This is a genomic window from Pseudomonas sp. LPH60, assembly GCF_030718165.1.
Lineage (GTDB): Bacteria > Pseudomonadota > Gammaproteobacteria > Pseudomonadales > Pseudomonadaceae > Aquipseudomonas > Aquipseudomonas danubii.
On sequence record NZ_JAVAJH010000002.1, the window covers coordinates 836,693 to 893,591 of the forward strand.

The following is a 56,899-nucleotide window of genomic DNA, read 5'->3' on the forward strand; positions in this document are numbered from 1 at the left end:
TGATCGGCTCGGCGAAGCGCAGTGGCTTGTTGGTGACCACGCCCCAGATCAGATTGGCTTTTTCGATATCGGCCAGTAGCTCCGCCATGCCGTCGAAGAGCTTGCTGTGCACGGCGCAATGCTTGAGGTAGCGCTCGAGGAATTCCAGACGTAACTCCTCGAATCCCGGGGATTCCGGGTCCATGGAAAACGTCACGGCTACCATGGCCTTGGCGCCGCCCGAAACTTCGTCGCGGATATGTTGGTCGGCAATCGGCGGCAGGCCGCGATCACGGCGCATGCCCTGGCAGACTGCGATGAAGTCGGGCGCGGTGTCGAGCAGGGTGCCATCCATATCGAAAAGAACGGCTCTGATGGCCATGTCTCACTCCTCTCGCAGGGTCTGGATCATGTAGTTGACGTCAACGTCCGCTGCCAGTTTGTAGTGCTTGGTCAGGGGGTTGTAGGTCAGGCCGATGATGTCCTTGACGGTCAGGCCGGCGGAGCGGCTCCAGGCGCCGAGTTCCGAAGGACGGATGAACTTCTTGAAATCATGGGTGCCGCGAGGCAGCAGTTTCATGATGTATTCCGCACCGATGATGGCGAACAGGTAAGCCTTCGGGTTGCGGTTGATGGTGGAGAAGAATACTTGGCCGCCGGGCTTGACCATGCGGAAGCAGGCGCGAATCACCGATGAAGGGTCAGGGACGTGCTCAAGCATTTCCAGGCAGGTGACCACGTCGAACTGCTCAGGCATCTCCTCGGCCAGGGCTTCGGCGGTGATCTGCCGGTATTCGACATTGACGCCTGATTCCAGCTGGTGCAACTGGGCGACCGCCAGAGGTGCCTCGCCCATGTCGATCCCGGTCACGGTGGCGCCGCGCTGAGCCATGGCCTCGCTGAGGATGCCGCCGCCACAGCCGACGTCGAGGACTTTCTTGCCGGCCAGGCTGACCCGTTCGTCGATCCAGTTGACCCGAAGCGGGTTGATGTCGTGCAGGGGCTTGAATTCGCTTTCGCGGTCCCACCAGCGATGGGCCAGGGCTTCGAATTTGGCGATTTCAGCGTGGTCGACGTTGCTCATGGGTGATACTCCAAAGCTAAGAAATTCTCTGTTGGGCCTCGAGCGTCCGCTCAAGGTCCGGGTTATTGGGCGTGGCCGCTGATGCGCTGGCCCCAGTTGCGGGCGGTGGCGCTCAGTTGTTGTTCGTCCTGGCGAGTCAGGCGCCGGTCATCCAGCAGTTGCTTGCCGGCGACCCACAGGTGTTTCACGCAGTCCCGGCCAGTGGCGTAGATCAGTTGCGACACGGGGTCGTAAATCGGTTGCTGGGCCAGACCGGACAGGTCGAAGGCCACCATGTCTGCGGCCTTGCCGATTTCCAGAGAGCCCACTTCGCTTTCCAGCCCCATGGCTCTGGCGCCATTAAGGGTGGCCATGCGCAGGGCGCGATGGGCATCCAGGGCGGTTGCCGAACCTGCCACGGCCTTGGCCAGTAGTGCGGCGGTACGAGTTTCCCCCAGCAGGTCCAGATCGTTGTTGCTGGCCGCGCCGTCGGTGCCCACCGCGACGTTGACCCCGGCCTGCCACAGGCGCTCTACCGGGCAAAAGCCGCTGGCCAGTTTCAAGTTGGATTCCGGGCAATGAATGACGCTGGTGTTGGTTTCTACCAGTAAAGCCAGGTCGTCATCGCTGATTTGGGTCATATGAACCGCCTGGAAGCGCGGCCCCAGGAGGCCCAATCGAGCCAGGCGCGCCAGTGGGCGCTCGCCACGCTGCTCCAGGGATTGCTGCACTTCGAACGCGGTTTCATGCACATGCATGTGGATCGAGGCGTCGAGTTCTTCGGCGATCACCCGGATCTTTTCCAGATTCTCATCGCCTACGGTATAGGGCGCATGGGGGCCGAAGGTGATCTTGATCCTTGGGTGGTGCTTGAGATCACCAAACAGTTCGACGCCCTGACGAATGGCTTCGTCGGCATCGTGGGCTCCAGGAATGGGGAAGTCGAGGATCGGTATGGCGAGTTGGGCGCGTATGCCGCTGTTGTGAACGCGCTCGCTGGCAACCTTCGGAAAGAAGTACATGTCAGAGAAGCAGGTGATGCCGCCTTTGATCTGCTCGGCGATGGCCAGGTCGGTACCGTCACGGACGAAGGCTTCATCCACCCACTTGGCTTCGGCGGGCCAGATATGCTTTTCCAGCCAAGTCATCAGTGGCAAGTCGTCGGCCAGGCCGCGAAACAGCGTCATGGCTGCGTGCCCGTGGGCATTGACTAGTCCCGGGCTGAGCAGCATGCCGGGCAGTTCGCGAACTTCAGTGGCGCGAAGCTTCAATGCCTCGGCTCGCGGGCCGATGAACAGAATGCGCCCGTCGCGGATGCCCAGGCCGTGTTCCTTGAGGACGACGCCGGCTGGCTCCACTGGCACCAACCAGGTCGGTAACAGCAGCAGGTCGAGCGCAGTCTCACGGTTCGGCATCGAATATCGGTCCAGGGCTTCATATAAAGGATGGCGAAGTATACCCGAGCGTCTTGGCGGGGGGATCGCTATAATCCGCGGCTTTTGTTCATGAGTACGGGGTGAGGGATGCGCGATCGTCTGTTGGCTGCGGAGAAGGTCAAGGCCATTGATTGGCGGGATAACACTCTGTACCTGCTCGATCAGCGGAACCTGCCCTTCGAGGAGACTTGGGTTGCCTGCGACAGCGCGGCCAGGGTCGCCGAGGCGATTCGTTCAATGGTGGTGCGCGGCGCTCCAGCCATTGGCATCAGCGCAGCTTATGGTCTGGTCCTGGCAGCTCGTGCGCGCTTTGCCGTAGGCGGCGATTGGTTGGCCGCTCTGGAGGCGGATTTTGCCCTGTTGGCGGAGTCTCGCCCGACCGGTGGCAATCTGTTCTGGGCCTTGAATCGCATGCGCGAGCGTCTGGATCGGGTCAAGGATCAGGCTGAGCCGCTGGCGGCGCTGGAAGCCGAAGCCATGTCGATCCATGAGAGTGATCGTGAGGCCAACCTGACCATGGCTCAGCTGGGCGTGGATTTGATTCGTCGGCATCAGGGCAATCCCCAGGCCTTGTTGACTCATTGCAATACAGGCGCTCTTGCGACCGGTGGCTTCGGCACGGCTCTGGGGGTGATTCGTGCGGCTTGGCTGGAAGGCATGGTGGAGCGAGTTCATGTCGATGAAACCCGGCCCTGGCTCCAAGGGTCGCGCCTGACAGCCTGGGAGTTGGCCAGTGATGGCATTCCTGTGACCTTGAACGCCGACGCTGCCGCCGCCCACATCATGAAGACCAAAGGTGTGACCTGGGTCGTTGTCGGTGCTGACCGAATCGCCGCCAATGGCGATGTGGCGAACAAGATCGGCACCTATCAGCTGGCGGTCAATGCCATGCATCACGGCGTGCGCTTCATGGTGGTGGCCTCCAGTTCGACCATCGACATGAATCTGGCCAGTGGGGACGACATTCCCATCGAGGAGCGCGACGCCGCAGAGTTGCTGGAGCTCGCTGGCAAGCGGGTGGGGGCGGATGTGGAGGTCTTCAATCCGGTGTTCGATGTGACGCCCGCGGACCTGATCGATGCCATCGTCACCGAAAAGGGCGTCGTCGAACGTCCGGATGCAGCAAAGATGGCGCAATTGATGTGCCGTAAGCGCTTGCATTGATGTTCGGCCTCGAAGGTTGCTGTCTATGACTTCCGAGGTGGGCCGCCGAGTCGGAAAAAACACATAAATGTGTGCGAATTTGGCCTCTGAGCCTCTCTCGTCTCTTATCAGGCTGTCATCGGTCAACTAACTATGCTCCATGCGCGTCAGGGGGATAGGTGCGTGGCGGCGATTGTGATAACATCCGGCGGTTTCCAAGGCGGTCCGATGCGACTGCCTTCACTGCGCAAATCCATGGCATAACTTGTTGATTTGTCGTAAGTCGGTGCATGGCACTAGGCCTGCAGCGGCGAGCTTCGTTCGTCCCATATGGATGTGACGAAGTTTCACCAGAAAAAGGAATCAGGCTTCTCATGGGCGAACTGGCCAAAGAAATCCTCCCGGTCAATATCGAAGACGAGCTGAAACAGTCCTACCTCGACTACGCGATGAGCGTAATCGTCGGGCGGGCACTGCCTGATGCGCGCGATGGCTTGAAGCCCGTGCACCGGCGTGTGCTGTACGCGATGAGCGAGCTCGGTAACGACTGGAACAAGCCGTACAAGAAATCTGCCCGTGTTGTCGGTGACGTGATCGGTAAGTATCACCCGCACGGTGATACCGCGGTGTACGACACCATCGTTCGTATGGCCCAGCCATTCTCCCTGCGCTACCTGCTGGTAGACGGCCAGGGTAACTTCGGTTCGGTCGACGGCGACAACGCGGCGGCCATGCGATACACCGAAGTGCGCATGACCAAGCTGGCGCACGAGCTGCTGGCCGACCTGCACAAGGAAACCGTGGACTGGGTGCCGAACTACGACGGCACCGAGATGATCCCGGCGGTCATGCCGACCAAGATCCCCAACCTGCTGGTCAACGGTTCCAGCGGTATTGCCGTGGGCATGGCGACCAACATTCCGCCGCACAACCTCGGTGAAGTCATCGACGGTTGCCTGGCGCTGATCGACAATCCCGAGCTGACTGTCGACGAGCTGATGCAGTACATCCCCGGCCCGGACTTTCCGACCGCAGCGATCATCAACGGTCGCGAAGGCATCATCGAGGCCTATCGCACCGGCCGTGGCCGCATCTACATGCGTGCCCGCTCGATCATCGAAGACATCGACAAGGTGGGTGGCCGCCAGCAGATCGTCATCACCGAGCTGCCTTACCAGCTGAACAAGGCCCGCCTGATCGAGAAGATCGCCGAGCTGGTGAAAGAGAAGAAACTCGAAGGCATCACCGAACTGCGCGATGAGTCCGACAAGGACGGTATGCGCGTGGTCATCGAGCTGCGTCGCGGCGAAGTACCCGAGGTGATCCTCAACAACCTCTACGCCCAGACCCAGTTGCAAGCCGTGTTCGGCATCAACATCGTGGCGCTGATCGATGGCCGTCCGCGGATCCTCAACCTCAAGGATCTGCTGGAAGCCTTCGTTCGTCACCGTCGCGAAGTGGTGACCCGTCGTACCGTGTTCGAGCTGCGCAAGGCGCGTGAGCGCGGTCACATCCTTGAAGGCCAGGCTGTTGCCCTGTCCAACATCGACCCGGTCATTGCCCTGATCAAGGCCTCGCCAACACCGTCGGAAGCCAAGGAAGCGCTGATCAGCACGCCATGGGAATCCAGCGCGGTGATGACCATGGTCGAGCGTGCCGGCGCGGATTCCTGCCGTCCGGAAAACCTCGATCCGCAATACGGTCTGCGCGATGGCAAGTACTTCCTGTCCCCGGAGCAGGCGCAAGCCATTCTGGAGCTGCGTCTGCACCGCCTGACCGGTCTTGAGCACGAAAAACTGCTGGCCGAGTACCAGGAGATCCTCAACCAGATCGGCGAGCTGATCCGCATCCTCAACAGCGCCACGCGCCTGATGGAAGTGATCCGCGAAGAGCTGGAAGTGATCCGTGCCGAATACGGTGATGTGCGTCGCACCGAGATCCTCGATGCACGTCTCGATCTGACCCTGGGCGACATGATTCCGGAAGAAGAGCGCGTGGTGACCATTTCCCACGGCGGCTATGCCAAGACCCAGCCCCTGGCTGCGTACCAGGCTCAGCGTCGTGGCGGTAAAGGTAAATCCGCTACTGGCGTCAAGGATGAGGACTACATTGCTCACCTGCTGGTAGCCAACAGTCACACCACGCTGCTGCTGTTCTCCAGCAAGGGCAAGGTGTACTGGCTCAAGACTTACGAAATTCCTGAAGCATCCCGCGCTGCTCGTGGCCGTCCGCTGGTGAACCTGCTGCCGCTGGACGATGGCGAGTACATCACCACCATGCTGCCGGTAGAGGAATACACCGAAGGTCACTACATCTTCATGGCCACCGCCAACGGCACCGTGAAGAAGACCCCGCTGGAATCCTTCAGTCGTCAGCGTAGCGTCGGTTTGATCGCCCTGGAGCTGGACGAAGGCGACGTGCTGATCAGCGCTGCGATTACCGATGGCGAGCGTGAAGTCATGCTGTTCTCCGATGGTGGCAAGGTGACTCGCTTCAAGGAGTCCGACGTGCGTGCCATGGGCCGTACCGCTCGTGGTGTACGCGGTATGCGTTTGGCCGAAGGCCAGAAGCTGATCTCCATGCTGATTCCGGAAGAGGGCAGCCAGATTCTCACCGCCTCCGAGCGTGGTTTCGGCAAGCGCACGGCCATCAGCGAGTTCCCAGAGTACAAGCGTGGCGGTCAGGGCGTTATCGCCATGGTCAGCAACGAGCGTAACGGCCGCCTGGTAGGCGCGGTCCAGGTGCTGGACGGAGAGGAGATCATGCTGATTTCCGATCAGGGCACCCTGGTTCGTACCCGTGTCGACGAAGTGTCGAGCCTGGGTCGTAACACTCAGGGCGTGACCCTGATCAAACTGGCCAGCGATGAAACCCTGGTAGGCCTGGAGCGGGTGCAGGAGCCATCGGAGATCGAAGGCGAAGAGTACGAAGGTGAAGAGGGCGCTGAATTCGAGGGTACCGTGCTGGATACGGTAGCCGAGCCGGATGATGCAACCGATGGCCAACAGGCAGACGCCGCAGGCGAAGAAGAGTCGAAAGACTAAATAAATCGTAGCAGGGCAGAGTGTTTGCTCTGTCCGCTACCGTGAATGCATAGCGAGAGTGGATGTGAGCAAACGAGCCTATAACTTCTGCGCAGGTCCCGCTGCGCTACCTGAAGCTGTCCTGTTGCGTGCCCAGGCCGAATTGCTGGATTGGCATGGCAAGGGCCTGTCGGTCATGGAGATGAGTCATCGCAGTGATGAATTCGTCTCCATTGCCACCAAGGCCGAGCAGGATCTGCGTGATCTGCTGAATATCCCCTCGAACTATAAAGTGCTGTTTCTGCAAGGCGGCGCCAGCCAGCAATTTGCCCAGATTCCACTGAACCTGCTGCCAGAAGGCGGCAAGGCTGACTACATCGACACCGGTATCTGGTCGCAGAAAGCCATCGAAGAGGCTTCCCGCTACGGTCAGGTCAATGTCGCGGCCACTGCCAAGCCTTATGACTACTTTGCAATTCCCGGCCAGAACGAATGGCAGCTGTCGAAGGACGCCGCCTATGTGCATTACGCGCCGAACGAAACCATTGGAGGCCTGGAGTTCGGCTGGATTCCAGAAACCGGCGATGTTCCCCTGGTGGCCGACATGTCTTCCGACATCCTCTCGCGCCCTGTGGATATCTCCCGTTTCGGCATGATCTACGCCGGCGCGCAGAAGAACATCGGTCCTAGCGGCATCCTGGTGAACATCATTCGCGAAGACCTGCTGGGGCGTGCCCGTTCCCTGTGCCCGACCATGCTCGACTACAAGGTCGCTGCGGATAACGGCTCGATGTACAACACGCCGCCGACCCTGGCTTGGTACTTGTCCGGCCTAGTGTTCGAATGGCTGAAGGAGCAGGGCGGGGTGGAAGCCATCGCCAAGCTCAACGAAGTCAAGCAGCGCACCCTGTATGGCTTCATCGATGCCAGCGGCCTGTACAGCAACCCGATCAACAAGTCCGACCGCTCGTGGATGAACGTGCCGTTCCGCCTGGCCGACGATCGCCTGGACAAGCCGTTCCTGGCTGGCGCCGAGGCTCGTGGCCTGCTCAACCTCAAGGGCCATCGCTCGGTGGGCGGCATGCGCGCCTCCATCTATAACGCCGTGGACATCAACGCAGTCAATGCGCTGGTAGCCTACATGGCGGAGTTCGAGAAGGAACACGGCTGATGTCTGAGCAAGAACTCAAGGCCCTGCGCCTGCGCATCGATGCTCTGGACGAGAAGGTTCTGGAGTTGATCAGTGAGCGTGCGCGTTGTGCTCAGGAAGTTGCCCGGGTGAAGATGGCTTCCCTGGCAGAAGGCGAAGTGCCGGTATTCTATCGTCCCGAGCGCGAGGCTCAGGTGCTCAAGCGGGTGATGGAGCGCAACCAGGGGCCGCTGGGTAATGAAGAGATGGCGCGTTTGTTCCGCGAAATCATGTCTTCGTGCCTGGCGCTGGAGCAGCCGCTGAAGGTGGCTTATCTCGGTCCCGAAGGCACTTTCACCCAGGCTGCGGCCATGAAGCATTTCGGTCATGCAGTGATCAGCAAGCCGATGGCGGCGATCGACGAAGTGTTCCGCGAAGTGGCGGCCGGTGCGGTTAATTTCGGCGTGGTGCCGGTGGAAAACTCCACCGAGGGCGCGGTCAACCATACCCTCGACAGCTTCCTCGAACACGATATGGTGATCTGCGGCGAAGTCGAGCTGCGTATCCACCACCATCTGCTGGTAGGCGAGAACACCAAGACCGACAGCATCAGCCGTATCTATTCCCATGCCCAGTCCCTGGCCCAGTGCCGCAAGTGGCTGGACGCCCATTATCCGAATGTCGAGCGCGTGGCGGTGTCCAGCAACGCTGAGGCGGCCAAACGGGTCAAGGGCGAATGGAATTCGGCGGCTATCGCCGGCGATATGGCAGCGGGTCTGTATGGCCTGACGCGACTGGCAGAGAAAATCGAGGATCGTCCGGACAACTCCACGCGCTTCTTGATGATCGGTAATCAGGAAGTGCCGCCGACTGGCGACGACAAGACCTCGATCATTGTCTCCATGAGCAACAAGCCCGGTGCGTTGCACGAGCTGCTGGTGCCGTTCCACGACAACGGCATCGACCTGACGCGCATCGAGACCCGACCCTCGCGCAGCGGCAAATGGACCTATGTGTTCTTCATCGACTTCGTTGGCCACCACCGTGATCCGTTGATCAAGGATGTGCTGGAGAAGATCAGTCAGGAAGCAGTGGCACTCAAGGTGCTAGGTTCCTACCCGAAAGCGGTTCTCTGAGGCTTTAACAATGAGTGGCGACTTCCTCGCACTGGCACAACCAGGCGTGCAACAACTTTCGCCTTACGTTCCGGGCAAGCCCGTGGACGAACTGGCCCGTGAGCTGGACATCGATCCGGCCACCATCGTCAAGCTGGCGAGTAATGAAAACTCGCTGGGCGCCAGCCCCAAGGCGCTAGCAGCGATTCGCGACGAGCTGGCGGAGCTGACCCGTTACCCTGATGGCAACGGCTTTGCTCTCAAGTCCCTGTTGGCTGAGCGCTGTGGTGTGGAGATCCAGCAGGTAACCCTGGGTAACGGTTCCAACGACATTCTGGAGTTGGTGGCTCGCGCCTATCTGGCGCCAGGCCTGAATGCCGTGTTCAGTGAACACGCGTTTGCCGTCTACCCCATCGTGATCCAGGCAGTCGGTGCCCAGGCAAAAGTAATTCCCGCCAACAACTGGGGGCACGATTTGCCGGCCATGCTCCAGGCGATCGATGAGCAGACCCGTGTGGTGTTCATCGCTAATCCGAACAACCCGACAGGGACATGGTTCAGTGCCGAGGCGCTGGATGAGTTTCTTCAGGACGTGCCTGCCCATGTGCTGGTAGTGCTGGATGAGGCCTATATCGAGTATGCCGAAGGCAGCGACCTGCCTGACGGTCTGGACTTTCTGGCAGCCTACCCGAACCTGCTGGTGTCACGGACCTTTTCCAAGGCCTATGGTCTGGCGGCCTTGCGGGTTGGTTATGGTCTCTCGACCCCGGTGGTGGCGGATGTGCTGAATCGGGTGCGTCAGCCATTCAATGTCAACAGCCTGGCTTTGGCGGCGTCCTGTGCCGCCTTGCTGGACGAGGATTACCTGGCTGAGAGCCGTCGACTGAATGAGTCGGGCATGCAGCAGCTGGAGACGGGTTTCCGTGATCTGGGGTTGAGCTGGATCCCTTCCAAGGGCAATTTCATCGCCGTGGATCTGGGGCGTGAAGCTGCGCCAGTGTTCCAGGGGTTGTTGCGTGAAGGTGTGATTGTGCGTCCGGTGGCTAACTACGGCATGCCGAACCATTTGCGCGTCACCATTGGCTTGCCTGCGGAAAATACTCGCTTCCTTGAGGCTTTGGCCAAGGTTCTGGCCCGTGGTTGATGTCATTCCAATGCAATCTGCTGTGCCTATGATCGGTCGCCTGGTAGTGATCGGCCTGGGGTTGATTGGTGGCTCCTTTGCCAAGGGGTTGCGCGAAAGTGGTGTATGTCGCGAAGTGGTCGGTGTCGATCTGGATCCGCAGTCCCGCCAGTTGGCGGTTGAGCTGGGGGTGGTGGATCGCTGTGAGGAAGACTTGGCTCTGGCTTGCCAGGGTGCCGATGTGATTCAACTCGCGGTACCGATCCTGGCCATGGAAAAACTGCTGGCAATGTTGGCTGGCATGGATTTGGGGGCGGCGGTGCTGACCGATGTTGGCAGTGCCAAGGGTAATGTGGTGCGTGCGGCGCAGGCGGCCTTTGCGGGTATGCCAGCTCGGTTCGTCCCGGGGCATCCTATTGCCGGCTCCGAGCAGAGCGGCGTCGAAGCCTCCAATGCGCAGTTGTTCCGTCGTCACAAGGTGATTCTGACGCCTCTGGAGCAAACCGATCCTGCCGCGCTGGATCTGGTCGACAAGCTTTGGCGTGAGTTGGGGGCTGATGTCGAGCACATGCAGGTCGAGCGCCACGACGAAGTTCTGGCAGCGACCAGTCACCTGCCGCACTTACTGGCATTTGGTCTGGTCGACTCCCTGGCCAAGCGCAGTGAAAATCTCGATATCTTCCGTTACGCTGCGGGCGGGTTCCGCGATTTCACGAGAATCGCCGGCAGCGACCCGGTCATGTGGCACGACATCTTCCTCGCCAACCGCGAAGCAGTTCTGCGCACACTCGATACATTTCGCAACGATCTCGACGCCTTGCGCGACGCGGTCAATGCAGGGGACGGGCATCAGTTGTTGGGCGTATTCACTCGCGCCCGGGTTGCCCGCGAGCATTTCGGTAAAATCCTGGCCCGCCGGGCCTATGTGGACGCTATGAACTCCAACGATCTGATTTTCCTGGCAAATCCTGGTGGCCGCCTGTCTGGGCGGATTCGTGTACCGGGCGACAAATCGATTTCCCACCGTTCGATCATGCTTGGCTCCCTGGCTGAGGGCACCACCGAAGTCGCGGGGTTTCTCGAGGGTGAGGATGCTCTGGCGACGCTGCAGGCCTTCCGCGATATGGGGGTGGTCATCGAAGGTCCGCACCATGGGCGTGTGACTATTCATGGTGTGGGTCTGCATGGCTTGAAGCCAGCGCCGGGCCCGATCTATCTGGGTAACTCCGGCACTTCGATGCGCCTGCTCTCCGGTCTGCTGGCTGCGCAGAGCTTCGACAGCACCCTCACGGGGGACCCCTCGCTGTCCAAGCGTCCGATGAATCGCGTGGCCAACCCGCTGCGGGAAATGGGTGCGGTGATCGAGACAGCGGCCGAAGGTCGCCCGCCAATGGTGATTCGTGGTGGTCACAAGCTCAAAGGGCTGACCTACACCTTGCCAATGGCCAGTGCCCAGGTTAAGTCCTGTCTGCTGCTGGCTGGCTTGTATGCTGAGGGGAAGACCACCGTCACAGAGCCAGCACCGACCCGCGACCATACTGAGCGTATGCTGCGTGGTTTTGGCTACCCGGTGAGTGTTGACGGTGCAACTGCATCGGTTGAGTCGGGCGGTAAGCTCAAGGCAACTCATATCGAAGTCCCGGCAGACATTTCTTCTGCGGCGTTCTTCCTGGTAGCTGCTTCCATCGCCGAAGGCTCTGAGTTGGTGCTGGAGCATGTGGGAATCAACCCGACCCGTACTGGCGTGATAGATATCCTGCGCCTCATGGGCGCTGATATTCGTCTGGAAAACCAGCGCGAAGTCGGCGGTGAGCCGGTTGCCGATTTGCATGTGCGTGCTGCCAAGCTCAAGGGGATCGAGATTCCTGAAGAGTTGGTGCCATTGGCGATCGACGAATTCCCCGTGCTATTCGTAGCTGCCGCCTGCGCCGAAGGGCGTACTGTGCTGCGTGGCGCGGAAGAGCTGCGGGTCAAGGAGTCCGATCGTATCCAGGTAATGGCTGATGGCTTGCTGACCTTGGGAGTCAAGTGTGAGCCAACTCCTGACGGCATCATTATTGAGGGTGGCCAGATTGGGGGCGGTGAAGTGCACGGTCATGGTGATCACCGTATCGCCATGGCATTCAGCGTTGCTTCGTTGCGTGCCAATGCGCCGATTCGTATCCACGACTGTGCGAACGTTGCTACCTCGTTCCCGAACTTTCTTGCGTTGTGCGTGCAGGTGGGGATTCGTGTCGCGCAAGAGGCTCAGTCGTGAATATCAAGGCGCCCGTGATCACCATTGATGGGCCAAGTGGTTCAGGTAAAGGCACCATTGCTGGCAAGCTGGCCAAGCATCTGGGTTGGTGCCTGCTGGATTCCGGGGCTCTTTACCGGCTGCTGGCTTTCGCCGCACGCAATCATGGCGTTGACCTGACTAACGAAGAGTCGCTGAAGTTGTTGGCAGCTCATCTGGATGTGCAGTTTCTCGGTGCCACTGAAAATCATCCACAGCGGATCATCCTCGAGGGCGATGATGTGACCGACGACCTGCGCAATGAGCAGGTTGGAGCCTGGGCGTCTCAAGTGGCAGCGCTGCCGGCTGTGCGTGATGCCTTGTTACAGCGTCAGCGTGCATTCCAAGAGCCGCCGGGCCTGGTTGCGGATGGTCGCGACATGGGCACCGTGGTGTTTCCTGATGCGCCATTGAAGATTTTCCTGACTGCCAGTGCCGAGGAACGTGCCCGTCGGCGTTACTTGCAGTTGAAGGGAAAAGTCGATGGTGTTAGTCTGTCGAGTCTGCTAGATGAGATACGTGCGCGCGACGAGCGCGACACCCAGCGAGCGGTAGCCCCGCTCAAGCCGGCGGCCGACGCCATACAGCTGGATTCCACGGAGTTGTCCATCGATCAGGTGTTGCAACGCATCTTGAGTGAGATCGCCATCCGCGATATCGCCGGGTGAACAAGGAGGATCGCGGGGGACCAGTCATAGTCCTGCGATCTTTCTTTTATATGAACGTAACCCACATTGTCTGGGATGTGGCAGATGGGCGTATTCTTCGCCCTTATCAACAGGAATTAAAATGAGCGAAAGCTTTGCGGAACTCTTTGAAGAAAGCCTAAAAACCCTGAACCTTCAGGCAGGCTCCATCATCACCGGTGTTATCGTCGACATCGACTACCAAGCGCGTTGGGTAACTGTTCACGCTGGTCTGAAGTCTGAGGCACTGATCCCGCTTGAGCAGTTCTACAACGATGCTGGCGAACTGTCCATCAATGTTGGTGATGAAGTTCACGTTGCTCTGGATTCGGTTGAAGACGGTTTCGGTGAAACCAAGCTCTCCCGTGAAAAAGCCAAGCGCGCTGAATGCTGGATCGTTCTGGAAGCAGCCTTCGCAGCCGAAGAAGTGGTCAAGGGCGTTATCAACGGTAAGGTTAAAGGCGGCTTCACAGTCGACGTTAACGGCATCCGTGCGTTCCTGCCAGGTTCTCTGGTTGACGTCCGTCCAGTGCGCGACACTACGCACCTGGAAGGCAAAGAGCTCGAGTTTAAAGTCATCAAACTCGACCAGAAACGCAACAACGTTGTCGTTTCCCGTCGTAGCGTCCTCGAAGCCGAGAACTCCGCTGAGCGTGAAGCTCTGTTGGAATCCCTGCAGGAAGGTCAGCAAGTCAAAGGTATCGTCAAGAACCTCACCGACTACGGCGCATTCGTTGATCTGGGCGGCGTCGATGGCCTGCTGCACATCACTGACATGGCTTGGAAGCGTATCAAGCATCCTTCCGAAATCGTCAACGTTGGCGACGAGATCGATGTCAAGGTTCTGAAGTACGATCGCGAGCGCAATCGTGTTTCCCTGGGCCTGAAGCAACTGGGCGAAGATCCATGGGTTGCTATCAAGGCTCGTTACCCAGAAAGCACCCGCGTTACCGCTCGTGTAACCAACCTGACCGACTACGGCTGCTTCGCTGAGCTGGAAGAAGGCGTGGAAGGTCTGGTGCACGTTTCGGAAATGGACTGGACCAACAAGAACATCCACCCTTCGAAAGTCGTACAAGTCGGCGACGAAGTGGAAGTTATGGTTCTGGACATCGACGAAGAGCGTCGTCGTATCTCCCTCGGCATCAAGCAGTGCAAGTCCAACCCGTGGGAAGACTTCTCTGGCCAGTTCAACAAGGGCGATAAGATCTCCGGCACCATCAAGTCGATCACCGATTTCGGTATCTTCATTGGTCTGGACGGTGGCATCGACGGTCTGGTTCACCTGTCCGACATCTCCTGGAACGAAGTGGGCGAAGAAGCCGTACGTCGCTTCAAGAAGGGCGACGAACTGGACACCGTTATCCTGTCGGTTGACCCAGAGCGCGAGCGTATCTCCCTGGGTATCAAGCAACTGGAAAGCGATCCGTTCTCCGAGTACGTTCAAGAGAACGACAAAGGCGCAATCGTTAAGGGTGTTGTAAAAGAAGTTGACGCCAAAGGCGCCATCATCACCCTGGCTAACGATATCGAAGCTACTCTGAAAGCCTCCGAAATCAGCCGCGACCGCATCGAAGATGCGCGTAACGTTCTGAAAGAAGGCGAAGAAGTTGAAGCCAAGATCATCAGCGTTGACCGTAAGAGCCGTGTAATCCAGCTCTCGATCAAGTCGAAAGACGTTGAAGACGAGAAAGAAGCTATCCAGAGCCTGCGCGACAAGCCAGCTGCTTCGGATATCGCTGCTGGTCCTACCACTCTGGGCGACCTGCTGCGTGCACAGATGGAAAAGCAGAACTAAGTTCTGTCAGACCATAAAAAGGGCGACTTCGGTCGCTCTTTTTTTTTGCTCCAAAATCGTTAGTTTGAGAGTTCTCCGCAAGGGAAACCAACACGTACCGTGAGCTGTCTCTTTCTTAGGTGGCCGGCTGCATATTCGGAGCTAGGCTTTGCCTTGGATGTGCATCATTCGAGCAGCAGGGGCTGCTATAAGGAAGAGCATGAGCAGGCTGGTTATGATTGTTTTGGTTCTTTTGTTGGTTGGTTGTGCGACCAATGTAAAGACTCATGCTGTTCGTGGGGTCAGTGGTATTGAGATCGATTGTTCAGGTTTGGGAGCGGATTGGGGGCAGTGCTACAGGCGTGCTGCGAGCGAATGTAAGGCTGGTGGTTACAAAATCATCACTAAGTCGAGCGACGCCAAGGACGAGGAGGGAGATTTTCCCTTCGGCTGGAATCCGGCGGGGTACCTCACGCGTACGATGCTCGTGATGTGTCGATAGAAAGGCCTGAGTTTACATCTCTGCGTCTCTATCACTGGCAAAAGGAGTTTGTGTTATCTGCGCAGTTCTTGGGCTGTTCAAAACCTTCAGAGCATGCTAAAACCTTTTGAGCACTGACCTAGCTGCTTGAAAAAGAAGGGAAAAATATGACGAAGTCGGAGTTGATCGAACGAATTGTCACCCATCAAGGGCTGCTGTCATCCAAGGATGTCGAGTTGGCTATCAAGACTATGCTTGAGCAAATGTCTCAGTGTCTGGCTACTGGGGATCGAATAGAGATTCGAGGGTTTGGTAGTTTTTCCCTTCATTACCGTGCTCCGCGTGTTGGGCGTAATCCTAAAACAGGTCAATCTGTTAGTTTGGATGGGAAGTTTGTGCCTCACTTTAAGCCGGGTAAGGAATTAAGGGATAGAGTCAATGAGGATGATATTATCTAATGGTCTTCATTTTTTATTCGGATGCCGTAAATGCATGATGGTGCTGATTTGAAATTGGAGTGGATAAGTATGCCAGAATGAATTTCTTCTTCGTGAGAAGTTCTATTTTTTTGGGGGGGGGGATGTATTTTTTTGCCGAAGTATTCGGTGGTTTTTGCTAGATTGCCCGCCCACATGCTTTATATTTTGAGTTGTCAGGTCATCGCTAGTTGATTTGGCCAGCAGTAGCCTCTAATAGCATCCTTGTATGAAGGTTGCCCATCCTCGGTGCAAAATAACGCTGGAATTGTACGGCTCCTATTGCTAGGGTTCTGCTTGTTTTTTAGATGAGTATGCGCTCTTAGACGTTTCGATATTGCCAGAGTGTAAAACTGGCATCAAAATACAATGATGTTACATGGTATATACCCAAGCATTGATAATCGAAGAGATTCTGTTGATGATGAAAATGTGTAGGCTCATCTTCGTATCTGTCAAGGGCTTTCAGTTACGCCATTATGCCTTTCTTTGTTTTTTCGGATAATTATCTTCTATTGACATTTTTTTTTGTTTGTGATTTTTTTTTGGCAATATCAGAACTGTAGATTTAGGAAGTGGAAATGACAGCTAAAAAAGCATTGATTACTGGTATTACAGGGCAGGACGGATCATACCTGGCAGAGTTTCTGCTGGAAAAGGGTTATGAGGTCCACGGTATCAAGCGTCGTGCTTCTTCCTTTAATACCCAAAGAGTAGATCATATTTATCAGGATCCACATGTTGATGATCAGCGTTTTATTTTGCATTATGGTGATTTAACTGATTCTTCAAATCTAACTCGGATCATTCAAGAAGTTAAACCTGATGAAGTCTACAACTTAGGGGCTCAGTCCCATGTTGCTGTAAGTTTCGAGTCTCCTGAATATACTGCGGATGTTGATGCAATGGGGACGCTGCGTATCTTAGAGGCAATCCGTTTATTGGGGCTGGAGAAAAAAACCCGTTTTTATCAAGCTTCGACCTCGGAGCTTTATGGGCTAGTTCAGGAGGTTCCGCAGCGTGAAACAACTCCATTTTATCCACGGTCCCCATATGCTGTTGCAAAACTATATGCTTACTGGATTGTTGTAAACTACAGAGAGGCATATGGAATGTATGCCTGTAACGGAATTCTTTTTAATCATGAATCACCACGTCGCGGTGAAACCTTTGTTACTCGAAAAATTACTCGGGGATTAGCCAATATTGCTCAAGGTCTCGAGCAGTGTTTGTATATGGGGAATATGGATGCACTTCGTGACTGGGGACATGCCAAAGATTACGTACGCATGCAATGGATGATGCTTCAGCAAGATAAGCCTGAAGATTTTGTAATAGCTACTGGTGTGCAATATTCTGTTCGTGATTTTATTTTATGGTCTGCCGCCGAGCTAGGAATAAAAATTCGTTTTGAGGGAAGTGGCCTAGAAGAAAAAGGCTTCATTGAGTCTATCGTGGGGGATAGCGCTCCGTCGTTGAAGCCAGGCGACGTGATTGTGCGTATCGATCCGCGCTACTTCCGTCCTGCCGAAGTGGAAACATTGTTAGGTGATCCTACTAAAGCTAAAGTGAAGTTAGGCTGGACTCCAGAAATTACGGCTCAAGAAATGTGTGCTGAGATGATCTGTGAAGATCTTAAGGTAGCCAAACGACATGCGCTGCTGAAGAAGCATGGTTACGATCTGCCTGTTTCTTTGGAGAACTGATATGACTAATTATCAGGAAGACGGCATATTTATTGCTGGTCATAATGGGATGGTTGGCTCAGCCATAATGCGTCGGTTGCAAAGTCTGGGTTATAAAAATCTAATCACTCGAGATAGAAACGAATTAAATCTTCTTGATCAGCGGGCTGTTGAAGGTTTTTTTTCTAAAAATAAAATTAAACAAGTTTACATGGCTGCGGCGAAAGTAGGGGGTATTCATGCGAATAATACCTATCCCGCAGAATTCATTTATGAAAACTTGGTAATGCAGACTAATGTGATTAACTCTGCGCATATGAATGGTGTGCAGAAATTGCTCTTTTTGGGGTCCTCTTGCATTTATCCTGTAGCAGCTCCTCAGCCAATGGCTGAAAGTGATTTGTTGCAGGGGAAGTTGGAGCCAACAAATGAGCCCTATGCGATTGCGAAGATCGCTGGAATCAAGTTGTGTGAAAGTTATAACCGTCAATATGGTCGAGACTATAGAAGTGTAATGCCGACTAATTTGTATGGCCCTAATGATAATTATCATCCAGATAATTCTCATGTGATACCTGCGTTACTTCGTCGCTTTCATGAGGCTGTTTTGTATAATAAGGATGAAGTGGTTATTTGGGGGAGTGGCTCGCCGAAGCGTGAGTTTCTACATGTCGACGATATGGCCAGCGCGTCAGTCTATGTTATGGAACTGTCGCGAGATGTTTATGAGCGGCACACTCAGCCTATGCTCTCACACATTAATGTTGGAACTGGCGAAGACTGTACTATTCGAGAGTTGGCAGAGACAATTTCTCAGGTTACTGGATTTAAAGGTAGGGTGATATTTGATGCCACTAAACCTGATGGGGCTCCTCGAAAGCTAATGGATGTTTCACGTATTGAACTTTTAGGCTGGAAGTCAAGTATCAACTTGAGATCAGGGTTGCGTGAGGCGTATGAATGGTTTTCAGAAAATGGGCTTAAAGCTCGCTCAAGCTGATTAACAATCAGTCTGTTAGTTATGTGTAATTCGACCACCGCATATTCTTGCAGAGCGAGAGTTGGGGTGGTCAGTTTTTTGTTTCTTTGTATTATTATCCAAGGTGCTCATTTTAGATGAGTTGAGTATTATGCTGAGGCATTTAATAAATTTAGTTCTTTCTATATTACCTCCTTCTCGTTTTTTTGGCCTGCGATACTTGCTGTGGCGTATTGCCGGTGTGAATCTTGCGAGAGGAGTGAAGTTTTGTGGCCGCGGCTGGATATATGGTCGAGGTTCTTTAAGCATTGCAGAGAGAACCTGGTTGAGTCCAGGTGTTGTTTTTCATACTAACATAGAAGCTGAAATAAGATTAGGTTCTGATTGTGATATTGGGCCAGGCGTAGAGTTTGTTTTAGGAAGCCATGCCATTGGTGGTGAAGCTCGACGAGCTGGTCAGGGTATTGCTCGTCCAATATTAGTAGGCAATGGTTGTTGGATTGGGGCAAAAAGTTTGATTCTTGGTGGTGTGACAATTGGTGATGGGGCCATTATCGCCGCTGGTTCTGTTGTGGTTCGCGATGTTCCTAAAAATACATTAGTTGCGGGTGTCCCCTCCATTGTAAAGAGGCAATTGCAGTGAAAAAACCAGTTGTGCTCATAGTTTGTAATGCATTGGATGATGCAACTCGTACCGAAAGGGGAATTGGTAGCGACAGTCCTGCAGCATCTCGTAAAGTATTTATGCTGTGTCAGGCATTGCGTACCGCCGGAGCGAGGCCCTATGTTTTGAGCTTGGGTCGAGGTAGTACTAATGGGGCACTTAAATATTACGGCCGTAAGGCTAAGAGAGTTAATGGTATATCTGTTATTTATTCTTCTTTCTCTCATGTCCGTTTTTTTTCTCAAGTGCTTTCTCTATTCTCATTGATTGGAATGTTGTTTCGTCTTTCAAAAAGTCCCTCAAGGTCAGTTGTTTTTTATAATAGGATGAGTGCCTATCTGCCTCTTCTTTTTATTTCTGTTTTTACGGGTTATAGACGTTTCTTGGACTTAGAAGATGGTGAAAATTTCAATGCAAAGCAAACTGTAATAAAAGTTCGATGGAATCGCTTCTTGGTGTGGGTTTATGATCGGTACTGTTCGAATGGGGCCCTTCTTGCTTGTAGCGCTTTGGCCAGTAGAACGGCTATTCGACCTATTCATTGCTACTATGGTTCTGTCTCAACTCCTAAAGTTAAGTGTATTTCATGGTTGGAGCCTGAACGTCATGTTTTGATGGGGGGAACTCTTAGCGCGGATACGGGCGTAAATTTACTAATTGATACTGTTCGTATGCTTCGTAGAAGTGAGGAGCTCTGGGTTAAAAAACTGTCCTTTCAAGTTACCGGTAAAGGTGAAGGGTTAGATGCTCTTAAGCAGCTAGCGTTAGAAGATGGTTTTCCTAAAGTTACGGTTCATGGCCGTACAACTAATCTTGAATATATAGAAATCCTTGAGCGATGCTGTGCTGGTCTGGCATTGAAACCTATCGGCGGCGAGATGGCCGACACAACTTTCCCATCAAAGGTCATTGAGTTTGCGGAAGCTGGGCTATTGGTGATAAGTACGGATATCAGTGATGTCCGTAAAGTTTTGGGGGAGGGTGCCTTATACTTAGGATCAAATGATCCGAAAGAGCTAGCAGATATATTGAAGCTGGTTGTCGATGACACGGATTTAGGCCGAAGTTGTGCTGAGAAAGGTAGCTTGATTGTCCTTGAGCGTTGTTCACCTTTGTCGGCTGGTCAGGCGGTCCTTGATTTCATTACTGGGGAGATATCATGACTCAACCCCGTTCTTTCATCACTTGGCAACCAGTTTTGACTGATCATCAGGCTTATACTTATGAGGAGCTTTCCCAACAAGCAAAGTCTCCTTTGTTAGCTTATGTCTTGACACTTGAGGATAATACTCGTCGTTCTCAAGGTTGGCTTGATACTCAAGTCGGGTCTATAGATAGAAGATTAATCCCACAAAAAAAATGGATGCAATATTGTTACAGGCATATGCGTGAGCATCAAAGGGATGTTCATATATTTGGAAGTGCCTTCCAAAGTATTAAGATGATTTACTGTTTGTTACTGGCAATTTGGTTCAAGGTCGAATTTTATCTCGTGTCCGAACCATACTCACCTATTTCTCTTGGCTATTTTTCTGAAGATAAGTTTGCTATTGCAAATATTAAAGCTAGAGCACGACCTTATATCTACAGGCTTTATGCCTTAGTGCTTAATCGTTGGGTTTCAGGGGTGTTTGCAATATCAAAAAAAGCAATTATTCAATACACTAAAGCCGGTATCTCTAGTGATAAAATATTTCCATTTGGCTATTTTATACCTTCATTGAAGTCTGATTCTCCAGGGCCGTCAGGGGTATATTCAAAGAATGAAAAACTTCGAATTGTTTTTGTGGGAGCCTTGATTGCAAGAAAAGGGTTGGACTTGCTAATAGATGCTGTTAGCAGCTTAGGTGATCGTGTTGTGCTTGATGTCTATGGTTCAGGGGAGCCACGACTTTACAATATTGATGGTGTGACGGTTAGGTACTGTGGAGTAATTCCTTTTGGCTCCGCTCAAGAAGTGATTGCACGATATGATGTTTTGGTACTACCGAGTAGGCACGATGGCTGGGGAGTTGTCGTGAATGAGGCTATATGCGCTGGCGTTCCTGTAATTTGTAGTGATCAAGTTGGAGCAAGTGTTATTTTAGAGCGTTTTACTGCTGGTATGATTTTTAATATTCAAGAACCTCATTCACTTAAAAAAACGCTTGAGGTTTTTTTACAGGACTCACAGCTCTCTCAAGAGCTAACCTCTGCTACAAATGTCGCGGCTATCGCAATTCAACCTGATGTTGCTGCAGGTTACATGCTGTCTATAATGCAGGTAAAGGGTTTAAAGCGAAAAGAAGTTTCTTCGCCCTGGTATTTGGAGTAGTTTTTTATGAGCGTAAAGAGCGTTCGTTTACATCTAACAAATATTGCGGGATTGGGGGCAGTGCAATTGCTGAAGTCGTTGCTACCAGCACTTGAGCAATGTGAAAGTATCAGACTTAAGGAACTCTATCTTCCAAGTGTTGGAGAGCTTTCTGAGTATGTGGTCGATGATAACTCTATAAATAAATTCTACTATAGAAGGTATCTCCCGAATTCGATTTCTCGTTTTTTGGAATGTGTATTCTTCGGTAGACGCTTTGGTGGAGACACTCCTCTTTTGGTTATGGGGGATCTGCCTATTCGTTGTAGTGCAAAACAAACAGTTTTTGTGCAAAATTCGCACTTGTTAGTTCCTGATAAGATTAGTTGGAATAAATCAAGTCTAAAGTTTTTGGTTTTTCGGTGGATATTTTCTCTTAACATAAGATATGCACAAGCATTTATAGTCCAGACAGCGCTAATGCGTGATGCTCTTATTAAATCTTATCCTTCGTTAAGAGCACGAGTACATGTTGTACCTCAACCTGTACCTAACTGGCTTCTTAACGCAGGAGTAGTGCGTGGGGGACGAGTCGTGGCAACTGATGCTCCGTTACGTTTGTTTTATCCAGCTGCCGACTATCCACATAAAAATCATAAACTACTGGATAGTATACAAGCTAATAGTGCATCACAGTGGCCAGTCGAGAGCCTTGAGTTAACCATTGAGCAAGAGGCTCACCCTGCTAAGGATATTTCCTGGATTCATTGCTGTGGGCGGCTATCGTCGCAGAGAATGTTAGACTCTTATAATCTTGCTGATGCTCTTTTGTTTTTGTCTAAAGATGAAAGCTATGGTTTTCCGCTTGTTGAAGCGATGTTTATTGGCATTCCTATAGTTTGTCCCGATCTTGAATACGCCAGAGCCCTGTGTGGAGATCAGGCTATATATTTTGTGGTTGATGATGTCGAGTCTTTGAGATGTGCAGTTGATGAGTTACATAGAAAGCTATCTACTGGGTATTGGCCCGATTGGAGCGAGCAATTGAAGATGATTCCAAAAGATTGGGAGTCTGTTGGGCGAAGAATTCTAGAAATTGCTGTTGAAAAATAAATTACTGCTATGATTTTAATTTAGTTGAAGAGAAAATCTATGTTAGTTCCGATAATTATGGCAGGTGGTTCGGGCTCTCGTCTATGGCCGCTCTCCCGCCAGCTAAATCCTAAGCAGTTCCTGTGTTTGGCAGATGCTGAAATGTCCATGTTGCAAGCGACTATCGCTCGCTTGAACGGTTTGGAAACGGCTACGCCACGCGTGATTTGTAATGAAGATCACCGTTTTCTGGCAGCCGAACAGTTAAGGCAACAAGGTCTAGAAAAGTTTAATATTCTATTGGAGCCCGCTGGTCGGAATACCGCACCTGCAGTTGCGTTAGTTGCAATTCAAGAATGTTTGAATGGTCAAGATCCTATATTGCTTGTTTTGGCGGCTGATCATTTAATTAATGATGTTGTAGCCTTTCAATCCTGTATTCATAAAGCACTGCCATTAGCTATTGATGGAAAGTTGGTTACCTTTGGCATTAACCCTACTCATCCTGAAACAGGCTATGGTTACATCCAGAAGGGTGCAGGCTTAGAAAGTGGTGGTTTTGAAGTGGCTCGATTTGTCGAGAAACCACCTCAGGAATTGGCTAACTCGTATTTGGAGAGTGGCTGTTATCTCTGGAATAGTGGCATGTTCATGTTTCGTGCCAGCCGTTATTTGTGTGAGCTAGAGCATTTCCGCCCTGACATCCTGAGCGCTTGTCGTGAAGCTTTGTGCAAGGGGGAGCAGGACATGAATTTCACTCGGGTGGGACGTGATGAGTTTGAAAAATGTCCAGATGAGTCGATTGACTATGCGGTGATGGAAAAAACGAAAGATGCAGTTGTTGTGCCAATGGATGCTGGCTGGAGTGATATTGGTTCTTGGGCCGCATTATGGGATGTAGGAGATAAGGATTCTCAGGGAAATATTTGCCGTGGTGATGTAATAGTAGAAGGCTCTACTAATAACTATATCTATTCTGGAAGTCGTTTGGTTAGTACTGTTGGAGTCGATAATCTAATCGTTGTAGAGACCAAGGACGCGGTTCTGATTGCTCATAAAGAGCATGTTCAAGAAGTAAAGAAAATTGTTGAAAAGCTAAAGTCCTCTGGTCGTTCCGAATATAAGAATCATCGGGAAGTATATCGACCTTGGGGTGTCTATGATTCTATAGACAATGGTGCTCGCTATCAGGTCAAGCGTATTACGGTTAATCCTGGTGCTAAATTGTCATTGCAAATGCATCATCATCGAGCGGAGCATTGGGTTGTTGTTAGTGGTACAGCAAAAGTTACTAATGGTGATAAAGTTTATCTAGTTGCAGAAAATCAATCTACTTATATCCCTATAGGGCAAATGCATACTCTTGAAAATCCAGGTGTAATTCCATTAGAGCTGATTGAGGTACAGTCTGGTTCCTATCTTGGGGAGGATGATATTGTAAGGTTTGAAGATTTGTATGGCCGTGTCTAAGAGGTGTGCTTGAAAGTCTCTATTGTTACCGTTTGTTATAATAGTTCTTCTACTATTAAAGATACTATTGAGTCGGTTTTGTCTCAAGATTATGTCGATGTTGAATATATAGTTGTGGATGGTGGTTCTAATGATGGAACTATCGATATAGTCAAATCTTACGGAAATAAAATAAGTACTTTTGTAACAGAAAAAGATAACGGGATCTACGATGCGATGAACAAAGGTGTCGCTTTAGCTACTGGCGATATCGTAGGGATATTGAATTCAGACGATTTTTACGAAAGTGAAAGCATATTGTCTTATGTGGTTGGTGCATTTGATAAAAAACCAGAAGTTGATATTGTTTTTGGCGATGTTGTTTTTGTTGAACCGTCCGACCTAAAGAAAGTTACGCGGTTTTATCGTGCTAATAGATTTTCTGTATGGCGATTGCGTTTTGGCTGGATGCCTCCTCATCCTGCTACTTTTATTCGTAAATCTGCATATGAAAAGGTTGGTGCTTATTCGCTTAAATACAAAATTGCTGCTGACTACGAAATGTTCGTTCGTCAGCTTTATGTACATGGTTTGAAGTATTTATATATTAATAAAGTCCTTGTGCGTATGCGCTCGGGCGGTGTTAGTACTTCTGGGTTTAAGAGTAGTTTGAGGCTTAATTTAGAGATAGTGACTGCTTGCAGGAACAATGGTTTGTATACGAATATATTTATGGTGCTTTTAAAGCTCCCCTTCAAACTGTATGAGTTGTTCCGTAAGCCTAGGAGTATGAGGTAATGATGCATGTGTTTCTAACTGGGGCAAGTGGTTTTGTCGGAGGGGCAGTTTTACAGCGCTTAGCTTCACTTAATGATATTAAAGTTACCGCCGCTGTTCGTAAATCTAGTTCTCCTTTGCAATGTGCTGTACATGATGTCGTTAATTTAGAAACTGAAAACGTCTCGCTGCTTGGTGTTGATGTTGTCATCCATGCTGCTGCAAGGGTTCATGTAATGGATGAGTATTCGCCCAATGCTTTGTCCGAATACCGTAAGGTGAATACCGAGTGGACATTAAATTTGGCGCGGGAGGCATTGGCGAGTGGAGTTAAAAGATTTATTTTTTTAAGTTCAATCAAGGTCAATGGTGAAGTTACAAGCTCCGATCGACCATTTCGTGCCGATGACGAGCCTGCGCCTTCTGATTATTATGGAATCTCGAAGCTTGAGGCGGAACAGGGTTTACTGGAGATAGCCGCTGATTCAGAAATGGATGTTGTGATTATCAGGCCTGTTTTAGTTTATGGTGATGGAGTAAAAGCTAACTTTTATAATATGATCTCCTGGTTAGATCGCGGAATTCCATTACCTTTTGGCAGGCTGGTGAATAAACGTAGTTTTGTTGCATTGGATAATTTGGTTGATTTGATTTTTACTTGTATGAATCACCCTGATGCATCTAATCAAGTATTTCTTGTCAGTGATGATGAAGATTTAACTGCGACTCAGCTTTTTCAACGTGTTGGAAGGGCTTTGGGGCGTAATACTTGGTTGCTGCCAGTTCCTACGTTTTTACTACGTGCGATTTTTCAGGTTCTTGGTAAAAAGTCTCAGGCTCAGCGTCTTCTTGGTTCTTTGCAAGTTGATGTCGAAAAAACTAGGAAGGTTCTTGGATGGCAACCGGTGATTGGGGTTGACGAGGCATTGAGAAAAACGGTTGATGGGTTCAAGCGTAGAAAATAATTAAATCAGTTGTAGAGCTTGAATTAAGTGCTTTTTACGTGGAATTGCTTCTGTCGTTACTGATGGATTTGCAAGTTTTAATGGCGGGGTTTGTTTTTTATCTTTTTAGTCATATTTTTGTTTTTTTGAGGGTGGTTGAAGATAGTCAATATCTGCTTTTTTTGGTTTTATGCGAGTAAGATAACGCGTTGCAGACGGTCTACTTGATCTTGAAGTTGGCTGTCTTAGGAGTATTAGTCGCTGAATATCGATTTTTTGTGAGTTGTTTTTTGAGGCTATAGTGCTAAAAACGTTTTTTAGCTCATTGGTCGCTGGTATAGGTTTCGCCATTTTTGTCTAGTCGTGTAAAATCAAAGACCACTCCTGGCCATCGATGTAGCTTTATCAGGTATTGGTAATGTTTCGGGGAAACTCATGATTGTTGTTTTTTTTGTGGCGGTTCTCGTCTGTTCGCTGCTTTTGACCGGATCTCTACGTAGATATGCTATCGCTCGCAGTTTGATCGACATACCTAATGAGCGAAGTTCTCATTTGTTGCCAACACCTCGCGGTGGTGGTGTGGCTATTGTCGTGAGTTATCTGGCAGCTCTGCCTCTACTAGCTTTGGAAGGCTTTGCGGCTTGGCCTAGCGTTATAAGTTTGGTAGGCGCCGGAACGCTGATTGCCATGGTTGGATTCCTTGATGATCATGGGCATATCGCTGCCAGATGGAGATTACTTGCCCATTTTTCTGGGGCGGGTTGGGCCTTGTGTTGGCTGCAGGTGGTCCCCTCCGTTGATGTATTTGGCGTTGTTCTTGATCTGGGGTGGGTAGGATATTTATTGGCTGCCGTCTATCTTGTCTGGTTGCTTAATCTCTATAACTTCATGGACGGAATTGACGGGGTTGCCAGTATTGAGGCAGTGAGTGTTTGTATTGGCGCTTGCTTGGTTTATTGGTTGAGTGGAGAAAACGAGCTCGTTTCGACTCCTTTATTGTTAATTGCTGCTGTATCAGGGTTTCTGTACTGGAACTTCCCTCCCGCACGTATTTTCATGGGGGATGCAGGCAGTGGTTTCTTGGGATTGATTCTTGGGATTCTGTCTCTTCAGGCAGCATTGGTATCCCCTCATCTAATATGGGTTTGGCTAATTCTGCTCGGCGTTTTTATTGTAGATGCGACGTTCACGCTGCTCCGCCGTTTTATTCGTGGAGATAAGATCTACGAAGCGCACCGTAGTCACGCTTATCAATATGCATCTCGTCATTTTAAAGGTCATTTACCCGTTACTCTTGCTATTGCTACTATAAATACTCTTTGGTTACTACCTATTGCCATATGCGTAGGTGTATTCGGGCTGGATGGAATATTGGGTCTTGTGATTGCTTATTTTCCTTTGGTTTTTCTTGCCGTAAAATTTAATGCGGGAGCTACAGAGAAATCCAGTTGACTTGATATGTGCCTTCTAGATGGTTGATTTTTGTTGTGCATTATTCTTGGGCTGGTTTTTGAGGGATTGAGGTGAAGTTAAGATATGGAAAAGATACGGTCATTTTTATTGAGTCGTTCTCGTAGAAAAAAACGTGTGCTCCAGGTGGTTGTTGACGTTTTTCTGGTGTGGGCTGCGTTGTGGATGGCTTTCGTTGTTAGGCTGGGGTTTGAAGAGTTAGATAACCTTTTTTTTCTTCATCTTTGGCTGTTCATAAGTGCACCGATAATTGCTATTCCTCTATTTGTTCGGTTTGGAATGTATCGGGCCGTCATGCGTTACTTTGGTAATGATGCTCTTATTACGATTGTAAAGGCGGTAACTTTATCTGCTTTGATTCTTTCATTGGTTGTTTATCTTTATAGCAATCACCAGGTCGTGGTTCCACGTTCAATCGTGTTCAACTACTGGTGGTTGAGTCTAGTGATGATTGGTGGTTTAAGATTGGCTATGCGCCAATATTTTCTCGGTGATTGGTTCACGACCGCACAGCACGTACCATTCACCAACCGGGATGATGGTTTACCCAAGGTAGCTATCTATGGCGCTGGTTCGGCAGGTAATCAGCTAGTTGCAGCGCTACGATTGGGACGTTTCATGCGTCCAGTTGCATTTATCGATGATGACGACAGTATTGCCGATCGGATGATTGCTGGTTTGCAGGTATACAAGCCCAAGCACTTGCAACAGATGATAGACGAAACGGGAGCAGAAGAAATACTTCTAGCGATTCCCTCATCTACTCGTAGTCGTCGTAGAGAGATTCTTGGTTTTCTTGAGGACTTTCCCCTTCATGTTCGAAGTGTTCCTGGCTTTATGGATTTGGCCAGTGGGCGAGTGAAGGTTGATGACATTCAAGAAGTGGACATTGCGGACTTGCTTGGGCGTGACTCTGTACCTGCTCAAGGCGATTTGTTGGCGCACTGTATAAAAGGGAAAACTATTCTGGTGACAGGTGCCGGCGGATCTATTGGATCTGAGCTTTGCCGACAGATTTTGTCCTTGGGCCCCACTGCTCTGATTCTGCTCGATCATAGCGAGTTCAATCTCTACAGTATTTTGTCTGAGCTTGAACTGCGTGTGTCGCGGGAGGCTCGTATTGTAAAATTGCTCCCTATTCTAGGCTCCGTGCGTAATTACGAAAAGCTGTTATCTGTCATGAAAACCTGGAGTGTCGAGACGGTTTATCATGCTGCTGCTTATAAGCATGTACCGATGGTTGAGCATAATATTGCTGAAGGTGTACTTAATAATGTGATGGGTACGCTCAACACGGCGCAGGCCGCTTTGCAATCCGGTGTGGCTAATTTTGTACTGATTTCTACTGATAAGGCTGTTCGCCCAACTAACGTAATGGGCAGTACCAAGCGTTTGGCGGAACTTACTCTGCAGGCGTTGAGCAAAGAAGTCGCGCCAGTGTTATTCAATGACTCTTCAAATATTTCAAGGGTAAATAAAACCCGTTTCACCATGGTGCGTTTCGGTAATGTATTGGGCTCTTCAGGCTCAGTCATTCCACTGTTTCGCAAACAGATCAAATCAGGTGGTCCGCTGACGGTCACTCATCCGAAGATTACGCGCTATTTCATGACTATTCCGGAAGCTGCTCAGCTGGTTATCCAGGCTGGATCGATGGGGCAGGGCGGTGATGTTTTTGTGCTGGATATGGGTGAGCCGGTGAAAATCGTCGAGTTGGCGGAAAAGATGATTCATCTCTCCGGGCTGAGCATACGCTCGGAAAAAAATCCTCATGGCGATATCGCTATCGAGTTTACCGGCCTTCGTCCTGGTGAAAAGCTTTACGAAGAGTTGCTGATTGGCGACAACGTAGTGGCGACTCAACACCCAATGATCATGAGCGCCAATGAGGATCATCTGTCTTGGGATGTGCTTAAGGCCAAGCTCAGCGAACTCCTTGCAGCGCTTGAGTTAGATGATTATGCAAGAGTTCGACAACTGCTTCGTGAGACGGTGAGTGGTTATACCCCGGACGGTGAAATCGTCGACTGGGTTTATCAACAGCGGCGTCTCAAACCTTGAATCTACACAACCGGTAACCCTCCTGCTTTTGACTTGCCTGCGGCATCACCTAGGTTTGGAAGGCAGCTTCGGAAAAGCTGTTTTCCTTACTCGATGTCATGGAGCGTCACTATGCGTAACTCTTATCTCTCCTCGCTGATCTTTGCCGTTCTAGCCAGCCTTTCGCTTGCAGCTCAAGCAGCGCCTGCTGTCAAGGCGCAGACTGTTGCTCCTGAGGCAGTGGAGCAGGCAACGCCTCAAGTCAGCAAAATCAACCTCAATACCGCCGATATGGCTGTCCTGCAGCGCGAGCTATTTGGAATTGGCGAGGCCAAGGCCAAGGCGATTGTCGCTTATCGTGAAGAGAATGGTCCCTTTGCTTCGGTGGATGAACTGCTTGAGGTCAAGGGGATCGGCAAGACTATCCTGGAGCGCAATCGAGACAAGCTCGTCGTCAACTGACTTGATCAAGTAGCAATCGAAGGTCGGTCAGTGACCGGCCTTCTGTATTTCGAGCGGGTTTGGTGCCTAGCCATGAATCTCTATCAACAGGCAATTTTTTCATGGTGCTGCAAGAGTATTGTGCATGTAATATTTTTCGCTCTCCGAATGTTCCAATCGGAGGCGTCCATTACTTTCAAGATTGTCAGGAGCGGCCGCGACGAGTTTTTTCGCGGTCGGGCGCAGGGCGATCATCAAAATTGTCTCAGTGGTCGCGTTAATCCCGGAGCGTTTCAATGCGACTTACAGTGCCGCCAAGGCTTACGTGCTAAGCCTGACTCAGTCACTGCCGGCTGAGTTGAAAGGCAATGACGTTCAGGCTCAGGGGAGCTTGCCTGGCGTTACTTGTACCGAGATCTGGGAGCGTTCAGGCTTGGAGGCTAAGGCCATCCCCCTAGAGATGGTGATTGAGGCGACTGAGATGGTGGACGCGGCATCGAGTGGTTTCGACCAGAGAGAGTTGATCACGCTACCTTCGTTTCCCGCTCCGGCGCACTGGCAAGCACTGGTAGCCGCGCGCCTGGCCTTGGGGCCCAATCTTTCCAGGAACAGTGCCGCCGCGCGTTCCAATTAAGGCGGCCCATGGAGCGGGTTGTATTATTCCTGCTCCTGTTTCTTCAGGCCCTCACTGACGACGTCCAGTATCTGTACCGCCAGTTCAGGACTTTCCACGCTGCGCGAGAGCATCAACGCTCCCACCAGGGTCGACATGATCATCAGGCTGCGTTGCGCCTTATTTTCACCTTCCAGAGTCGCTTCCACTTGGGCAAGTCTGGCATTGAGCACTGCATCGGTGGTGGGGCTGGGTTGGCCGCGCTGGCCGAGTTCCGAGCTCATGGTTGGTAGTGGGCAACCTTGATGGGGTGAGCTGCGATGCCACTCGGAAAGGTAGTTGTCGATAAACGCCTGCAAGGGCTGTTCTTGTGCGAACAGAGTTGCGCAGTGGGCGTCCAGGTCTTGGGCAGCTGCGCAAAGGGCTTCTTCTACCAGCTCATCCTTGGACTTGAAGTGGGAGTAGAAACCGCCATGGGTCAGGCCCAGTGCCTTCATCAGTGGTTGTAATCCCGTTCCCCCTATTCCATCACGACGAAAACGTTCCGAAGCTTCTTTGATAATGCGTTGATGTGTCTGGGCTTTATGGTCTGCTGAATAACGCATTTGAGAAACCTCCACAACTAGAGCGCTATTTTAACCAAGGATCATCAGATCACGCCCCTACTTATCAGTGGGTGTTTTGCGTATTTACAGCGTTCCGACAGGTAGGGCGAGTGTTTGCAGGACCCTCAGGAATTGGCACGATAAGTGATTAAAGTTTGATCACGAATTGTTGAACAATCTCGAGGTGTTGCCATGAGCAACGGTTTATCCCTTGCGGACCAGATCAGGGTGGAACTGCGTGCCGACATTATCGGTGGTCGCCTGTTGCCTGGCATGCCGTTGGTAGAGAGCGAGCTGGTCAACACCTACAACGCTTCGCGCAACACCATACGTGAAGCGTTGCACGGCTTGGGCCAGGAGGGGTTGACCCACTATGTCCGTTATAAAGGCGTGGTGGTCAGACGCCTGAGCAGCGATGAGGTAAAGGATCTGTTCCGAGTACGTCGGACTCTGGAGTTGCAGGCGATCGCCAGTGCAAAGCCGCTGAGCGAGTGCCAGGCTGATCGTATGCTCGACGCCATCGAGGCGGCCCAATTGGCCCGAGATCGCGAGGACTGGCGTGCTGTCGGGACCCATGGTTTGCGCTTTCATCAGCAGGTGGTAAGGCTACTGGACTCTTCCTTGTTCGATGAATTTTTCACCAATGTAGTCGCGCAATTGCGTCTGGTGTTTTGCGCCGCGCCGGATGAAGCGTTGTTCCAGGCGCCCTGGCTGGTTCGTGACCGGCAGATTCACCAATGGCTGGTGGAGGGTGACAAAGCCCGCGCCGGCGAGGCAATGGAGGCATATCTGGACGACTCCGAGCGCCTGCTGCTGAACATGTTCAGTCAATCCTTGCGTCACTGAGTGAGGGCGATACCCATGTACAAAGACTATCCAGCGGCTTATCAGGTCAGCAAAGGCTCGGCGCTGCAGGTGGATACGACCTTTTATGAACGTATCCGTGATAACCGGGCACAACGTACGCTGATCGAGCAGTTCGAGGTGCCGATTCGTACGGGCCGGGCCTGGAAGGTGCCCGCCGGTCATGTGTTTCGAGTGACCACACCCGTAGGCCCGCAAGTGGGAGACTTCAACGTCTGGAATGCCAATGACCCGCGAGAACGCCTATGGGCCGCACGTACCCGGCAGTTGCAGGGAGCCCATGTCAGCACCCATGACCGGCTCTGGTCGAACCTGCCTTTCTTGCGGCCGCTGGTCACGATCACCGATGACAGCCTGGCGAATTATGGTATCGACGAGCATGGCGGGCGCCTGCACGATTTATTGGGTACCCGTTGCGATCCCTATGTGAACCGAATGCTCACAGGCGAGGATTTTCATCATCACTGTCACTCCAATCTGACACGGGCGGTTCTGCCCCATGGCCTCACCGAATTCGACGTGCATGACGTATTGAATATCTTTCAGTGCACCGGCCTTAATCATGACGACATGTATTTCATGAAGGCCTGTCCGGCGCAGAAGGGCGACTATCTGGAGTTTTTTGCCGAAATCGACCTACTGTGTGCACTGTCGACCTGCCCGGGGGGCGATCTGTCCTTGCCGATGTGGGGCCCCGAGGCTCAGGACCCCTTGAGTGTTTGCCGGCCACTGGGAGTGGAGATCTATCGTCTCGAAGAGTCACTGCTTGAAGGCTGGAGCCAGCCGGAGCGGGCGGCCTACAAAGGTCAGCACGGCTTGCACATCGCCAAGGCCGAATGGGAAAAGTAGGGCCTTGAGCAGTCCCTTCAATGCAGGACGAAGGGGCTGACGGGATTAACGATCCTGCGCTTCTTTGGCATCCATTTCCGCGTTGCGTTCGGCTACGCGTTTACGTTGCTCATCAGTCAGTTCCACCTTGTGGGCGGTGTCGCGCAGCATCATCAAGCCGCCGACGATCGAACCGATAGCAACCACCAGAATCAACCAGGCATACCAGGGCATAGGGCTCTCCTTGAACGGCAGTTTCCCGAGGACGAAGGTTCGCCCTCGGGACTGCCTGTAATGCTTTGAGTTAAAGCGTTTCGCACTGGTTCCATTGTATGCCTGATTGTTCTGGCCAGTAGTGCCCGATGCTTACAGACCGGTGAGCATGGCATCCGCCGGGGCATCGGCCCGCAGTTGTGCGGTGAGCTGAAAGTAAATGAAACCCAGCACCATGAAGCCGAGGAAGATCAGGCCAATCAGCGCGTTGAACCAGGCCATGGCCACCAGGCACACCAGCGCCAGTGCCAGTGCGATGGCGGGTACCAGCGGGTAGCCCGGGGCGCGGAAGCTGCGTGGCAGGTCCGGTTCGGTCCGGCGCAGTTTGAACAGGCTGAGCATGCTCATGATGTACATCACGATGGCGCCGAATACCGCCATGGTGATCATTGCGGCGGTCAGGGTCATGCCGCCCAGGTTGATCAGGCCATCGCTGTAGATCGCGGTGATACCGATCAGGCCGCCGGCGATGATCGCCCGGTGTGGCGTCTGGGAACGTGACAGCCTGGCCAGGGATGCTGGCAGATAGCCGGCACGGGCCAGGGCAAAGAACTGCCGCGAATAGCCGAGGATGATCCCGTGGAAGCTGGCCACGAGGCCAAACAGGCCGATCCACACCAGCATGTGCAGCCAGCCGGAACTGTCGCCCACCACGGCTTTCATCGCCTGGGGCAACGGGTCGTTGATATTGGCCAGGGTGCGCCAGTCACCCACTCCGCCAGCGAAGAACATCACCCCCATGGCCAGCAGTACCAGGGTCAGAATGCCGCTGATGTAGGCCTTGGGAATGGTGCGTTTGGGGTTCTTGGCTTCTTCGGCGGCCATGGCCGCACCCTCGATGGCCAGGAAGAACCAGATGGCGAAGGGGATGGCGGCGAACATCCCGGCAATCGCAGGGGCTCCGAAGGAGTCGGCTCCGGCCCAGCCGTTGAGGGCGAAATTGCTGAAGCTGAAGGCCGGTGCTACCACGCCCATGAATACCAGTAGCTCTGCCACCGCCAGTACGCACACCACCAGTTCGAAGGTAGCCGCCAGTTTTACCCCGAGGATGTTCAGGCCCATGAAGACGAGGTAGGCCCCCACGGCGGCATGCTTGGGGTCCAGCGCCGGAAACTGCACATTCAGGTAGGCGCCAATGGCCAGGGCAATCGCCGGTGGCGCAAAGACGAATTCGATCAAAGTGGCCAACCCGGCAATCAAGCCGCCTTTCTCACCAAAGGCGCGTCGGCTGTAGGCAAAGGGGCCTCCTGCATGGGGAATGGCCGTGGTCAGCTCGGTGAAACTGAATATAAAGCAGGTATACATGGTGGCGACCAGTAAAGAGGTCACGAGGAAACCAAGGGTTCCGGCCACGCCCCAGCCATAGCTCCAGCCGAAGTATTCCCCGGAAATCACCAGACCGACCGCGATACCCCATAAATGCAGCGTGCCCAGAGTGGGCTTGAGTGTGTTCATCAGTTGCTCCCTGAACGGTTGGAAGTGCTCGGGACTGGCCTGTGCAGCGCCCATGCCAGTCTCGTGGCGACCGTCGTAAAGCCAGGAAAGCGGTCGTATCGAGGATGTTTTCCAGGTTTTTGTCGTCGATCGATATCAGTCTGGTGCATCCCGGTGCCTTCGATTGGGGCAGGGGGAGCATGGGGGCAGCCGCTGTCGTCTTCCAACTGCCCAGGTAAACGCCGCATAAAGCCAGTCTTTACGCTTTCTTTATGGGCCTCCCACCCCGTCGATCTCGTTCCTTTACAGGCACCCTGCGGACAATGGCTGCATTCGCGGCAATCGCCGTACCTCGGAGACATTCCATGAACATTCTGGACGCGGTGTCATTGCTGCTGGCAGTGGGCCTGTTCGTTTATCTACTGGTTGCGCTGCTGCGCGCAGATCGGAACTAGGAGCTGCGGTTATGCACAGTTATGACTATTGGCTGCTCCTCGCCTTCTTTGCCCTGGTGCTGTTGCCCGCGCCCTGGCTGGGACGTTTCTACTACAAGGTCATGGAAGGCCAGCGCACCTGGCTGACCCCGGTCCTGGGGCCGGTGGAGCGTGCGTGCTACCGGATTTCCGGGGTCGACCCACAAGACGAGCAGAGTTGGCAGAAATACACCCTGGCCTTGTTGGCCTTCAACCTGGCGGGGTTTGTCCTGCTGTTTGCCATCCTGCTGTTCCAGGGGTATCTGCCACTCAACCCGCAGAATCTTCCGGGACAGGAATGGACCCAGGCGTTCAACACCGCCGTCAGTTTCATGACCAATACCAACTGGCAGTCCTACAGTGGTGAGGCCTCCCTGAGCTACCTCAGCCAGATGGTCGGCCTGACCGTGCAGAACTTTGTCAGCGCTGCTACCGGGCTGACGGTGCTGGTTGCCTTGTGCCGCGGCATTGGCCGGCGTTCGGTGCGCACCCTGGGCAACTTCTGGGTCGACATGACCCGCGCGACTCTCTATGGCTTGCTGCCGCTGAGTCTGCTGCTGGCGTTGTTCCTGGTCTGGCAGGGCGTGCCCCAGACCTTTGCCCACTACGTGGATGCCCTGACCCTGCAAGGTAACGACCAGGTGATTCCGCTGGGCCCGGCGGCGAGCCAGATCGCCATCAAACAGTTGGGCACCAATGGTGGTGGCTTCTTCGGTGTCAACTCGGCTCACCCGTTCGAGAACCCCAGTGCCTGGAGCAACCTGTTCGAGCTGGTGTCGATCATCTTGATTCCCGTGGCCCTGGTGTTCACTTTCGGCCACTACGTCAAGGATCTGCGCCAGAGCCGCGCGATCATTGCCTGCATGTTTGCCCTGTTCCTGATTGGCGGTGCCACCTCGCTGTGGGCGGAGTATCAACCCAATCCGGCGTTGCAGAATGCTGCGGTGGAGCATGCGGCACCTCTGGAAGGCAAGGAAGCGCGCTTGGGCACCACTGCCACGGTGCTCTGGTCGGTGACCACTACGGCCGCGTCCAATGGCTCGGTGAACGGCATGCATGACAGCCTGAATCCTCTGAGCGGCATGGTGGCGCTGATCAACATGATGGTGGGGGAGGTGATCTTCGGCGGTGTCGGCGCGGGTCTCTACGGCATGCTGTTGAACGTACTGATCGCGGTATTTCTTGCCGGGTTGATGATCGGTCGCACCCCGGAATACCTGGGCAAGAAGCTTCAGGCCAAGGAAGTGCAATTGCTGGTAGTGACCCTGATGGTCATGCCCATTGGCGTCCTCGTTCTCGGTGCCCTGGCCGCCAGCCTGCCTGGCCCGGCCGGAGCCATCAGCAATCCAGGGCCTCACGGTTTCAGCCAGTTGCTGTATGCCTACACCTCAGCCAGCGCCAACAACGGCTCGGCCTTCGGTGGCTTCAGTGCCAACACCCCTTTCCATAACCTGATGCTGGGCCTGGGCATGCTGATTGGACGTTTCGGCTACATCCTGCCGGTGCTGGCCCTGGCTGGCAGCCTGGGGCTGAAGAAGCCCGCCCCCATCGGCCAGAACAGCTTTCCCACTCACGGCCCGTTGTTCGTGGCCTTGTTGACCGTGACCATTTTGCTGGTGGGCGGCCTGACCTTCCTGCCGACCCTGGCGTTGGGCCCAATCGCTGAACACTTGAGCATGGGCTTCTGAGGACCTGATGATGAATATGCATGTTCCTGCCTCGAACAAGGCTGTTGACTCGGCCGCCAAGGCCAAGCGTACCCAGGCCGAATCCTCGAGTACCGCGATCTCTGCTCTGTGGCGCCCGGCGCTGATTCAGGCCTTCGTCAAGCTCGACCCTCGCCAGTTGCAACGTTCGCCGGTGATGTTGGTGGTGGAGTTGACGGCAATCCTGACCACTGTGCTGTGTTTCGTGCCGGATACCTCGGTATCGACGTTCGTCGCGGCACAGATAGCCCTCTGGCTGTGGTTTACCGTGCTTTTCGCCAACTTTGCCGAAGCCCTGGCAGAGGGCCGTGGCAAGGCCCGGGCCGACAGCCTCAAGGCCGGCAGCGAAGGCTTGAGTGCTCGCCGTCGCACCAGCGAGGGCACCTATCAGGTGGTGCCGGCGATCAACCTGCGCAAAGGCGATGTGGTGCGGGTTGAAGCCGGGGAAATGATCCCGGGGGACGGCGAGGTGATCGAGGGCATTGCCGCGGTCAACGAGGCGGCGATCACCGGTGAGTCGGCGCCAGTGATCCGCGAGTCCGGTGGCGATCGCTCAGCGGTGACCGGCAACACCCGGCTGGTTTCCGACTGGCTGCTGGTGCGCATCACCAGCAATCCCGGCGAGTCCACCCTGGATCGCATGATCGCCCTGGTGGAAGGTGCCAAGCGGCAGAAGACGCCCAACGAAGTGGCCCTGGATATCCTGCTGATCGGCCTGACCCTGATCTTCCTGCTGGTGGTGGTGACCCTGCAGCCCTTCGCCCACTTTGCCAATGGCAGCCTGCCGCTGGTGTTCCTGGTGGCGTTATTGGTGACCCTGATTCCCACCACCATCGGCGGCCTGCTGTCGGCCATCGGCATTGCCGGGATGGATCGTCTGGTACGCCTCAATGTGATCGCCAAATCCGGGCGTGCGGTGGAGGCCGCGGGGGATGTGCACGTGTTGTTGCTGGACAAGACCGGCACCATCACCTTCGGCAACCGTCGTTGCAGCGCCATTCATCCGGCTCCCGGCGTGAACGCTCGTGAGCTGGCCGAAGCAGCATTGCTGGCTTCACTGGCGGATGACACTGCCGAAGGCAAATCCATCGTCGAGTACTTGCGGGAGCTTTATCCACAACCTGAACCGGCTCCTGAAGTCTTGACCGCCGTGCCATTCAGTGCGGAAACCCGCCTGTCCGGCGTCGATTACCAGGGCCGGATCTATCGCAAGGGGGCGGTGGATTCGGTGCTGAACTTTGTCGGCCTCAAACGCAGCGACCTGGCGCCGGCCCTGTCCCGGGAAATCGACAAAATCGCCCAGAGCGGTGGTACTCCACTGCTGGTGTGCGGCGAAGGCCGGATGCTTGGGGCCATTCACCTCAAGGATGTGGTCAAGCCGGGTATCCGCGAGCGTTTCGCCGAGTTGCGCAAGCTGGGGATTCGCACTGTCATGGTGACCGGCGACAACCCGCTGACCGCTGCCGCCATCGCCGCTGAAGCCGGGGTCGACGACGTACTGGCCGAAGCCACGCCGGAAAAGAAACTGGCGCGCATCCGTCACGAGCAGAACGACGGACGCCTGGTGGCGATGTGCGGCGACGGTGCCAACGACGCCCCGGCGCTGGCCCAGGCCGATGTCGGCATGGCGATGAACGACGGCACTCAGGCGGCTCGCGAGGCGGCCAACATGGTCGACCTGGACAGTGATCCGACCAAGCTGCTGGACGTGGTGCAGATCGGCAAGGAGCTGCTGGTGACCCGTGGCGCCCTGACCACCTTTTCCATCGCCAACGATGTCGCCAAGTACTTCGCCATTCTGCCGGCGCTGTTCGCAGCGATTTATCCACAGCTGGGCGTGCTCAACATCATGCACCTGACCAGCCCGCAGAGCGCGATTCTCTCGGCGATCGTATTCAACGCCCTGATCATCGTGGTGCTGATCCCTCTGGCGTTGCGCGGGGTCAGGGTCCAGGCCGCCAGTGCCGCCCACCTGCTGCGGCGCAACCTGCTGATCTACGGTGTGGGTGGGATCGTGGTGCCCTTTGTCGGGATCAAGCTGATCGACATGCTGCTGACCGCCTTGCACCTGGTGTAACTCGCCTGCGGCATTGAATGAATCGAGGATTGAGAAATGACTAGCGTATTGCGTCCGGCCTTGAGCCTGATTGTGTTGATGACTGTGATTACCGGCGTGGCCTATCCATTGGTGGTGACCGGTGTGGCCCAGGTGGCGTTCCCGGATCAGGCCAATGGCAGCCTGGTGCGTGATGCCCAGGGCAAGGTGCGTGGTTCGACCCTGATTGCCCAGGATTTTGTCGGTGATGCCTGGTTTCATCCACGCCCATCGGCAGGAGCCTTTGCCACAGTTTCCAGTGGTGCCAGCAACTTGGCGCCGAGCAACCCGGCCCTGGCCACGCGGGTGATCGACGATGCCCAAAAGCTCCAGGTGCCAGGTCAAGGGCCAGTGCCGCTGGCCTTGCTGACCACCTCCGGCAGCGGCCTTGATCCGCACTTGCCACCCGAGGCGATTGACTATCAACTAGCGCGGGTCGCGGCGGCGCGCAATCTGCCGGCGGCTAAGCTACAGGCGCTGGTGCAGGCACATATCGAGCGGCCGCTGGTGGGGCCGCCGGTGGTCAATGTACTGGCCCTGAACCAGGCCCTGGAGAATCTGTAAGCGCTGCCGTTCGTGCGGGTGACAGCGTCTAGCGTGCGGATTGAACCGATTGTTTTGTTGCAGAGAGATAACCCATGAGTGATTCCGGCCGCGCCGACGCGCTGCTTGCTGATCTGCCCCGGGATGGCCGCGGCCGGCTCAAGGTCTTTCTTGGCGCCGCTCCTGGCGTCGGCAAGACCTACGCCATGCTTCAGGCCGCCCACACGCAAATGCGCCAAGGGGTCAAGGTGCTCGCCGGGGTAGTGGAAACCCATGGTCGTGCCGAGACCGAAGCGCTGCTGAGCGGCTTGCCGCAGCAGCCCCTGGTGCGCTCGGAATACCGTGGGGTGGTGCTCGAAGAGATGGACCTGGATGGCCTGTTGAAGGCCCGGCCCAAGCTGGTGCTGGTGGACGAACTGGCCCACAGCAATGCGCCGGGCAGCCGGCATGCCAAGCGTTGGCAGGATATCCAGGAGCTGTTGGCGGCGGGTATCGACGTGTTCACCACGGTCAACGTCCAGCACCTGGAGAGCCTCAACGATCAGGTGCGCGGCATTACTGGGGTCCAGGTCCGCGAGACGCTGCCCGACTGGGTGCTGCAGGAAGCCTATGAATTGCTGCTGGTGGACCTGCCGCCGCGGGAGCTCCTGGAGCGCCTGCGGGACGGCAAGGTCTATGTACCGGAGCAGGCGCGGGCGGCCATCGATGCCTTTTTCACCCAGACCAACCTCACCGCGCTGCGGGAGTTGGCGATGCAGACTGCTGCGGCCCAGGTGGATAACGACCTGGCCCTGGGCTATCGCCAGTTGGGGCAGGCGGCCCCGGCGGTGCGTGGGCGTTTGCTGGTGGGCATTGATGGCGATGCCCAGGCCGAGCGTCTGGTGCGTCATGCCAGTCGTGTGGCCCAGCGTCGGCATTTGCCCTGGAGCCTGGTGCATGTGGACAACGGCCGGCTGCGGGACGAGCAGTCGCGCCTGCGCTTGCAGGCGGCGCAGCAATTGGCTGAGCGCCTGGGCGGGGAGGTGGTTCTGCTGCGGGCTGGCGAGGTGGCCAAGACCCTGATCCAGCACGCCAGCGAACGCCGCGCCAGTCTGTTGCTGGTGGGGCAATCCAGCCGCCGCTGGCGTCGGCGCTGGTTTGGTGGTGGCCTGGCGGCGCGCCTCTTGCGTAATGCCGATGGCCTGGAAATCAATGTCCTGGACAGCGAGCCACAACCCCATCAGCCGGGTTTGCGAGCCAAGCATTCGCTGTTGTGGTTCGACTATGCCCTGGCGCTGTTGGCGACCGTGTTGGCCAGTGCCCTGGCCTGGGGGGTGGCCAGTGTGCTGCCGTTGCCGAACATTTCCCTGGTGTTTCTTGCCGCAGTGTTGCTGGTGGCCGTGCGCAGCAGCCTGGGGCCGGCCCTGGCTTGCGCGGCGCTGTCGTTCTTGAGCTATGACTTCCTGTTTATCCCGCCGAGTTTCTCTTTTGCCATCCAGCGTGAAGAGGATGTGCTGACTCTGCTGTTTTTCCTACTCATGGCTGCGCTCACCGGCAACCTGGCGGCGCGCCAGCGGCGGCAGTTGCAGGCCCTGCGCGAGACCCAGGAGGAAACCGGTGAACTGTTGGACCTGTCACGCAAGCTCACCGCTGCCACTGACCGGCAAGCGGTGATCAGTGCCGCAGCCCAGCACCTGCATGGGCGTGATGAGTTGCGTATCTGCCTGCTCAATCGCGACGGGCAGGGGGGCTGGAAAGTCGAAACCGGTGGCTCGCCGCAGTTCTCCGAGGCTGAGCGTGCGGCGGCCGATTGGGCCTGGCAGCACGATCAGCCTGCGGGGCTGGGGACCGGGACCTTGCCCTTCGGGCGTTGGTGGTGGTGGCCATTATCGGTGGATGACGGCCCCTTGGGGTTGTTGGGTGTCTGTCCCAGGGAAGGCGAAGAGTTCAGTGGCCAGCGTCGCCGCCTGCTCACCGCCCTCAGCCAGCCTCTGGCCCAGGCGCTGGCTCGGGCGCGTTTGGCGGAGGATTTGGAGGCGGCGCGACTGCGCGGTGAAACCGAACAGTTACGCAGTGCCTTGCTGGCCTCTGTGTCCCACGATCTGCGCACACCGCTGACTTCGATGCGCGGCAGCATCGACAGCCTGTTGGCGCTGGGGGAGGCGATTCCCCTGGAAGACCGGCGTGAACTCCTGGAAGGCACGCGGGATGAGGCCGAGCGCCTGGATCGCTACATCCAGAACCTCTTGGACATGACCCGGCTCGGCCATGGTGCGTTGAAACTGGCTCGCGACTGGGTCGCGCCTGGGGACATAGTCGGCAGCGCCCTGAACCGCCTGCGTGCGGTGCTGGCGCCGCTGCAGGTGAGCACCGAATTGCCACCGGACCTGCCGTTGCTCCATGTGCATGCCGCCCTGATCGAGCAGGCACTGGTCAATGTCCTGGAGAACGCCGCACGCTTTTCGCCAAACCAGGGGCGCCTGCAACTCAAGGTCAGTGCCGATGAGCATGAATTGAGCTTTGCCGTCAGCGATGAGGGCCCGGGGATTCCCGAAGAGGAGCGGGCGAAGATCTTCGATATGTTCTATACCGCTGCCCGTGGCGATCGGGGAGGGCAGGGAACGGGGCTGGGCCTGGCGATTTGCCAGGGCATGGTTGGTGCCCACGGCGGGCATATCAGTGTCGCCGATGGCATTGACGGCCATGGCACCTGCATCACCTTGCACTTGCCATTGCAAACCCAGCCGGAGCTTGAGCAGGATCTGTGAATACCTGTAGAACGCAGTCATACCTCGTAACGCAAGCGCTACCGGGATTACCGGAGCAGCCTTGCGCTACTCTTTTGCCTCTTATTTGTCTTGAATTGAACCCATGAGCCAGACCGCGACCATCCTGGTCATCGACGACGAGCCGCAGATCCGCAAGTTCCTGCGCATCAGCTTGGCGTCCCAAGGATACAAAGTGATTGAAGCCGGTACCGGTACCGAGGGCCTGGCCCAGGCGGCACTGAACAAGCCGGATCTGCTGGTGCTCGACCTGGGGCTTCCGGACATGGATGGCCAGCAGGTACTGCGCGAGTTTCGTGAGTGGTCGACGGTTCCCGTGCTGGTGCTTTCGGTGCGTGCCAGCGAGGTGCAGAAGGTCGAAGCCCTGGACGGTGGCGCCAACGATTACGTGACCAAGCCTTTCGGCATCCAGGAGTTCCTGGCACGCATCCGCGCCCTGTTGCGCCAGGCGCCGGTGGGGGAGGTGCAGGAAGCGGCGTTGCAAGTTGGGCCGCTGACGGTGGACCTGGCCTATCGTCGGGTACTGCTCGATGGCCAGGAAGTGGCCCTGACGCGCAAGGAGTACGCTGTGCTGGCGCAACTGGCACGACACCCCGGTCGGGTGATCACCCAACAGCAGCTGCTCAAGGACATCTGGGGGCCGACCCACACCGAGGACAGTCATTACCTGCGGATCGTGGTCGGGCATTTACGCCAGAAACTGGCGGATGATCCGACCCAACCACGGTTCATCGTCACCGAGGCGGGGGTTGGCTACCGTCTCTTGGGGAGCGAGCCCTGAGCCTTAGAGGGCTGGAATGTCGGGGCTTGCTATTGTTCCTGTTCGTAGCGGTCCAGGGTATCGCTGGCGATTTCACGACCCAGGGCGATCAGTTCCGGGGCCTTGTAGAACTCGAAGAACCGGCACACACGCTTGGGTACGTTGATCAATATGTCCGGTGGATAGCCGGCGATCTTGTATTGGGCCAGGGACGTCTGCATGACCTCGAAGCTCTGGTTCACCAGGTCCAGTAGCGAGGCCGGACCGACGTTGTCGATGATGAACGAACCGCTGGCGGACTTGGGCGCGCCGTCGGTTTCTGGCGCAGCAGCCGGTTGCTGGGATTCCGGTTCGGCACCTTCGACCCAGGGATTGATCTCGGCGGCTTGGCTCTTGAAGGCCTCCTGTTCCAGCAGCAATAGTTGTTCGGCCTGTTTACGTCGGAACGGCAGGTGCGAGCCCAGGGAGTTGATCAGGCTGTCAAAGCGGCTTTTGAACGCCGGGGGGCGCTGGATCACCGGTAACTGATAATGGCGCTGGTTGGTGGAGTTGAGGTTGACCGCGATGATCAGGTCGCAGTGGCTGGAGACCACTGGCACGATCGGCAGCGGGTTGAGCAGACCGCCGTCCACCAGCATGCGGTTACCCTGCATCACCGGGGTGAACAGGCTTGGGATGGCTGCGGACGCGCGCATGGCTTGATGCAGGCAGCCTTCCTGGAACCAGATTTCCTGTTGGTTGGTCAGGTCAGTGGCTACCGCGGTGTAGGGAATGCGCAGCTCTTCGATATTCACTTCACCGACGATCTTGCGGATCTGGCCGAAGACTTTCTCGCCGCGAATCGCCCCCAGGCGGAAACTCACGTCCACCAGGCGCAGTACATCAAGGTAATCCAGGCTTTCGATCCACTCCCGATACTCGGCGAGCTTGCCTGCGGCATAGATGCCGCCCACCACGGCGCCCATGGAGCAACCGGCGATGCAGGCGATGTCATACCCGCGTCTTTCGATCTCCTCGATGACCCCGATATGGGCGTACCCGCGAGCGCCTCCCGAGCCGAGGACCAATGCGACACGTTTGTTCATGATTCGTCCCTTCGCCAAACAGGTTGCAACAATGCACCCATAGCGGCCTGGGGTTCAATTGCTGATGTAAGGCCGGACCTGTCCGGTGTTTTTTCCTTGGGGGGGCTCGGGCCGCGCGGCTATGCTCCTGCGGCTATATTTTCCAAGGGTTGCGTCAGGCACTTTTTTACGCGGCCATCGTCTTACCCTGTACGACTGTTTTCTTTTCTTGAGGTGTCATTGATGAAAGCCTGGATCTGCTTGCCCCTGATGGCATTGGTACTGACCGGTTGCGCAGGCAAGACCGCCTACCGGGACAGCTGTGGCACTCAGCTGGACGCCGCCTGGCGCGAGCTGGACCTGGCCAAGGCTGAAGGTTTCGCCGGCACTGTGAGTTATTCAAAGGCCTTGTCGTTGCTGACGGGGGCCAAGACTCAGCAGCAATTCGAAGCCTTTGAAGGGTGCACCAAGAAAGCCGAGAAGGCGCGCTTCTATATTCGTGAGTCCCGCGCCGGGCGCTGAGCCGCGCCAGCCGCTACGCTGAAGCGGTGAATCTCCACCCTGGACCCCAATGATATGGCGCAACGCCGTTCTTGGGCCTGGGGTGTCATTCTTGAGTCGGATAAGCCCACATCGGGCTTGTGAGCCGTATTGGGGAAAGCCTGATGTCTGCCTTGGTTGATCGATTGGTGGTTCAGATCCTGAGCCTGGAAGTGAGCTTGCTGGCTTGTCAGGCGCGGCTGGCTGCCGCCACTGATGCCGAGGCACTGCATGACTTGCGTATCACTGTGCGCCGCTTGCGCAGCTTGTTGCGTCCATTGCGCGGTTTGCCTGGTGTCGAGCAGTTGGAGGCTGCAGCCAGTGAGGTGGGACAGCTGACGACGCCGATTCGTGACCGCGAAGTGTTGGCCGCTTATCTGTATCAGCATGGCCTGCATGCTGCCGCCGAGCGTCGTACCGCTCAGTTGCAAGGGGAGTATTCGGCGATCGCCGCCGGGCCGCCGTTGGCGCAGTTGTTTCTGGTACTGGATGCGTTTCCGCGGTTTCTACGGGCCTCCGAACGTCAGGGTCTGCTGCGTGGTTTACGAGGAAAGATTGAAAAACGCTTGTCCAAGCAGTGGAAAGCCCTGGGTGAGGCGTTGCGTGATCCCGCCCACGACCGGCATCGCCTGCGACTGTTGATCAAGCGTGTGCGCTACGCCGCCGATGCATACCCCGAACTGGATCGTTTGCCACCCCAAGCCATGAAACGCCTCAAGGCAGCCCAGGGGGCATTGGGGGATTGGCATGATTGCTGGCAATGGCTGGCTCAGGCCGAACAGCAGATGGACTTGCTGCCCTGTGTCGCCACCTGGCGTAAAACCATGCACAAGTCCCAGGCCCGCGCCGACCAGGTACTGGACAAGCTTCATGGCGATTGCTTCAGGAACTGACTACCGTTGTGCGGCTTATCTGTCCGCTGCTTTGGCCAGAATAGTGGCTGTGCGGCTCTGCGACGCTGGTTAAGATCCTTGAGTCTATTTTTTGCCCCTCGAGGTTTTCATGCGTTTTTACGATTTGCTTGAGGCCGTACGCGGCCAGCCCCAGGCGTTGACCATTCCGCCCGAGTGGGCTCAGGGGCGTGCCAGTTTTGGTGGCCTGGTGGTTGCCTTGCAGTACGAAGCGATGCGGGCCAAGGTCCCGCTGGACCGGCCGGTACGTTCCTTGGCGGTCACCTTTGTCGGCCCAGTGTCACCGGATGTACCGGTCAGTTTTGAAGTGGATGTGCTGCGCGAAGGCAAGGCTGTCAGCCAGGTGCTGGGACGCGTCATGCAGGACGGCCAAGTGGTGACCCTGGTGCAGGGCAGCTTTGGCGCTTCCCGCGAGTCTGTGGTCAGTGTCGGCGCACTTCCGGCGCCTGAGATGAAGCATTGGGAGGAGTGCCAGGAACTGCCCTACATCAAGGGCGTGACGCCGGAATTCATGCGTCATTTGGCAATGCGCTGGAGCATCGGCGGCATGCCCTTCACTGGCAACCGTTCCCGGGACATGGGGGGCTGGGTGCGCCTGCGGGGGGATGTCAAAGAGGAGCCGGTGACCGAGGCGCATATCCTGGCGCTGGTGGATGCCTGGCCGCCGGCCCTGTTGCCGCATTTGAACAAGCCAGCGGCGGGCAGCACCCTGACCTGGACCATCGAATTCGTCCAGCCGTTGTTGTCAATCAGCACCCTGGACTGGTGCAAGTACCGGGTGGAAATCGAGCATGCCCGTGATGGCTACGGGCACGCTGCCGCCGCGTTGTGGAGTCCTGAGGGGCAACTGATTGCCCTGAGTCGGCAGACGGTAACCATCTTCGCCTGATCCGTCAGTGACGGTGGCGTTGCCGCCAGGCGCGCCACCAGGCACCGCTGAGGACAAAGCGTGGAAAGGTCACGAACTGCTCCATCAGGAGGCGTTGCACTGCATCTTTGCGATCGCTGAATGGTTCGCCGGCTTGTGCCTCCAGGCTATGGCCGTGACGCTGCAAACCGAGGGCAGCCAGCACTCCGAGCACGCCAATGGCCAGGCTCAGGAAACTCAGGGAGAACACTCCCGAAGCAATCAGCAGAAAACCGACAATGAACAGCGGGACGGCGATCAGGTGCAAAACCAGGTTGGTCGGATGCTGGTGGCTGTGCGGGTAGACGCGCCATTGCCAGGCGGGGAGGTTGGGGTGACGTTTGCCCATGATGATCATCCTTAGTGCTTGAAAACTCATGGACTAAGAATAGGGCGCAGTCGGTTTGGCGGCGAATCAAGGCTGGCTATCGGTTCGATAGCCAGTGGGGTGAGGGCAGGTGGCTGCTACGGGGTAGCGGCTCATGCTGGCGGATCAGAGCTTCAACTGGCCGATGGCCTTGCTCAATTCGCCGGCCAGGGTCGCCAGTTCACTGCTGGTCGTGGCGGAAGCAACGGTCTGTTGCACGGTGTTTTCGGTAACATCGCGAATGCTGACCACCGCTCTATTCATTTCTTCGGCCACCTGGCTCTGCTGTTCCGCGGCGACGGCGATCTGAGTGTTGCTTTCGCGCATCTGTGCCACCGCGCCGGTGATTTCCGCCAGTGCCGCCCCGGCTTCCTGTGCCTGTTGCACGCAGTCGTCTGCTTTGAACGAGCTTTCCTGCATGAAGTCCACTGCATCGCGGGTACCGGCTTGCAGGGCGGACACCATGCCGGTGATTTCGTCGGTCGAGGCCTGTACGCGTTTAGCCAGGTTGCGTACTTCATCTGCCACCACGGCAAAGCCGCGACCCATTTCGCCGGCCCGTGCGGCCTCAATGGCGGCGTTGAGCGCCAGCAGATTGGTTTGCTCGGCGATGCTGTGGATGACGTTGACCACGCCGTTGATTTTCTGGCTGTCCTCGGCGAGTTTCTGAATCATCTCGGCAGTTTGTTGCACGCCACTGGACAGCCCTGCGATGGATTTCTGCACTCGGCCGACCACTTCATGGCCAGTGCCGGCCAGGGTGTCGGCAGTTTGCGACAGGTCACGAGTGGCACCTGCATGCTGGGCAATGTGGTAGACGGTGGCGGACATTTCGTTGATGGCGGTGGCGGCCTGATCGGTTTCGCTCTGCTGGCCGAGCATGCCGTGGCGTACATCATTCATGCTTGAGGCTAGGCGCGCGGCGCCCTGATCCAATTGGCGAGCGGTATTGGCCACGGTATTCACCACCCGTTGGTAGCCGGCCTGCATGGCGTTGAACGCGCTGGCCATCTGGCCCACCTCGTCCTTACAGGAGAGCGGTACGCGGGCAGACAGATCACCGGTCTTCTCAACATGCAGCATGACGTCCTTGAGGGTATTGAGTTGGCTGAGGAGAAAGCGAATCAGCAACTGCGAGGCGCAGAGCATGGCGAACATCAGGATGAATACGGCCGCTGCATAGTTGGTGAAGCGGTCACTGAAGACCTGGGCCAGGCTTGGAGCGCGGGCCAGGACTGCAACCTGCTGGCCGTCGGCGCGATGGACGACTTCGGCGCCCAGCAACGGGTTGGTACCGAACAGCGGCATGTGGTTGATCTCGATCCAGCCGTTCGCGCCGTTCAGCTCGGGCAACGCCTGGTCGTTGAAACTGGGCGTCTGTCCCTGGGAGAAAGTCAGTAGGTGTTCATCGGTGGGCAGGGGCTGTCCTGCAGGCCAGGCATTGAGCAGCAGGGCCTGGCTATGGGCGGCGGCCTGGGCGGTCTGGCTACGTGCCTGCTGCTCCAGTTGCACGGCGTAAAGCACCAATAGCAAGGTGGTGACAAAGGCGACCGCATTGACCGCCCAGAATTTGTATTTCAACGAGATATTGCTAAGCCAGGCACCCATAGAAGGTTTTCTCTGATTGAGCGGAACAGTATTGGCAAGGTGCCATTATTGTGCCGTCATGATCTCGGAAAAATCTTGATATGAGTCAAGCAATCTCTGGCAAGCGGAAGAAAGCTCTGGAGCAGGCGGTGCTGTGGTTGGCCAGGTCTTTCGGGGTCTCTTCCCGGTGCTGTGCCACTTCCCTCAAGACCTCGGTCAGATAGGCCGGTTCGTTACGGCCGCTCTTCGGTTTTGGTCGCAGACTGCGCGGCAGCAGATAGGGAGCATCGCTTTCCAGCATCAGACGCCCGCGGGGAATGTTGCGTACCAGTGGGTGCAGGTGGGTACCCCGGCGTTCGTCGCAGATCCAGCCGGTGATGCCGATGTGCAGGTCAAGATCAAGGTAACTGAACAGCGCCCGTTGTTCACCGGTGAAACAATGCACCACGGCTGCTGGCAAACGGTCACGAAAGTCCCGCAGGATATCCAGCAGACGCTGATTGGCGTCGCGCTCGTGGAGGAACACCGGCAGTTGCAGCTCGGCCGCCAGGGACAAGTGTTCTTCCAGGACTTTTTCCTGTTGTGGGCGGGGGGAGAAGTCGCGATTGAAGTCCAGTCCGCATTCGCCCACTGCACGTACCCGTGGCTCGCTGAGCAATGCGCGCAAACGCCGCGAGCTGTCGGCATTCCAGTCGCTGGCAGCGTGAGGGTGCAGGCCCGCGGTGGCGAACAGTCGCTGCCCGTTGCTGTCCAGTTGCTGGCACAGTTCCAGGGCCTGTTCGCTACCTTCGACGCTGGTTCCGGTCAGGACCAATTGGCAGATCCCAGCCTCATAAGCACGATCGAGAACGGCTTGGTGTTTTTCGGCAAAACAGGGATTGGTCAGGTTGACGCCGATATCGATGAGTTGCATGGTGCTATCTCCGCCTGCGGCCGGAAAGCATATCAGAGCTGTAGATTTATAAGAAAAACCAAGAACTACAACGAGTTAACGCTGTCTTTTGTTGCCGGAAGAACGTAGTGCTCAGGCTTTTTACTGTCATTGCGTTTGTCTTTCGCACCTTGCCAGTGCTCATGGCGCTCTGTTTCTGTCGATCAATTCTTCAAAAAACGACGAAGGGTTGAACAGTATTCTTTGCGGAGAACGGATGACCCGACCCTCGATATTGCTCGCGCTGTGCCTGACGTTGCTACTGCCATTGCCGGCCATGGCGCGCTTGGCGGGGCCGTCGGAAACCCAGGCTGCGGGAAAGGTCCGCGACCTGGCGGAGATCCGCAGCAGTCGGGTTCTGCGGGTACTGGTCAACCAGAGCCGCAATAGTTCCGGTGAAGTCCAGGGCCAGGCCATTGGCGTCGAGTACCATCGTCTGCGCTCGTTCGAGCAGTATCTCAACGGCCATGCCCGTGACGGTCAGGAAATCAGCCTCAAGATCATTCCCAAAGCCAAGGATCAACTGCTTGGCGCCTTGCAGCGAGGAGAAGGGGATCTGGTGGCTCCCGGTGAGTTGTTGGAGGCTCAGCCAGGGCATGCGGTCAGTTCCAGCGATCCGATCGTCAGCAATGTTCCCTTACTGCTGGTGGGGATCAAGGGCGAGCGTCGTTATACGCGTATCGAACAGCTGTCCGGCAAGACTCTGACCCTGACCACTGGTAGCGCCGCAGGGGATGCGGTGAGTCAGATCAATCAGAAACTTGCGTTGCACAAGCTGGCGCCGATCAAGGTCGAGTGGGTGGACCCCAGTCTGGCGGTGGAAGATGTGCTGGAAATGGTCCAGGGCGGGATCTTCCACCTGACCATTGTCGAGCAGCCGATTGCCGAGCGTTGGAGCAAGATCCTGCCCAAGTTGCGTTTTGACAGGCAATTGAAGATCAGTGAGCCGGGAGAGGAGCACTGGTTTGTCCGGCGCGATGCCTCGATGTTGCGGGCAAGTATCGATCGTTTCCTCAAGACCTATAAGACTCCAGCGGACCAGGATGTAGCCTTCTTGCGCATCTATCGTCGCCAGTACCAGGTGCATTACCCCCTGGCTCGGGCCGATCGACAGCGCCTGGAAAAACTGCGGCCGGTGTTGCAGAAGCATGCGGGGGAGCAGGGTATGGACTGGCTGAATCTGGCGGCCCTGGCTTTCAAGGAGTCGGCCTTGCAGCCCAGCGCCAGGAGCGGCAGTGGCCCAACCGGGCTGATGCAGATCACGCCTTCGGCGGCGCAAAGGGTCGGGGTCAACAATATCCAGTCTCTGGACAACAATGTTCAGGCCGGTGCCAAGTACCTGGCGATGATCCGCCGTAAGTTCTTCTCCAGCCCCAAGCTTAACGAACGCGAGCGCATGGCGTTCGTCCTGGCGGCCTACAACATGGGCCCGGAACGGGTACAAGGAATGCGCAGCGAGGCCCGGCGCCGTGGACTGAATCCCAATCAATGGTTTTTCCAGGTTGAGCGTATTGCCATGGAGCAGGTGGGCATGGGCGCGGTCAGCTATGTTAATAGCGTCAATAAATACTATCTGGCCTTTGACCGTGAGCGAGGCTCTCTGGAGCCTCAGGAGCGAAAAGTTGCGTCTCGCAAATAATCGAAAAAACTGATTTTTATCTTGGGTTTTTTGCGCTTTTAGCATGATAAAAATTGATTAATATGGCGACCAACTTCCCCACCATACACAGGACTACAGAGCATGAGCACATTGATCAAAAACCTACTGAGTACTCGCGCCGGTTACGGCTTGAGCGTCTTGCGGATCTTCGTCGGTATCATCTTTGCGGCCCACGGTTCGCAGAAACTCTTTGGCTGGTTCGGGGGAGGCGGTCTGGCGGGAACGGCTCAGTGGATGGAAAGCATTGGTCTGGCTCCTGGGTATCTGATGGCGTTTTTGGCAGGTGGTACCGAGTTCTTCGCTGGTTTGGCGCTGGTCATTGGCTTGCTGGCGCGTCCGGCAGCTCTGGGCTTGTCCTTTACCTTGTTGGTGGCGATCTTCTCGGTGCATATCGGCAATGGTTTGTTCATGGCCAATAACGGCTATGAGTTCGCCCTGGCTCTGCTGGGCGGTACTGTCGCGGTCCTGTTCGAAGGTGCTGGCAAGTTGTCTGTGGATGCAGCAATAACCAAGTGATTTGACGAGCTCGATTCATCCGTCAAGTTGGTCTTCGGCGGCTCTGGATCAACTGCCAGGAAAATTTCCAAGGCCTGCCAATGCAGGCCTTTTTCGTTGTTGGGAAATCTTGACACTGACCTGCTGGCTTCTCTAGGATGCTGCTCATGCGCCGATTTAAACAGCTACTTGCGGGGCGCCAAGTGAGTCGAAAGATCACTGTTAGAAGCTATATTCTGGCTTCGAAATACCGCTAAAGCGCTGGTTCGGTGTTGCCTCTCACCTGCCCGGCAGAAACTTGAGGCAGAGACACAATACGATGAATGCACCACGCCCCCTTGTACGTCTTGCGCCGATCACGGCGAGTCTTTCCCAGCGCAACCCGAAAATCCTTCTTGGCGGCAAACATCAACCCACCTTGTTGCGTTACCTCGACGGCTGGCCACGGCGTTCCCCGGGCCCGGCGGCCTTTTTGATTCAGTTTGTTGAAGAGGGCGAGTCTCTGGCACGTTTTGCCAGCGATAGCTTTGATCTGGCGGTCATTCCGGCCCCCAGTGCAGCGGATGCTGCTGAAGTCATCAAGCAACTGACCCGCGTCGCTCGCCAAGGCCTGATCATTCGCCGCTAGTTACATAGAGGTTTCGGCGGCGCTGTACAGTTTGTTGCTGAACTGCGCCGTATTCAGATTGTGACCCCACCTAACAAGCACTGATTGGGATAGTCCCGGTTGCAGTTACTGCTGGTCATGAGTGAAGCGACAACGGGTTAATGTTCAAACTACGGCGTTACGTTTTGCCAGATCGGCCAGCGCTACGAGGTTGGAAATGTTGAAGCGCTTGAGCAAGCGAACCTTGTAGGTACTGACGGTCTTGTGGCTGATCAACAGAGCGTCGGCAATCTGCTGGTTGTTGAGGCCGCTTGCCAGGAGCTTCAGCACCGTGATCTCGCGATCGGTCAGGCGCGAGATCAACACGCTCTCCTGACTGGCGGCATTGGTGTTTTGCTGCAGGATATTGATGGTGTCTTCCGGGAAGTAGCTGTACCCGGACAGAATGGCTTTAACCGCATTGGCCAGCTCGTGAAGGTTTTCAGTCTTGCACAGAAATCCCGCGGCTCCCGCTTGCAGGCATCGCAGGGCGAAGTTCTTCGAGTCACTGGAAGTCAGAACTAGGGTTTTTACAAGCAGGTCCGCGGACTTGATATGGGCGATGACCGAAAAGCCGTCCAGGTTGGGAATACCCAGGTCGAGGATCAACAGGTCCGGCATGTGCTTTCGCACCAGTTGCACCGCGTCCGCACCGTTGTCGGCTTCGGCAACGATGGTGTGATGGTGGGGTTCCAGCACCGACCTGATGGCCAGTCGAATCAGAGGATGGTCATCGACGATAATGATGTTGCCCATTTAGTGCGTTCCCTTTGTTTTTAGAGGTGTTGGTCAGTATTGGCGGGTGCTTTGGATAAGTAGGTTTCAAGTTGTGCCTCAGGCTGGGTGCAAACACTGTTACTTAAGGTGTGTCTTGTGCCGTAAGCCTCAGCTGTTTGGCTCTATGATTGGCTGACCTCTCTGAAATCTAAATCGGACAAATCTGATAGTGCTGACAGGCTGGGAGAAGGGGGCGTAACAACCCTCCCATGACGGGCCGAGTGCATCACTCATTCAAATAACAGAACAGCATGTACAAGGCTGGAAGGTGACAAGCCAATTGAGTACTAAGCTCATCACACAGGATGGTTACGACGCTCTGAAGCAGGAGTTGGATTATCTGTGGCGGGAGAAGCGCCCGGATATTACCCAGAAGGTCACTTGGGCCGCGTCATTGGGTGACCGCAGTGAGAACGCGGACTATCAGTACAACAAAAAACTCTTGCGGGAAATTGATCGCCGGGTGCGTTACATACGCAAGCGTCTGGAAGACATGAAGGTGGTTTCCTACGCGCCAGAGCAGGAAGGGCGAGTGTTCTTTGGCGCCTGGGTAGAAGTGGAAAACGAGGCTGCCGAGATCAAGCGCTTTCGTATCGTTGGATACGACGAGATCTATCTGCGCAAGGACTACATTTCCATCGACTCGCCCATGGCCCGGGCGCTGCTGAAGAAGGAAGTGGGCGACGAGGCCATTGTTCATACGCCGGCTGGCGAAACCTGCTGGTGGATCAATCAGATCGACTATGAGAAGTAGGCTCGCCAGCCTGTGCTGGCGAGCTGTTGCTCTTCACCCTTCGCGCAGGACGCTCAACGGGCTGGCGTTCAATGCCCGGCGGGTGCCGAAAACCCCGGCCCCGCCCACCAACAGGGCGCCTATCAGCGGCAGCAGCAATAGCCAGGGATGTGGGTGCCAGGGCAGGTCGAAGGCGAATCGGTAAAGCACCAGGCTGACCAGTTCGCTACCCAGGGCTGCCAGCAGGCCGCTGACGGCGCCGAGAAGACCGAACTCGATCCGCCGAGCCTTGACCAGCAACCGCCTCTCGGCACCGAGCGCGCGTAATAGGGCGCCTTGGCGAATGCGCTCGTCCAACGTGGCCTGCAGGCCGGAAAACAGCACTGCCATTCCGGCCGCCAGGACAAACAGCAATACATACTCCACTGCCAGAGTGACCTGGGCCAGGATGCTGCGCAGTTGCTCCAGCAAGGCCTCCACTTGAAGAATAGTCACCGCTGGAAAGGCCCTGGATAGCTCGATGACCTGCTGGTCGTGTCCCGGGCTCAGATAAAAGCTGGTCAGGTAGGTGGCAGGCAGGTCTTTCAGGGTGCCTGGCTGGAAGATCATGAAGAAGTTCGGTTGGAAGTTGTCCCAGTTGATGCTGCGCAGGCTGGTAACCCGGGCTTCCCGATTAACGCCCGCGACCGTGAAGGTCAGTTGGTCGCCCAGCTTCAGTTTCAAGCTTTGTGCAACCTTGGCCTCCACCGATACGCCGGGCACAGCGTCGGCGGGCTGCGCTGACCACCAGTTGCCTTCGGTGATGCGGTTGCCGGCCGGCAGGTCGGCGGCCCAGGTCAGGCTCAGGTCGCGCTGTACCGCGCGGTCGCCACTGGAGTCCTTGCTGACTATCTCCCTTACAGGCTCGCCGTTGATGCTCACCAGGCGTCCGGGAACCACTGGATACAGCGGTGCCGAAGGGGCTGAAAGTTGTACCAGGCGTTCGCTAAAAGCCTGTTTTTCGGCGGGTAGGATATTCAGTGCAAAGTAATTGGGGGCATTTTTCGGCAACTGGTTCTGCCAGGTATCGAGCAGTTCGCCCCGCAGCAGGGCGATCAATGCCATGGACAGCAGAATCAGACCAAAGGCCAGGGACTGTCCGGCTGCCGCCAGGGGATGCCGCAGCAACTGGCCCAGCCCCAGGCGCCAGGGCAGGGAGGAGCGGGCCAGCAGACGACGCAGGCTTTGCAGCACCAGAAGCAGTAACCCACCCAGTACCAGTGCAGCTACCAGCCCACCGCCGAGCAGTGCAAAGGTCAGGATCAGATCCAGACTCAGGCGCCACATGATCAGGCCCAGGGCAAACAGGGCCGCGCCGTAGATCATCCAGGTACTGGAAGGAATTGGCAGCAGGTCACGACGTAACACGCGAAGTGGCGGGACTCGCCCCAAGGCAGCCAGGGGCGGTAGGGCAAACCCTGCCAGGGCCACCAACCCGGTGCCAATGCCGGCAATGGCCGGGAGCAGGCCACCTGGAGGCACATCGCTGGGCAGCAGGTCATGCAGCAGATAGAACAGGCCAAGTTGGGCCAACCACCCCAGCAGTGCGCCGCTGACGCTGGCCAGGAGCCCCAGAAGTCCCAATTGCACGCTGAACAGCAACATGGTTTCCCGTCGCGACAGACCGAGGCAGCGTAGCAAGGCGCTGGCATCGAAGCGCCGGGCTGCGAAACGATTGGCCGATAAGGCGACGGCGACCCCGGATAGCAACACGGCTACCAGACTGGCCATGTTCAGGTAACGCTCAGCCTTGCCCAGGGCGCCGCCAATCTGCTGGTTGCCATCGCGGGCATCCTGCAGTCGCTGGTTGGGCGCCAGGCCCGGCTTGATCAGTTGGCGATAGCTCTCTAGGGCCAGTGCCGGGCCGCGCCAGAGCTCCTTGTAGCTGACCCGGCTACCCGGCTGGACGACGCCGGTGGCTTGCAGGTCGTCCAGGCTGATCAGCACTCGAGGCGTCAGGCTATAGAAGTTGCCGGCTCGGTCGGGCTCATAGGTCAGGACCCGAGCCAGCCGCAGGGGGTGCGTGCCGACGTCGATGCTGTCGCCGATCTTCAGATTCAGCGCGGTCAGCAGGCGTGATTCGACCCAGGCTTCACCGGCCTTTGGACCTCCACCGGGCTCTTCAATACCGTAGGGCGCTGCCGCGCTCTTGAGTTGGCCGCGTAGTGGGTAGGCATTGTCCACTGCCTTGATACTCGACAGCTGGATGCCATTGTCGGTGGCGATAACGCTGGAGAATTCGACTATGCGGGCATGATCGAGTCCCAGTGCACGCCCGCTGTCGACCTGCTCCGGGCGTGCCGGTGAGCTGCCCTCCAGAAGCAGATCAGCCCCGAGAAACTCGGTGGCCCGCAGCAGCATGGCGCCGTTCAGGCGGGCGCCGAAATAACCAATGGCGGTGCTCGCCGCCACAGCCACCAGCAAGGCAAAGAACAGTACCCGTAACTCCCCGGCGCGGGCATCGCGCAACAGCTGGCGCAGGGCGAGGCTGAACAGGCGCAACAGCGGCAGACGTGCCATCAAGGCTCCAGAGGGGCGACCAGCAAGCCCGCTTCAAGACGGATCAGGCGCCGGCAACGATGGGCCAGGCGTTCATCATGGGTCACCAGCACCAGGGTCGTGCCGCTCTCCTTGTTGAGTTCGAACAGCAGGTCGCTGATGCGTTCACCGGTGTGGCTGTCGAGGTTGCCGGTAGGTTCGTCGGCAAACAGCACGTCGGGTTCGGCGGCAAAGGCCCGGGCGATGGCTACTCGTTGTTGCTCACCGCCGGAAAGCTGGCGAGGCGAGTGGCTCAGGCGCTGGCCGAGGCCGACCCGTCGCAGCAGCTCGGTGGCGCGCTCACGGGCGTCGCGGCGGCCATCCAGTTCCAGGGGCAGCATGACGTTTTCCAGGGCGTTGAGGCTGTCGAGCAACTGGAAGGATTGAAACACGAACCCAACGTGCTCGGCCCTGACCCGTGCTCGCTGATCTTCATCCAGGCGACTCAAGGCCTGGCCGGCGAGGGTGACCTCACCACTACTGGGCAGGTCGAGTCCTGCCAGCAAACCGAGCAGTGTGGATTTTCCGGAACCCGAGGCGCCGACTATGGCCAGGCTGTCGCCCTGGTTCAGCTCCAGGCTGAGTTCATGAAGGATGGTCAGTTCACCTTCCGCGCTGGGAACCACTTTGCTAAGGTTCCGCGCAGTGAGAATGCTTGCGCCCATGGAGAATCCGATGCGTGTATGGTTTTTGAGTGCCGGCCTGGCCTTGATGTGCATGGCCCAGAACGCAGCGGCGGGTACGGTCCTGATCGTGGGCGATAGTATCAGTGCGGCTTTCGGCCTGGATACCCGCGAGGGGTGGGTGGCTCTGTTGGAGAAGCGGCTCAAGGACCAGGGTTTCACCGACAAAGTGATCAACGCCTCGGTCAGTGGCGACACCAGTGCCGGTGGCCTGGCGCGGCTGCCGCCGCTGCTTGCAGAGCATAAGCCTGAGGTGGTGATCCTCGAGTTGGGCGGCAACGATGGCCTGCGCGGCCAGCCGCCTCAGCAATTGCAACAAAATCTTGCGTCGATGATCGACAGTGCCCAGGCCAGTGGTGCCAAGGTGCTGCTGTTGGGCATGCAGTTGCCGCCCAACTATGGTGTGCGCTACACCCAGGCGTTCGCTCAGGTTTATGGCCAGTTGGCCAGTGACAAAAAGGTGGCGCTGGTACCGTTTTTTCTTGATGGGGTCGGTGGTCATCCCGAACTGATGCAGGCAGA

Annotated in this window: 51 protein-coding genes and 1 pseudogene (2 of these 52 cut by a window edge); 39 read left to right on the top strand and 13 right to left on the bottom strand. The window is 55.7% G+C overall.

Going from position 1 to position 56,899, the window contains the following annotated elements; translation table 11 throughout:
• The 3 genes from mupP to Q8O96_RS09525 all read right to left on the bottom strand — a co-directional run.
• A protein-coding gene (gene mupP, locus Q8O96_RS09515; RefSeq protein WP_102860845.1) for an N-acetylmuramic acid 6-phosphate phosphatase MupP crosses the window boundary here: on the bottom strand, positions 1-361 show its 5' portion. The gene continues 311 nt to the left of window position 1, outside the view; 361 of the gene's 672 nt are visible here — the first part of the coding sequence; its start codon is at positions 359-361; its stop codon lies beyond the left edge, outside the window.
• A gap of 3 nt (positions 362-364) precedes the next feature.
• A complete protein-coding gene (gene ubiG / locus Q8O96_RS09520) occupies positions 365-1,063 on the bottom strand; it encodes a bifunctional 2-polyprenyl-6-hydroxyphenol methylase/3-demethylubiquinol 3-O-methyltransferase UbiG (protein ID WP_092312023.1) in 699 nt (232 codons plus the stop codon).
• A 62-nt stretch (positions 1,064-1,125) separates the two neighbouring features.
• On the bottom strand, positions 1,126-2,457 hold the full coding sequence (locus tag Q8O96_RS09525; RefSeq protein ID WP_115580655.1) for a TRZ/ATZ family hydrolase: 1,332 nt from the start codon (positions 2,455-2,457) through the stop codon (positions 1,126-1,128).
• 108 nt (positions 2,458-2,565) lie between these two features.
• Between Q8O96_RS09525 and mtnA the strand changes: the two genes are divergently transcribed.
• The 23 genes and pseudogenes from mtnA to Q8O96_RS09640 all read left to right on the top strand — a co-directional run.
• A complete protein-coding gene (gene mtnA / locus Q8O96_RS09530) occupies positions 2,566-3,642 on the top strand; it encodes an S-methyl-5-thioribose-1-phosphate isomerase (RefSeq protein WP_305948708.1) in 1,077 nt (358 codons plus the stop codon).
• A 353-nt stretch (positions 3,643-3,995) separates the two neighbouring features.
• Positions 3,996-6,665 carry a DNA gyrase subunit A gene (gene gyrA, locus Q8O96_RS09535; RefSeq protein WP_102860848.1) on the top strand — a complete coding sequence of 890 codons (2,670 nt, stop codon included), beginning with the start codon at positions 3,996-3,998 and terminating at the stop codon, positions 6,663-6,665.
• A 64-nt stretch (positions 6,666-6,729) separates the two neighbouring features.
• Positions 6,730-7,815: a 3-phosphoserine/phosphohydroxythreonine transaminase gene (serC, locus tag Q8O96_RS09540; protein WP_305948709.1), complete on the top strand. Its 1,086-nt coding sequence runs from the start codon at positions 6,730-6,732 to the stop codon at positions 7,813-7,815.
• Positions 7,815-8,909: a prephenate dehydratase gene (gene pheA, locus Q8O96_RS09545; protein ID WP_016964092.1), complete on the top strand. Its 1,095-nt coding sequence runs from the start codon at positions 7,815-7,817 to the stop codon at positions 8,907-8,909. The genes serC and pheA overlap by 1 nt, the downstream gene beginning before the upstream one ends.
• A 10-nt stretch (positions 8,910-8,919) precedes the next feature.
• Complete coding sequence (gene hisC / locus Q8O96_RS09550; RefSeq protein ID WP_305948710.1) at positions 8,920-10,032, top strand: histidinol-phosphate transaminase; 1,113 nt, start codon at positions 8,920-8,922, stop codon at positions 10,030-10,032.
• A 28-nt stretch (positions 10,033-10,060) separates the two neighbouring features.
• Entirely contained in the window at positions 10,061-12,268 is a 2,208-nt protein-coding gene (locus Q8O96_RS09555) for a bifunctional prephenate dehydrogenase/3-phosphoshikimate 1-carboxyvinyltransferase (protein WP_305948751.1), read from the top strand.
• Entirely contained in the window at positions 12,265-12,954 is a 690-nt protein-coding gene (gene cmk / locus Q8O96_RS09560; protein ID WP_011062580.1) for a (d)CMP kinase, read from the top strand. Before Q8O96_RS09555 ends, cmk begins: the two co-directional genes overlap by 4 nt.
• A gap of 121 nt (positions 12,955-13,075) precedes the next feature.
• A complete protein-coding gene (rpsA, locus tag Q8O96_RS09565) occupies positions 13,076-14,770 on the top strand; it encodes a 30S ribosomal protein S1 (protein WP_007931318.1) in 1,695 nt (564 codons plus the stop codon).
• Between the two features lie 199 nt (positions 14,771-14,969).
• Entirely contained in the window at positions 14,970-15,251 is a 282-nt protein-coding gene (locus tag Q8O96_RS09570; protein WP_207166357.1) for a hypothetical protein, read from the top strand.
• A gap of 146 nt (positions 15,252-15,397) precedes the next feature.
• The gene (gene ihfB, locus Q8O96_RS09575) at positions 15,398-15,688 is read left to right on the top strand and encodes an integration host factor subunit beta (protein ID WP_102860853.1); all 291 of its coding nucleotides are present in this window, start codon (positions 15,398-15,400) and stop codon (positions 15,686-15,688) included.
• 599 nt (positions 15,689-16,287) lie between these two features.
• On the top strand, positions 16,288-17,412 hold the full coding sequence (gmd, locus tag Q8O96_RS09580; RefSeq protein WP_102860854.1) for a GDP-mannose 4,6-dehydratase: 1,125 nt from the start codon (positions 16,288-16,290) through the stop codon (positions 17,410-17,412).
• 1 nt (position 17,413) lies between these two features.
• Positions 17,414-18,391 (top strand): GDP-L-fucose synthase, encoded by a 978-nt coding sequence (locus Q8O96_RS09585; RefSeq protein WP_207815057.1) that lies wholly within the window; start codon positions 17,414-17,416, stop codon positions 18,389-18,391.
• A gap of 61 nt (positions 18,392-18,452) precedes the next feature.
• Complete coding sequence (locus Q8O96_RS09590; RefSeq protein WP_242553879.1) at positions 18,453-19,013, top strand: DapH/DapD/GlmU-related protein; 561 nt, start codon at positions 18,453-18,455, stop codon at positions 19,011-19,013.
• On the top strand, positions 19,010-20,197 hold the full coding sequence (locus tag Q8O96_RS09595; RefSeq protein WP_146036382.1) for a glycosyltransferase: 1,188 nt from the start codon (positions 19,010-19,012) through the stop codon (positions 20,195-20,197). Before Q8O96_RS09590 ends, Q8O96_RS09595 begins: the two co-directional genes overlap by 4 nt.
• Positions 20,194-21,348 carry a glycosyltransferase family 4 protein gene (locus Q8O96_RS09600; protein WP_102860858.1) on the top strand — a complete coding sequence of 385 codons (1,155 nt, stop codon included), beginning with the start codon at positions 20,194-20,196 and terminating at the stop codon, positions 21,346-21,348. Before Q8O96_RS09595 ends, Q8O96_RS09600 begins: the two co-directional genes overlap by 4 nt.
• Before the next feature lie 6 nt (positions 21,349-21,354).
• A complete protein-coding gene (locus Q8O96_RS09605) occupies positions 21,355-22,440 on the top strand; it encodes a glycosyltransferase (RefSeq protein WP_207166355.1) in 1,086 nt (361 codons plus the stop codon).
• Between the two features lie 39 nt (positions 22,441-22,479).
• Positions 22,480-23,889, top strand: a complete 1,410-nt coding sequence (locus tag Q8O96_RS09610; RefSeq protein ID WP_102860860.1) for a mannose-1-phosphate guanylyltransferase/mannose-6-phosphate isomerase — start codon at positions 22,480-22,482, stop codon at positions 23,887-23,889.
• A gap of 9 nt (positions 23,890-23,898) precedes the next feature.
• Positions 23,899-24,666, top strand: a complete 768-nt coding sequence (locus Q8O96_RS09615; protein WP_207166354.1) for a glycosyltransferase family 2 protein — start codon at positions 23,899-23,901, stop codon at positions 24,664-24,666.
• Entirely contained in the window at positions 24,666-25,610 is a 945-nt protein-coding gene (locus Q8O96_RS09620) for an SDR family oxidoreductase (protein ID WP_305948711.1), read from the top strand. The genes Q8O96_RS09615 and Q8O96_RS09620 overlap by 1 nt, the downstream gene beginning before the upstream one ends.
• Before the next feature lie 414 nt (positions 25,611-26,024).
• Positions 26,025-27,041 carry a glycosyltransferase family 4 protein gene (locus tag Q8O96_RS09625; RefSeq protein WP_305948712.1) on the top strand — a complete coding sequence of 339 codons (1,017 nt, stop codon included), beginning with the start codon at positions 26,025-26,027 and terminating at the stop codon, positions 27,039-27,041.
• A gap of 84 nt (positions 27,042-27,125) precedes the next feature.
• Positions 27,126-29,120: a nucleoside-diphosphate sugar epimerase/dehydratase gene (locus tag Q8O96_RS09630; RefSeq protein ID WP_102860864.1), complete on the top strand. Its 1,995-nt coding sequence runs from the start codon at positions 27,126-27,128 to the stop codon at positions 29,118-29,120.
• 111 nt (positions 29,121-29,231) lie between these two features.
• Positions 29,232-29,561 carry a helix-hairpin-helix domain-containing protein gene (locus Q8O96_RS09635; protein ID WP_102860865.1) on the top strand — a complete coding sequence of 110 codons (330 nt, stop codon included), beginning with the start codon at positions 29,232-29,234 and terminating at the stop codon, positions 29,559-29,561.
• 172 nt (positions 29,562-29,733) lie between these two features.
• A pseudogene (locus tag Q8O96_RS09640) lies at positions 29,734-30,174 on the top strand (SDR family NAD(P)-dependent oxidoreductase); the annotation flags it as partial.
• Between the two features lie 23 nt (positions 30,175-30,197).
• Here Q8O96_RS09640 and Q8O96_RS09645 read toward each other — a convergent pair.
• On the bottom strand, positions 30,198-30,758 hold the full coding sequence (locus tag Q8O96_RS09645) for a TetR/AcrR family transcriptional regulator (protein WP_305948713.1): 561 nt from the start codon (positions 30,756-30,758) through the stop codon (positions 30,198-30,200).
• Positions 30,759-30,950: 192 nt separating this feature from the next.
• On the opposite strand from Q8O96_RS09645, the gene Q8O96_RS09650 reads away from it, so the two are divergent.
• Positions 30,951-31,604, top strand: coding sequence for a GntR family transcriptional regulator (locus Q8O96_RS09650; protein WP_102860867.1), 654 nt, complete (start codon positions 30,951-30,953; stop codon positions 31,602-31,604).
• A gap of 15 nt (positions 31,605-31,619) precedes the next feature.
• Positions 31,620-32,471, top strand: coding sequence for a DUF1989 domain-containing protein (locus Q8O96_RS09655; protein WP_102860868.1), 852 nt, complete (start codon positions 31,620-31,622; stop codon positions 32,469-32,471).
• Between the two features lie 45 nt (positions 32,472-32,516).
• Here Q8O96_RS09655 and Q8O96_RS09660 read toward each other — a convergent pair whose 3' ends face one another.
• On the bottom strand, positions 32,517-32,684 hold the full coding sequence (locus Q8O96_RS09660; RefSeq protein ID WP_020796133.1) for a DUF2897 family protein: 168 nt from the start codon (positions 32,682-32,684) through the stop codon (positions 32,517-32,519).
• 132 nt (positions 32,685-32,816) lie between these two features.
• Positions 32,817-34,178: an ethanolamine permease gene (eat, locus tag Q8O96_RS09665; RefSeq protein ID WP_305948714.1), complete on the bottom strand. Its 1,362-nt coding sequence runs from the start codon at positions 34,176-34,178 to the stop codon at positions 32,817-32,819.
• Between the two features lie 344 nt (positions 34,179-34,522).
• Here eat and kdpF point away from each other — a divergent pair, with 344 nt between their 5' ends.
• The 6 genes from kdpF to Q8O96_RS09695 all read left to right on the top strand — a co-directional run bounded on the left by kdpF (position 34,523) and on the right by Q8O96_RS09695 (position 42,520).
• On the top strand, positions 34,523-34,612 hold the full coding sequence (gene kdpF, locus Q8O96_RS09670) for a K(+)-transporting ATPase subunit F (protein WP_016964080.1): 90 nt from the start codon (positions 34,523-34,525) through the stop codon (positions 34,610-34,612).
• An 11-nt stretch (positions 34,613-34,623) separates the two neighbouring features.
• Positions 34,624-36,318, top strand: coding sequence for a potassium-transporting ATPase subunit KdpA (gene kdpA, locus Q8O96_RS09675; protein ID WP_305948715.1), 1,695 nt, complete (start codon positions 34,624-34,626; stop codon positions 36,316-36,318).
• A gap of 10 nt (positions 36,319-36,328) precedes the next feature.
• Positions 36,329-38,413: a potassium-transporting ATPase subunit KdpB gene (gene kdpB, locus Q8O96_RS09680; protein ID WP_102880457.1), complete on the top strand. Its 2,085-nt coding sequence runs from the start codon at positions 36,329-36,331 to the stop codon at positions 38,411-38,413.
• A gap of 36 nt (positions 38,414-38,449) precedes the next feature.
• Positions 38,450-38,995, top strand: a complete 546-nt coding sequence (gene kdpC, locus Q8O96_RS09685) for a potassium-transporting ATPase subunit KdpC (RefSeq protein WP_102860871.1) — start codon at positions 38,450-38,452, stop codon at positions 38,993-38,995.
• Positions 38,996-39,069: 74 nt separating this feature from the next.
• The gene (locus Q8O96_RS09690) at positions 39,070-41,721 is read left to right on the top strand and encodes a sensor histidine kinase KdpD (RefSeq protein WP_305948716.1); all 2,652 of its coding nucleotides are present in this window, start codon (positions 39,070-39,072) and stop codon (positions 41,719-41,721) included.
• Between the two features lie 103 nt (positions 41,722-41,824).
• Positions 41,825-42,520, top strand: coding sequence for a response regulator (locus Q8O96_RS09695; protein WP_102860873.1), 696 nt, complete (start codon positions 41,825-41,827; stop codon positions 42,518-42,520).
• 29 nt (positions 42,521-42,549) lie between these two features.
• Here the strand turns inward: Q8O96_RS09695 and Q8O96_RS09700 are convergent, their stop codons facing one another.
• Positions 42,550-43,584 carry a patatin-like phospholipase family protein gene (locus Q8O96_RS09700; RefSeq protein ID WP_102880454.1) on the bottom strand — a complete coding sequence of 345 codons (1,035 nt, stop codon included), beginning with the start codon at positions 43,582-43,584 and terminating at the stop codon, positions 42,550-42,552.
• 222 nt (positions 43,585-43,806) lie between these two features.
• On the opposite strand from Q8O96_RS09700, the gene Q8O96_RS09705 reads away from it, so the two are divergent.
• From Q8O96_RS09705 to Q8O96_RS09715, 3 genes are all read left to right on the top strand, one after another.
• Complete coding sequence (locus Q8O96_RS09705) at positions 43,807-44,085, top strand: hypothetical protein (RefSeq protein ID WP_102860875.1); 279 nt, start codon at positions 43,807-43,809, stop codon at positions 44,083-44,085.
• A gap of 143 nt (positions 44,086-44,228) precedes the next feature.
• On the top strand, positions 44,229-44,996 hold the full coding sequence (locus tag Q8O96_RS09710; protein ID WP_110653170.1) for a CHAD domain-containing protein: 768 nt from the start codon (positions 44,229-44,231) through the stop codon (positions 44,994-44,996).
• A gap of 109 nt (positions 44,997-45,105) precedes the next feature.
• Positions 45,106-45,903 (top strand): acyl-CoA thioesterase II, encoded by a 798-nt coding sequence (locus Q8O96_RS09715; protein WP_102860877.1) that lies wholly within the window; start codon positions 45,106-45,108, stop codon positions 45,901-45,903.
• Positions 45,904-45,907: 4 nt separating this feature from the next.
• Here Q8O96_RS09715 and Q8O96_RS09720 read toward each other — a convergent pair whose 3' ends face one another.
• The 3 genes from Q8O96_RS09720 to Q8O96_RS09730 form a co-directional block, all read right to left on the bottom strand.
• Positions 45,908-46,270 carry a terminase gene (locus Q8O96_RS09720; RefSeq protein ID WP_102861005.1) on the bottom strand — a complete coding sequence of 121 codons (363 nt, stop codon included), beginning with the start codon at positions 46,268-46,270 and terminating at the stop codon, positions 45,908-45,910.
• A gap of 144 nt (positions 46,271-46,414) precedes the next feature.
• On the bottom strand, positions 46,415-47,896 hold the full coding sequence (locus Q8O96_RS09725; protein WP_102860878.1) for a methyl-accepting chemotaxis protein: 1,482 nt from the start codon (positions 47,894-47,896) through the stop codon (positions 46,415-46,417).
• Positions 47,897-47,981: 85 nt separating this feature from the next.
• Positions 47,982-48,788 carry a TatD family hydrolase gene (locus Q8O96_RS09730; protein WP_102860879.1) on the bottom strand — a complete coding sequence of 269 codons (807 nt, stop codon included), beginning with the start codon at positions 48,786-48,788 and terminating at the stop codon, positions 47,982-47,984.
• Between the two features lie 235 nt (positions 48,789-49,023).
• Between Q8O96_RS09730 and Q8O96_RS09735 the strand changes: the two genes are divergently transcribed.
• The 3 genes from Q8O96_RS09735 (at position 49,024) to Q8O96_RS09745 (ending at position 51,589) form a co-directional block, all read left to right on the top strand.
• Positions 49,024-50,445 carry a transglycosylase SLT domain-containing protein gene (locus tag Q8O96_RS09735; RefSeq protein ID WP_250329431.1) on the top strand — a complete coding sequence of 474 codons (1,422 nt, stop codon included), beginning with the start codon at positions 49,024-49,026 and terminating at the stop codon, positions 50,443-50,445.
• 102 nt (positions 50,446-50,547) lie between these two features.
• On the top strand, positions 50,548-50,982 hold the full coding sequence (locus Q8O96_RS09740; protein WP_305948717.1) for a DoxX family protein: 435 nt from the start codon (positions 50,548-50,550) through the stop codon (positions 50,980-50,982).
• A gap of 298 nt (positions 50,983-51,280) precedes the next feature.
• Positions 51,281-51,589, top strand: coding sequence for a hypothetical protein (locus tag Q8O96_RS09745; RefSeq protein ID WP_102860882.1), 309 nt, complete (start codon positions 51,281-51,283; stop codon positions 51,587-51,589).
• A 144-nt stretch (positions 51,590-51,733) separates the two neighbouring features.
• Here Q8O96_RS09745 and Q8O96_RS09750 read toward each other — a convergent pair whose 3' ends face one another.
• Positions 51,734-52,363, bottom strand: coding sequence for a response regulator transcription factor (locus tag Q8O96_RS09750; RefSeq protein ID WP_102860883.1), 630 nt, complete (start codon positions 52,361-52,363; stop codon positions 51,734-51,736).
• A 301-nt stretch (positions 52,364-52,664) separates the two neighbouring features.
• On the opposite strand from Q8O96_RS09750, the gene greB reads away from it, so the two are divergent.
• Complete coding sequence (greB, locus tag Q8O96_RS09755; protein WP_102860884.1) at positions 52,665-53,138, top strand: transcription elongation factor GreB; 474 nt, start codon at positions 52,665-52,667, stop codon at positions 53,136-53,138.
• A gap of 33 nt (positions 53,139-53,171) precedes the next feature.
• Here greB and Q8O96_RS09760 read toward each other — a convergent pair whose 3' ends face one another.
• Both Q8O96_RS09760 and Q8O96_RS09765 read right to left on the bottom strand, forming a co-directional pair.
• Positions 53,172-55,676: an ABC transporter permease gene (locus tag Q8O96_RS09760; RefSeq protein WP_305948718.1), complete on the bottom strand. Its 2,505-nt coding sequence runs from the start codon at positions 55,674-55,676 to the stop codon at positions 53,172-53,174.
• On the bottom strand, positions 55,676-56,359 hold the full coding sequence (locus Q8O96_RS09765; protein WP_102860886.1) for an ABC transporter ATP-binding protein: 684 nt from the start codon (positions 56,357-56,359) through the stop codon (positions 55,676-55,678). The genes Q8O96_RS09760 and Q8O96_RS09765 overlap by 1 nt, the downstream gene beginning before the upstream one ends.
• A gap of 10 nt (positions 56,360-56,369) precedes the next feature.
• On the opposite strand from Q8O96_RS09765, the gene Q8O96_RS09770 reads away from it, so the two are divergent.
• Positions 56,370-56,899, top strand: partial view of an arylesterase gene (locus Q8O96_RS09770; protein ID WP_102860887.1) — the 5' portion only. The gene runs 76 nt beyond the window's last position; 530 of the gene's 606 nt are visible here — the first part of the coding sequence; its start codon is at positions 56,370-56,372; its stop codon lies off the right edge, out of view.

Bases quoted from the DNA above. Each gene is read 5' to 3' on its own strand.
- kdpA (WP_305948715.1), top strand. From the start codon at position 34,624: ATGCACAGTTATGACTATTGGCTGCTCCTCGCCTTCTTTGCCCTGGTG.
- Q8O96_RS09660 (WP_020796133.1), bottom strand. From the start codon at position 32,684: ATGCCCTGGTATGCCTGGTTGATTCTGGTGGTTGCTATCGGTTCGATC.
- mtnA (WP_305948708.1), top strand. From the start codon at position 2,566: ATGCGCGATCGTCTGTTGGCTGCGGAGAAGGTCAAGGCCATTGATTGG.
- hisC (WP_305948710.1), top strand. From the start codon at position 8,920: ATGAGTGGCGACTTCCTCGCACTGGCACAACCAGGCGTGCAACAACTT.
- gyrA (WP_102860848.1), top strand. From the start codon at position 3,996: ATGGGCGAACTGGCCAAAGAAATCCTCCCGGTCAATATCGAAGACGAG.
- Q8O96_RS09555 (WP_305948751.1), top strand. From the start codon at position 10,061: ATGATCGGTCGCCTGGTAGTGATCGGCCTGGGGTTGATTGGTGGCTCC.
- Q8O96_RS09705 (WP_102860875.1), top strand. From the start codon at position 43,807: ATGAAAGCCTGGATCTGCTTGCCCCTGATGGCATTGGTACTGACCGGT.
- Q8O96_RS09715 (WP_102860877.1), top strand. From the start codon at position 45,106: ATGCGTTTTTACGATTTGCTTGAGGCCGTACGCGGCCAGCCCCAGGCG.
- Q8O96_RS09585 (WP_207815057.1), top strand. From the start codon at position 17,414: ATGACTAATTATCAGGAAGACGGCATATTTATTGCTGGTCATAATGGG.
- Q8O96_RS09645 (WP_305948713.1), bottom strand. From the start codon at position 30,758: ATGCGTTATTCAGCAGACCATAAAGCCCAGACACATCAACGCATTATC.
- pheA (WP_016964092.1), top strand. From the start codon at position 7,815: ATGTCTGAGCAAGAACTCAAGGCCCTGCGCCTGCGCATCGATGCTCTG.
- Q8O96_RS09730 (WP_102860879.1), bottom strand. From the start codon at position 48,788: ATGCAACTCATCGATATCGGCGTCAACCTGACCAATCCCTGTTTTGCC.
- Q8O96_RS09605 (WP_207166355.1), top strand. From the start codon at position 21,355: ATGAGCGTAAAGAGCGTTCGTTTACATCTAACAAATATTGCGGGATTG.
- ubiG (WP_092312023.1), bottom strand. From the start codon at position 1,063: ATGAGCAACGTCGACCACGCTGAAATCGCCAAATTCGAAGCCCTGGCC.
- Q8O96_RS09760 (WP_305948718.1), bottom strand. From the start codon at position 55,676: ATGGCACGTCTGCCGCTGTTGCGCCTGTTCAGCCTCGCCCTGCGCCAG.
- Q8O96_RS09700 (WP_102880454.1), bottom strand. From the start codon at position 43,584: ATGAACAAACGTGTCGCATTGGTCCTCGGCTCGGGAGGCGCTCGCGGG.
- gmd (WP_102860854.1), top strand. From the start codon at position 16,288: ATGACAGCTAAAAAAGCATTGATTACTGGTATTACAGGGCAGGACGGA.
- Q8O96_RS09725 (WP_102860878.1), bottom strand. From the start codon at position 47,896: ATGGGTGCCTGGCTTAGCAATATCTCGTTGAAATACAAATTCTGGGCG.
- Q8O96_RS09690 (WP_305948716.1), top strand. From the start codon at position 39,070: ATGAGTGATTCCGGCCGCGCCGACGCGCTGCTTGCTGATCTGCCCCGG.
- Q8O96_RS09695 (WP_102860873.1), top strand. From the start codon at position 41,825: ATGAGCCAGACCGCGACCATCCTGGTCATCGACGACGAGCCGCAGATC.
- Q8O96_RS09620 (WP_305948711.1), top strand. From the start codon at position 24,666: ATGATGCATGTGTTTCTAACTGGGGCAAGTGGTTTTGTCGGAGGGGCA.
- rpsA (WP_007931318.1), top strand. From the start codon at position 13,076: ATGAGCGAAAGCTTTGCGGAACTCTTTGAAGAAAGCCTAAAAACCCTG.
- kdpC (WP_102860871.1), top strand. From the start codon at position 38,450: ATGACTAGCGTATTGCGTCCGGCCTTGAGCCTGATTGTGTTGATGACT.
- Q8O96_RS09650 (WP_102860867.1), top strand. From the start codon at position 30,951: ATGAGCAACGGTTTATCCCTTGCGGACCAGATCAGGGTGGAACTGCGT.
- Q8O96_RS09525 (WP_115580655.1), bottom strand. From the start codon at position 2,457: ATGCCGAACCGTGAGACTGCGCTCGACCTGCTGCTGTTACCGACCTGG.
- Q8O96_RS09610 (WP_102860860.1), top strand. From the start codon at position 22,480: ATGTTAGTTCCGATAATTATGGCAGGTGGTTCGGGCTCTCGTCTATGG.
- Q8O96_RS09635 (WP_102860865.1), top strand. From the start codon at position 29,232: ATGCGTAACTCTTATCTCTCCTCGCTGATCTTTGCCGTTCTAGCCAGC.
- Q8O96_RS09765 (WP_102860886.1), bottom strand. From the start codon at position 56,359: ATGGGCGCAAGCATTCTCACTGCGCGGAACCTTAGCAAAGTGGTTCCC.
- kdpB (WP_102880457.1), top strand. From the start codon at position 36,329: ATGAATATGCATGTTCCTGCCTCGAACAAGGCTGTTGACTCGGCCGCC.
- Q8O96_RS09750 (WP_102860883.1), bottom strand. From the start codon at position 52,363: ATGGGCAACATCATTATCGTCGATGACCATCCTCTGATTCGACTGGCC.
- kdpF (WP_016964080.1), top strand. From the start codon at position 34,523: ATGAACATTCTGGACGCGGTGTCATTGCTGCTGGCAGTGGGCCTGTTC.
- Q8O96_RS09625 (WP_305948712.1), top strand. From the start codon at position 26,025: ATGATTGTTGTTTTTTTTGTGGCGGTTCTCGTCTGTTCGCTGCTTTTG.
- Q8O96_RS09720 (WP_102861005.1), bottom strand. From the start codon at position 46,270: ATGGGCAAACGTCACCCCAACCTCCCCGCCTGGCAATGGCGCGTCTAC.
- ihfB (WP_102860853.1), top strand. From the start codon at position 15,398: ATGACGAAGTCGGAGTTGATCGAACGAATTGTCACCCATCAAGGGCTG.
- Q8O96_RS09710 (WP_110653170.1), top strand. From the start codon at position 44,229: ATGTCTGCCTTGGTTGATCGATTGGTGGTTCAGATCCTGAGCCTGGAA.
- Q8O96_RS09600 (WP_102860858.1), top strand. From the start codon at position 20,194: ATGACTCAACCCCGTTCTTTCATCACTTGGCAACCAGTTTTGACTGAT.
- Q8O96_RS09655 (WP_102860868.1), top strand. From the start codon at position 31,620: ATGTACAAAGACTATCCAGCGGCTTATCAGGTCAGCAAAGGCTCGGCG.
- Q8O96_RS09745 (WP_102860882.1), top strand. From the start codon at position 51,281: ATGAATGCACCACGCCCCCTTGTACGTCTTGCGCCGATCACGGCGAGT.
- Q8O96_RS09570 (WP_207166357.1), top strand. From the start codon at position 14,970: ATGAGCAGGCTGGTTATGATTGTTTTGGTTCTTTTGTTGGTTGGTTGT.
- eat (WP_305948714.1), bottom strand. From the start codon at position 34,178: ATGAACACACTCAAGCCCACTCTGGGCACGCTGCATTTATGGGGTATC.
- Q8O96_RS09630 (WP_102860864.1), top strand. From the start codon at position 27,126: ATGGAAAAGATACGGTCATTTTTATTGAGTCGTTCTCGTAGAAAAAAA.
- Q8O96_RS09740 (WP_305948717.1), top strand. From the start codon at position 50,548: ATGAGCACATTGATCAAAAACCTACTGAGTACTCGCGCCGGTTACGGC.
- Q8O96_RS09735 (WP_250329431.1), top strand. From the start codon at position 49,024: ATGACCCGACCCTCGATATTGCTCGCGCTGTGCCTGACGTTGCTACTG.